This window comes from Clostridium sp. Marseille-P7770 (assembly GCF_902143525.1).
Taxonomy (GTDB): domain Bacteria; phylum Bacillota; class Clostridia; order Lachnospirales; family Lachnospiraceae; genus Pilosibacter.
Window position 1 is genome coordinate 345,617 of the sequence record NZ_CABFVC010000004.1, and the last position, 57,671, is coordinate 403,287.

Consider the following 57,671-nt stretch of genomic DNA (forward strand, 5'->3'; position numbering starts at 1 on the left):
GTCATCAGGCATTCCGTTTCCGTCCTGCGGTGCTCCATCCGGCTTCTGACCACTATTTTCTCCCTGCGGCGCTCCGTCCGGTTTCTGGCCGTCCGATCGTCCTCCGCCGCCCCGCGGACCTTTTTTCGTCTCCACTGTATACGGAAACGTGGTATCTTCCAGGAAATTATTCAGTGATGTCTCCACCACACCTTTCAGATACTCATAATATGTGCCAGACTGATAGATTCCCTCTTCAGACTCCGTCAATGTCAGCACATTTCCCGAAGAATCCTTGAGCCCAAGATCATTGATATACTGCGCAAATGCCTCTGCCATTCCGTTTGACAGCGTCTGTTCCTGCTCCGTAAGGTCCGTTCTTGTGCTCCCAAGATTCCACTCATACGCCTCATCCGCGTAATCGAGTTCCGTGATCGGGCACCAGCACATGGAGCCGGTTACCGCGTCGCTGATGCCGGAAACCGCGCCGATGGCTGTCAGATATGGCTCATAATCTTCGCTGTCGCCGGTTGCTCCCAAGAGTGCGCTCTGGGCTCCTCCGCCACTCATGCCGAAGGAAAATATCCGATCCACGTCTCCCGGGATCACACCGTCATTATAGCGGATATACCGGATCGCAGCTTTCAGATCCGTCACTCCCGCCGGTGCACCTGCATCACGTCCGCGGCAGCCCGCTGCCACATAGATAAATCCGGCGCTCGTGTAAGATACGGAATCTGCCACATAGTCTGTCGGAGCCTCCATTGCGGAATATCCGGGTGTGTTGACCGGAATTACAATAGGCGCGGAATCTGCCGTGTAGCCCTTAACTGCCACCTGGTTATTGATCTTACAGGTAAATGTTCCGTCCCCATTGTCCTTCGCGTTCATGTACGCTGCCGGAACAAAAATTCCAAGTGTCTCATAGTTTTCATCTGCCGGATTCTCACAGTAGGAGATTCCTGTCTGCCAGTATACCTTATCATCAGAATTATACTGCCATTTTGTCGAGTCGATCTGCGGCAGCGATGTCACCGCCGTCTCCCCGGCACGCTCTGTCTCCGCCTGACTTGTCTCTGCTTCCGTCTGCGCCGCGCTGCTCCCGATTCCTGACGCACTGTTGCTGCATCCGGAAAGTATAAGCGCCGCCGCCAGAAATAACCCGATCCGCCTTCCAACCTTCATCATAACCGTTTTTCTCCGTTTCCTTTCCATTTATAACACATCGTCACTATCTATTTTATAGATTAGGAAACGTTTGTGAAAAGCCTGTGAAAATATTGTGTTAATTTTTTGAAAAAAAGATCCCCAATAGCCTCATCAGCCGTCGGGGATCTCTTCGTGCAATCATACCTTAAATTTTAGTTGGAGAATATCTATTTTATATTATAAATCTGTCTTAGTTTACATGAAATGCGTCCATTCCCGGATATACCCCATTCTCTCCGAGCTCTTCCTCGATTCTGAGAAGCTGGTTATACTTCGCGACACGCTCGGATCTGGACGGGGCACCCGTCTTGATCTGGCAGGTGTTGAGGGCAACAGCGAGATCTGCGATGGTCGTATCTGCGGTCTCGCCGGAGCGGTGGGAGGAAATTGCTGTGTAGCCGGCACGGTGTGCCATCTTGATCGCCTCCAGGGTCTCTGATACGGAACCGATCTGATTTAATTTGATCAGGATAGAGTTTGCACAGCCAAGCTTGATTCCCTTGGAAAGTCTCTCAGTGTTTGTAACAAAGAGGTCGTCGCCGACTAACTGTACCTTCGTTCCAAGCTCTGCAGTCAGCTTCTTCCAGCCTTCCCAGTCTTCCTCATCAAGGGCATCCTCGATGGAAATGATCGGATATTTCTCAACAAGCTTCTTCCAATGCTCGATCAGCTGCTCGGATGTATAGACAGTTCCTGCCTTTGGGAGCTTGTACTCGCCGACCTTTCCTGTCTTCCACTCGGAGGATGCCGCGTCCATAGCGATCCTGAAGTCACGGCCCGGCTCATATCCGGCTTTCTTTACTGCCTCGAGGATCGTCTCGATCGCTTCCTCATCAGACTTCAACGCCGGAGCGAAACCGCCCTCATCGCCTACAGATGTTGCAAGTCCGCGCTCTTTTAAGATCGCAGCCAGCGCATGGAACACCTCTGCGCACCATCTTAAGCACTCCTTGAAGGACGGAGCGCCCACCGGCATGATCATAAATTCCTGAACATCAAGACCGGAGGAAAGTGCATGGCAGCCGCCGTTGATGATGTTCATCATCGGAACCGGAAGACGGTTTCCGCCTATTCCGCCGAGGAATCTGTATAACGGAATATCCAAGGAGATGGCTGCAGCGCGCGCGCAGGCGATGGATACCGCAAGGATCGCGTTTGCGCCAAGCTTTGACTTGTCCTTTGTTCCGTCTGCCTTGATCATGGCACGGTCAACTGCGTAGATATCAGATGCGTCCATGCCTGTCAGGGTCTCGTTGATAATTGTATTAATATTTTCAACAGCCTTTGTCACACCTTTTCCGCCGTAACGAGCCTTATCTCCGTCTCTTAACTCCAGCGCCTCGAACTCGCCGGTAGATGCACCACTCGGCGCGGTTCCTCTCCCGATGGTTCCGTCTGCCAGATATACTTCTGCCTCAACCGTGGGATTTCCACGGGAATCTAAGATCTCCCTTCCAATGACTTTCTCAATTTCCAGATAATTCATCATCATAAGCTCCTTTCGAGTATCAACGCCAGTTACTCTCCCACCCGGATCAGGCAGGAAAAAACGACGTGATCTATTGATCTGTCCACCTGCGAAATCAACCACCAGCACATGTTTAGGAAATGCCAGCCAGTATTTTAGTTAGTTTTTTCTAACCATCATGATTTTATCATAGCATCATTTTCAGTTCAAGAGGATCGTATGCCAAAACATTCAATTGAAAAAAGTTGTCGTTACCATAAATTTATCGGCAATTCCCGGAATAAAAAAGAGTGTGTCTTTTTATGTAACAGAGAATTTTTCGAAATTTCCTGCTGCATAAAAAATGGACCATCCTGATATCCTTAGGATCGCCCATTTTTTCTATATTTATTCACATTTTTATTTCATCTGATATCAGCCCGTCACATGCAGCAGATCAACCAGAAACAGCATCGCCAGTCCATAATAAACCACAATTGCGACAAGGTCGTTCACCGTCGTGATCAGCGGGCCGGACGCAACCGCCGGGTCTACGTTGATCTTCTTAAAGAACATCGGGATCAGTGTGCCGACCATACTGGAGATCACCATCGCTGTCACAAGCGCGATTCCGACACATCCGGAGACAAGCAGCGCATGATGGATCGGATATCCCTTGATCACGCAGATATAGATTCCGAGGAAAAGCCACGCCATAACCCCAAGAAACAGTCCGTTCACGAAGCCGATCTTCATCTCCTTCACAACAAGCATAAGCTTCTGCTTTGCGGTCAGTTCCTCATCCATAAGCACACGGATCGTAACAGCCAGGGACTGTGTTCCGACGTTTCCTGCCATGTCGAGGATCAGGGACTGGAAGCACATGACGATCGGGATCACCGCAACGACAGACTCAAAAGCGCCCACAACGGAAGATACTACCATGCCCAGGAATAACAGAATGACCAGCCACGGAAGTCTCTTTTTCACGCTCTCCGTCAGCTTCTCGTTCAGATCCTCCTCCGCAGTCAAACCGGCTAATTTCGCGTAATCTTCGCCCATCTCATCATCCACGGCCTCAACGATATCCTGAGATGTGATGATACCGGCGATGGTTCCGTCTTCCTGCAGTACCGGGATGGAATCCTCGGCGTAATCCTTGATCTGCTCGATACAGTCTGCAACCTTTTCATGGTCCTTGACATACGGGTAAGAGTGGCTGATCAGGTCCTCAAGGTTCGTATACTCTCTTGCGATGATCAGGTCCTTCAGATCGATCGCTCCGTAAAATTTATCCTCGTCATCGATCACATAAATCGTGGAAATATTGTCGTTCTCTCCCGCCTGCTCGATCAGTTCCCGCATTGCCTGGCGGATCGTCAGGTTATCGTGGATCATAATGAAGTTGGTGGTCATGCGGCTACCGATCTCATCCTCATCGTATGAGAACAGGAGTCTTACATCCTCGCTGGCTTCCTTATCCAGCATACCAACGATCTTATGCTTCGTCGTCGCGTCCATCTCTTCCAGGACATCCACCGCATCATCGGAGTCCATCTCGGAGACGATCTTTGCGGCGCTCTCGATCGGAAGCTCCTTCAGGTACGGCTCCGCATCATCTAAGTATGCGAAGATCTCCGCAACCCGCTCCACGCCGATCAGCGGATAGAGTTCCCGCCTCTCATCCGGTGTCAGCTTTGTGAGGGCATCCGCGATATCGTTATCATGATAATCGGATAACCGGTCGATCAGCTCCTCTTTCGGAAGTCCGCTGCGGATGATCTCAACCAGTTCTTCCACATAGTGTTGTTCTTTTAAAACTTCTGTTTCCATTTCTGCCTCCTTTTCCGTTGTAACTGTCTTTTATCCATCCAGTTACTTCTTATCATCAGGACTATGCGCATCTTCACGCCTCCTGATCGAATTGCCTGAATTTCGGCAACAAAAAGAACACCGCCCAGGATAATTCCTGGCGGGGTCCAACCATACATCGCTGTGATGGACAGGCCGTTCCCTTGCGGTGTTCTCGAGACATCTCAATATGGAATCCAGCTACCGGAGATTTTCTGTCACTGCACCGATAGCCGCATCCTGCGTCTCTCTGTATGCCACACCGCATTTCGTACTTCGCCCTGTACTATCGCAACTATCCATGCAATTCACCTCCGTTAGATCTCTGATTTTTATGATTTTCCGCAAAAAAAGAAACTGCTGCGTGCAGATATCTTTTTCCGCCCACAGCAGTATACCATTTTTTTATAGGAATTGTAAAGTAAAAATCTGGCAAACTAAAGGTAGGACATACGGTTAAAACATGTAAAATGTTCCGGCTGTCTGCCGTCCTGATCCTCACCGTCCACGATAACAGAAATACACGTCCATCCGGAAAAAGCCCGTAATTTTTCTCTACCTCATCAGCACCACCGTTGCCAGAATACACGCAAACCCGATCAGATCCGTCGGAGAAAAGCTGGAGTGCAGCCAGACAACGGACAAGGTTGCCGCGGTCAATGGTTCCAGACAGGACAGGAGTGCCGCTTTTACGGGACCTACCAGAGCGATCCCCTGTAGGAATAACGTAAACGCACCGACAGTCCCAAGCAGGACGATCACCGCCATATAGAGGATCGCCCGTCCGTCCAGACCTGCCGGGATCTTCCAGCTCTGGGCGATCAGGGACAGGGCGAGCCCGCCGATGAACATCCCCATTCCGGATACAGGGATACTTCCGCGGTGTTTTACCGGTGCTCTGGAAAGCAGGGAGTAGCTTGCCGCTCCGATTCCGGCCATGAGTCCCCAGAAGAGTCCCCTCGGTGTGAGCTCCATGTTTCCGGGCTTTCCGCCGGTGGCGAGGAGCCAGACACCAAACAGCGCCAGAATAATGCAGAATACGGTCCGTTTATCCGGTGCTGTCCTTGTGGTCATGCAGACATAGACTGCGATAAATACGATGGATAGATTCTGGATCACTGTCGCGGTTCCGGAATTCGTCCATTTGATGGCACTGAGGTACGCGTACTGGCAGAGCGCCAGACCCGCAATGGCAAACAGAACGATCTCTATAAGCCCTTTTTTGTCTTTTCCAAGTCCTTTCAGATTCAGACTGTGCTTCGCAAACGCAAAAATCAGCAATATGATCCCCGCTGATGTCATTCTCACCGCCGTCACCCACGTCGTATCTACCGGGTACTGGGAAAACAGCGCCTCACTGCAGGTTCCTGAAAGTCCCCAGCTCGTCGCCCCCGCCGTGCAGCAGAGAATTCCAAGTTTTTCTCTCTTCTTGTCCTTTGTGTCTGTCATAACACCCTCCAGATAATCGATCGATCTTCATAATACCGTCATTGCAGCCTGCCCGCCTGGACCTGCTGCCCTGACATTTGAATTATATCGGGATTCCGAAGATGTGTACAGCAGAATTTCCATAAAAAACCGAATTTGTCTTTCTTTACATCCGGGCCAGAACCGCCTCTTCCTCCGGAATACTCGGAATCCCGCCCGATTGTGTCGTAGAGATGCTTGCCGCCGTGCAGGCGAACTGACCGATAAATCCAAGTTCTTCCGTGCTGAGCTCTTCCGGCGCTTTTCCTGTCTTTAACAGTCTGGACACCGCGCTTCCGCCGAAGATATCCCCGGCTCCTGTCGTATCGATGGGCTTTACCTTAGGGCACTTCGCGTAGGCAGCGCCATTCTGATTTGCAAGATACGCTCCCTTAGGTCCCATAGTGACCATAGCGAGGCGGATTCCAAACTCGTCGAGCAGCTTCTCTGCCGACTCCTTCTCATCCTTGATTCCCCATAGGAATTCCACCTCCTCATCGCTGATCTTCACAACATCCGCATGGGCCAGCCCCCATAAGATCTGCTCCTTTGCCGCGTCCGTTGTCTCCCAGAGCGGAAGTCTTAAGTTTGGATCAAAGGTGATAAGCTTTCCATGCTCTTTCGCATATTCCACACATTTTTTCGTCGCCGTGCGGACCGGATCATCCGTGAGGCTTAAAGTTCCGAAATGGAAGACCGACGCCTCATCGATCATCGCGAGGTCGATCTCCTCAAAGCTTAGTCTCGTATCCGCTCCCGGCTTTCTCGCAAAGCTGAAGGAACGATCCCCCTCCGGCGAGAAGGTCACAAACGCCAGCGTCGTAAACACCGACGGATCAGTCACGATCCCCTTTGTCTCGATCCCGGCTTTCTCAAATGTCTTTAAGAGGAGCTTTCCGAATGCGTCATCCCCGACTTTTCCGAGAAATGCCGTCTTCATTCCATATTTATTTAACGCTGCAAGGAAATTTCCCGGTGCACCGCCCGGATTCGCCTTCATAGTCGGATATCCGTCCGCATCCGTCTCCTTTGCCGCAAAATCGATCAGAAGCTCACCAAGAGCGATCACATCGTACATTCCAATACCTCCCTGCACTCATCTTCCAGCTGTTTTATCTCGTCTTTTCCGTCCAGGATCTGGAATCGGATCCGGTTCTCATGTTTCTCAAATGGCTTTAAACTCTGCGTCTTTCCGGCCCGCCCGTCAAATCCGCAGTTCGTCGGCTCCAGCGCCATCGCAAAATCTCCGGCCGCCGTGCTCTTCCACTGGGTCAGGTACGGGATCGCCGATTTTTCAAACCGGATACAGAGTCCGATCTGCAGCTCGTCATTCACAAACGCCGCAAACGTATTTCCATTATGATCCGCTGCCAGCTCATGCTGGAATACCTGCTCCGGAGCTCCCGGTTCCGGCTCATCCATGACGTTCCAGCGGCTTTTTCCTGCCTCTGCAGCCGCGTCGCGCGGTCCGGTCATGATCGACGGCATCACGATCCGCAGCCCCGGCACCAGAAACGGATATCCGGCATTGCAGTGATAGAGAAAGCAGAGCGGCTGGTTCTCAAAGCCCTGATTTTCGATCTCGTCCGTGAATACGATCTCCCGGCTGCCGTAAGTCGTCTCAATCGTTCGTCTGAGTACCAGGTTTTCACCAAAGATCTGTGCCTCCCGCATCTCCCCGGACACCAAAATCTTATACTCCCCGTTCTCCCAGAACGCGTCCATGGAGATCTTTTCCGCGGGAGTTGTTCTCATCCGTCCGTGAACCGGATACTCCACACCGTCCACCACCCGGTTTCCATGGACATTTCCAAGACCGCAGGTGAACATTGCGCCGCCCATAATGGAGCGCACCGCCTCGTCTCCCGCAGTATCATAGGGATTTCTCCCTTGAAGTCCCGGTTTTGTGAGAAGACTTAAATTGATCCCTTTATACCGGATCCACGCCGGGTCCAGGCATTTATCTATCATTAACGGCATCTCCACCGGCCCGTTTTCCACAAGCGCACAGCGGAGTCCCGACGCCCGCCCGTCCTGAAATTCGATCCGGCGGACTCCGGCGATCTGCTCCATGTTCCCGCAGACCGCCATCAACGTTTTCTGATCTGTCATCTATTTTGCCTCCGGATACTCGTTGCAGAGCAAACGGTACGGCGCCTCATCCTCCTCGATCTTCGGGAATCTTCCCATTTTCTCGTAGAAGCGGTTGTCCACGTTGTCGTCGTTGCACTGGCTGACCTCGCCTAAGAGAACCGGGCCGCTGCCCTCTTCCACCTCGAAATCATGGTACATGTACGGGTAGATGGAGATGCTCTCGCCAGGAGTCAGGCGCACCTGGGTGCCGGCCGGAACGACCATCTCTCTGCCATCCACATGGACATGGACATCGTTCACCTTGTCAAGGTCCTCATCCTTTGTGGAATTGTATACACGGATCAGAACATTTCCGCCGCCGCGGTTGATGATGTCCTCCATCTTTGACCAGTGGAAGTGCATCGGGGAATACTGTCCCTCTTTGATGTACAGGAGTTTTTCCGCATATGTCTTTGTGTATTTGTCCTTCATCTTCAGGTTGCCGTTGCGGATCGTGATCAGGGAAAATCCGACCTTATCGAAGTCCCCGAGACCGTAGTCCGTGATATCCCATCCTAACATGTTGTCGCGGATCTCGTCGTAATCATGGCCTTTTTCCTTCCACTCTTCCGGTGTGAAATTGCAGAATGGCGGGATCGCGAAGCGATACTCCCTGATCATCTGTTCCATTTCTTTTAAAGCTGCGTTGATCTCACTGCGTTTCATGAAAAATTCCTCCTGTCCTTGATATGCAGGGAACGCCGATCCTTTCGGCCCGGCGTTCCCTGATCCTGCATGTCCAGCAGCCGTTTTCTTTCCAACTGCCATTATTTTAATTCATTTTTTCAGTTAGTTCCAGTTTATTTTCACTGATCGTAACGGTTCAGTACCTTCACAGTTACCACTGATCTTAATTCTTCTTCAGAACAGATACGCCTGTATCGCTGACAGCGCCGCCGAGTTCTTCGCCCTCTAACGCTCTGACAGCTGCCTTTACGCCCTCTTTCCCCATAATATCCGGGTTCTGAGCCATCGTGCAGAGGAGATATCCGTCATTGATGAGGTTCATGATCGCATCGGATTTATCGAAGCCAACGCCTACGATATCTGTCTTTCCGGATGCCTTGATCGCATTACCAGTACCAGTCGTGGAACCTTCGTTGCAGCCGAAGATGCCGACAACGCCCTGTGTGATGTAGTTCTCAGCGATCGTCTGGGACTTCGCTGCATCACCTTCGCCGTACTGAGTTTCCATAAGCTCATAGCCCTTTCCTTCAAATGCGGAACGGAAGCCGGCTTCTCTCTTAACTGTGGAATCTGTTGCTGCGTTTACGTTTACGATACCGATCTTACCGGATGTGATGCCTGCTGCCTCGAGAGCCTTGATCATCTCATCGCCTGCTGTCTTACCGGCTGCCTCGTTGTCTGTGGAGAAGGTTGCCTCTGCCTCTACGTTTGCCGGAGAGTCAACATACACGATCTTCACGCCTGTGGAAGCTGCTTCCTTTAATGCGGAAGAGATCGCATCCGGGCCGTTTGCTGCTACGATGATCGCCTCATAGCCGCCTGCGACTGCGTTGTTCACACACTCGATCTGCTGCGCATCGTCCTTTGTGTTCGGGGACATGAAGCTTACGGTTACACCAAGTGCCTTTGCCTCTGCCTGAGCACCCTCATTTAAGGTTACCCAGTGCTGGTCGATGGAGTCCATGGTGATCAGCGCGATCTTCCAGTCCTTTGTTGCTGTCACGTCTGTTGTGCCTGCTGCATCTTCCGCATTGTCTGCTTTGATGACAGAAACGCCTGTGTCTGTTGTTAAGCCGCCGAGTGTCTCACCCTGAAGAGCTCTGACTGCTGCATCAACACCGTCTTTACCCATGAGATCCGGGTTCTGAGCCATTGTGCAGAGGAGATATCCATCGTTGATGAGGTTCATGATCGCATCGGATTTATCGAAACCGACTCCGATGATATCAGTCTTGCCGGATGCTTTGATCGCATTACCGGTACCGGTCGTGGAACCTTCGTTACAGCCGAAGATGCCGACAACGCCCTGTGTGATGTAGTTCTCAGCGATCGTCTGGGACTTCGCTGCATCGCCTTCGCCGTACTGGGTCTCCATGAGCTCAAAGCCTTTTCCTTCGAATGCCTTACGGAATCCGGCTTCTCTCTTGACTGTGGAGTCTGTTGCTGCGTTTACATTTACGATACCGATCTTACCGGATGTGATGCCGGACTCTTCAAGAGCTTTGAGCATCTCTTTACCGGCTGTCTCACCAGCTGCCTCGTTATCGGTAGAGAAGGTTGCCTCTGCCTCCACGTTTGCCGGAGAGTCAACATAAACGATCTTAACACCTGCGTCCTTCGCTTCCTTCAGGGCGGAAGAGATCGCATCCGGACCGTTTGCCGCTACGATGATCGCCTGGTAACCGCCTGCAACTGCGTTGTTCACGCACTCGATCTGCTGTGCATCGTCCTTTGTGTTCGGGGACATGAAACTTACGGTTACTCCAAGTTCCTTTGCAGCTTCCTGAGCGCCCTCATTTAAGGTTACCCAGTGCTGGTCGATGGAGTCCATCGTGATCAGCGCGATCTTCCAGTCGCCGACTTCCTTGGACGGAGCTCCTGTAGTCTCTGTGGCTTCCGCGCTGGCTGCTGCGGATTCTGCCGGTTTCTGGCTGGAACAGCCGGTGATGCTGGCTGCCGCAAGGGCTGCACAGCTTAACAGTGCGAACAATCTCTTTTTCATAAAAATCCTCCTTAAGATTTCTTATATGTAACTCCCGTATACCATGGGAGTTAGATATCCATGTAACGATACTTCCGGACCAGCATCCTGCTTATTCTCATGCAGGACCGCGGACCGACTGTTGCTGCAAAATGCCGCAGACACAAAACAGTTTTTTTTCTGTCTTATTTGGATGCTTTCTTTCCGAAGTTTCCGGAACGAACGACAACATCAAGAAGTACAGAGAATACAACGATGATACCGATGACAAGTCTCTGGATGCCGACCTGTGCACCGATCATGTTCAGACCATTCTCCAGTGTCTGCCATACAGCCGCACCGGCAAAGGTTCCGAGCAGAAGTCCTGTTCCGCCGAGCGGGGAGATACCGCCGATAACGCCGGCTGCAACGCCGTACATCTCGTACATGTTTCCTGCTTCCATGTTGCCCATACCGGCCTGTGCACAGAGGATGTAACCAACGACACATGCGCAGACAGCGCTGACCAGGTACGCTTTAATTGTTGTATTTACAACATTGACACCGGATAATTTCGCAGCGTCCACGTTGGAACCGATCGCGTAGATATGTCTTCCTGTGCGGGTCTTGGAAAGCAGGAAGAAGAAGATCAGAAAGATCACAAGCGCGATCCAGAAGGTGTTGTAAACACCGAGTGTCTTTCCATAGTAGAAGAAGTTCTGGAACTTATCGCCAGCCTCTTTTCCGATACCGGTCGCGATCGCGTCCGTGTTTCGGTTGTTGTTGACCATGTAGGCAACGCCTCGTGTCACAAACATGGTTCCGAGTGTCGCGATGAACGGCGGAAGCTTGAACTTTCCGACTAACATTCCGTTGATCACTCCGGTAACCAGGCAGCACGCCATCGCAACCGCCATCGCAACGAACGGATTGACGCCCATCGCCATCAGGGTTGCCGAGATCATGGCGCTCATTCCGACCATGGAACCGATCGAGAGATCAATATTTCCGGTGATCAGAAGATAGCTCTGTCCGACGCCGATCAGAAGGTACTTTGACATGGAACGCAGAAGGTTCATGACGTTCTGTCCGGCAAATACTTTACGGTCGATGAGACCGAATGCTACATAGATGATGATCAGTCCCGCGAATGCCGTGATGACCGCGCCCATTCCGCGTGTCCCCAGGATCCGCTTTACTGTACTGTGCTTCTTTTCATTCATTCCCCTGTCCTCCCTCAGCTAACCTGTTGTTTCTTCTCAAATTCGGTAGCGAACTTCAGAACCTCATTCTGGCTTGTCTCCTTCGCCATGACTTCGCCGGTGATCTTTCCGTCGCACATGACGATGACGCGGTCCGCGATCCCCAGGACTTCCGGCATCTCTGAGGAGACGAACATAACGGCAATGCCCTGTTTCTTTAACTGGTTCATCAGGTTGTAGATCTCAACCTTCGCGCCTACATCGATGCCTCGTGTCGGCTCATCGAAGATCACGACTCTGGAATTTCTCGCCAGCCACTTTCCAACAACCACCTTCTGCTGGTTTCCTCCGGAAAGATTGCCCGCGTTGACCTCCACCGTCGGGGTCTTGATCAGGAGGTCCTTCACCGCCTTCTCGCAGAGGTCGTCCTCCTTTTTACTGCTGATCACGCCGAGCTTGCTGCAGATGAGGTCCAGGTTCGGGAGTGCCAGGTTATGACGGATGCTGAGTTTCGTGCAGAGACCGTCTTTTTTCCGGTCCTCCGGCGCCAGTACGATCCCGGCTTTGATCGCGTCCATCGGACAGGTGATTTTCACTTCTTTTCCGTCCAGCCAGATCTCCCCGCTGGTCTTCGGGTCAACTCCGAAGATCGCTCTCGTTGTCTCGGTACGTCCCGCTCCCATCAGTCCCGCGAATCCGACGATCTCGCCCTCATAGAGGGAGAAATTGATGTCTCGGACGAGATGTCCGGCATTTAAGTTTTTCACCTCGAAGATCTTCTTTCCTTTCGGGCAGGAGACTCTCGGGAACTGTTCCTTGATCTCACGGCCGACCATATTCGCGATGATCTGATCCATCGTCATATCCGCGAAATTTCCGTCTGTGATATACTGACCGTCACGCATGATCGTCACCCGGTCCACGATGGCCTTCAGCTCCTCCAGACGGTGGGAAATATAGACGATTCCGCAACCGTCTGCCTTTAACTGGCGGATGATCCGGAAGAGCTCCTCGATCTCTTTCGCTGTCAGGGAAGAAGTCGGCTCATCCATGATCAGGATCTTCGCGTGGATCGAAAGTGCCTTCGCGATCTCGACCATCTGCTGTTTGGATACCGGAAGATCGCCGACGGTCTGTCTCGGGTCGATGTCGATCTTCAGATCGCCGAGGATCTTTGCCGCCTCTGCCTCCATCTCCCGGTCATTTAAGACGATCCCGTTGACCTTCTCTCTTCCGAGGAACATGTTTTCCGCAACCGATAAGTGGCGGCACATGTTTAACTCCTGGTGGATGATCGCAACGCCGACGGCCTGTGCCTGCTTCGGTGTCAGATTGTCATATTCCGTTCCGAATATGGTCATCGTTCCGCTGTCTTTTGTATAAACACCGCTTAAGATCTTCATCAGTGTAGATTTTCCTGCTCCGTTCTCCCCGAGAAGCGCCATGACCTCTCCCGACCGGAGTTCGAAATTTACATGATCCAGGGCTTTGACGCCCGGAAATGTCTTGACGATGTCTTTCATTGAAACAATTACTTCGCCCATCTTCTCCCCCGCTTTCCAGTTCTATTTTGATCCGGTCTCCCGGTTCATTTTTTATGTGTGCGAAAATGTGTCCTGCACATCTTTTTACTGATGCATGGCAACACAGAGTGCCGCGATATCTCCGATCGATTCCCCGAGTCCCGCCGGAACGATCCGGCAGATCTCTGCGCCAGATTTCAGTGCCTCTTTCCGGATCTTTTCTTCCATGGAAGCTCTCAGATACTTCTCCGCCCGGACGAAAATACTTCCGATGACGATCACCTCCGGATTTAAAAGGTCGATCAGGATCGCCAGCATGCTTCCAAGATGTTCTCCTGTCTGTGCCCAGATCTGCAACGTCTCCGGATCTCCTTCTTCCGCCCGTTTTCCCAGCTCCGCCGCGGTTCCTTTTCCGTACTGGGCGATCCCGCCGCCGCTCACATATCCTTCGTACGAGCCGGACTTTCCGTAGCCAACGTGTCCATCCTCAAAAAGCCGTACATGACCGATCTCCCCGGCCATCCCGCATGTTCCTTCGTAAAGCTTTCCGTTTAAGATCAGCCCCGCGCCGATCCCGGTCCCGAAGGTAAGAAAGATCATGTTCTCCGCGCCTTTTCCGGCTCCGAACTGCCATTCCGCCACGGCACAGGCATCCGCATCATTTCTTAAATATGCCGGAAGTCCGAACCGCTCCGTCAGCATATCCGTGATCGGAACTTCGTCCCATCCCGGAAGATTCGGAGGTCCCAGGATCATGCCCGTCCTGCTGTTTAACGGCCCGCCGCAGCTGACGCCGATTGCTTTCGTCTGATCTGTTTTCAGATCCGCAACGCTCTGAAAGATCATTTCCAGAGTTTCTTCCTTCGTTGTCGTCGCGAATCGCTTCTTTTCAAGGATCGTTCCGTTCTCGTCTCCACGAACGATGGCTGTTTTCGTCCCGCCGATATCGATTCCTATGTACTCGTTCATATAGACCTCCCCTATTAGTTCCATTTTACATGAAAAATGTCCCCCATAACAGAGGACAATCCTACGGTTATGGGGGACAATATTTTGATGTATACAACAGGACGGGGCAGCTCCAATCCTACCTCACAATTCTCTTAAACTCACTCTTCTCATATACTGCCGCCACCTTCCCCTGCTCCACGACGAGCAGGCGGTCCGAGATATCAAGCGTATCGGAGATACTCGCGGTGATCATGAGTATCGCCGTCCCCTGTTTCTGGATCTGGCGCAGCACATTTAAGATCCTCATCCGGCAGAACATGTCGCCCTTTGCGAGCGGCTGGATGCAGACCATGATCCGTGGGCGCAGAAGATTCATCTTATGATAGAGCAGGGCAAACTGGTCTTCCTGCGGAATGTCGCGCACACAGGGCGCATCGATCACCGGTCCCACGAGCGGCAGATATTCTGAATGGATACTCCTGTAGATTTTCCGCGGGATCAGGCTTTTTCTGAGTTTCCGGTCCAGGAGAAATGTCAGGTTCTCCATGTAGCTCTCATCCAGAAACAGCAGCCGGTTCACCCCGTCCGCCGGGATCACGGCGATCCCCTCATCGAGATAATCCGCCGCTTTTTTCTGTGTGTAGGTCACATGGTCCACCGTGATCCATCCTGATCTACACCGCTTTTTTCCGGTCATCAGATCCATCATGTCCCCTGCGATCTTATTTTCCTTGTCGAGGATCGTCATACACTCACCGCGGTGCAGGATGAAGCGAAGACCATTTAAATTTCCGACTCCCACGGTGTGAAAGTGCAGGATCCCGTCATCCTCGGCATCCTGATCATTTTCCGTGGACATGATCTTCCATTCTGAGATGTACGGTGCCATCTTTTCGTCCGTCATCTCATCCCGCTCAAAGACCTTGTAGATGTGACCGTCCGAAAAAAGTGCGGTCCGGTCCGCGATCTTAAAGAGCTCCTGGTGGTGGTTTCCCACATAGAGCACGGAGATCCCCTCTTTCCGGATCTTTTTTAACATCTGCTGGAACTCGAAGAGCTCATACTGGCTCAGATAGTTCGCCGGGTTGTCCACGATAATGAGATGACAGCCCGAAAGCAGCGCCTTTCCGAGCTCCACAAAGCATCTCTCAAGCTCTGTCAGGTTCTCCACTCTCTTTTCCAGGTCCACTTTCAGCCCTTTTTCCTCAAAAAAGCGGACCGCCTGGCTGAAGATCACCTGCTCATTGATAAAATATTTCCGGAAACCTTCCCGCAGGATAAAAAGGTTGTCCACAACGCTTAAGCCCTGCACGAGATGGCTCTTCTGTTCGATGAGCGCCACCTTATTGGACGCCCCGCTGCTGTAGGCGTAGCTATTTACAACGTTTCCGTCATACCACACGGATCCCAGGCTGATCGGATCGTTCCGGCAGATCAGATCCACCATCTCTTTCTGGCCTTTCCGGTTCCGCGCCACCAGGCCAACGATCTCCCCGGCAAACATCTGGAATTCCAGATCATCCAGGAGCAGCTCTCCGTCCCGTTCAAGATCGACATGCGATATCCGAAGAAGTTCTTTTCTCATCGCCATCCTCCCTGACGATCCTCGTCGCGCACCAGCGGAAGCTCCACTATGACATCAGTTCCGATCCCCTCTTTGCTGTAGACATGGATTCCGTACTCCTCGCCGAAGAGGAGCTTGATCCGCCTGTTCACGTTCACCACCGCGATCCCGCCGCGGGCCGGCTTCTTCTCCTCCTCTTTTTCCGGGACATCTGTCTCCACATCAAGACGGCGCAGTTTTTCATTCAGTTCCTTCAGTTTTTCGTCCGTCATTCCGCGCCCATCATCGGAAATCCTGATGTAGAGCCGTTCCTCACTCGCACTGATCCGGATCACAAGATGACCTTTTCCGATCTTTCGCTCGATCCCGTGGTAGATGGAATTTTCCACGATCGGCTGCAGTGTCAGCTTCGGAAGTTTGCACTGCAGAAAATCCATCTCCGTGAAATCGTCGTCCGGATCCCGGTCATACTGGATCTTCAGGTCCAGTTTAGAACCGAATCGGAACTGTTGAATATAGTAATAATTCTCGATATTGGCAAGTTCGTCCTCCAGCGTCACGAGATTTTCCAGGTTTGAGATCGTGTAGCGGAAGAAGGTCGCCAGCGCCTCCGTCATCTCCGCGATACTGTCCAGCCCCGCGATCAGCGCCTCACTCCGGATCCCCTCCAGCGTGTTGTAGAGGAAATGGGGATTGATCTGGTTCTGAAGCGCCAGATACTCCGCCTGTTTCTTCGAGATCGCGATCAGGTTGTTCCGGTCGATGATCTCGTTCAGGCGCAGGACTGCCTGCTCACTCTCCGTTGAAAACGGATAGCGGACCTTAAAAAGGTCCTCCATGACATAGCCCATGACAAACTGCTCATAGATCTTCCGAGTCTCCCGGTATGGGATCAGCACCGTCCGGTAAACGATCACCGCCAGAGCAGCGGAAAGTGCCGTAAATACAGCCGGGATCATCAGGGACTGCATTTCCCGGATGCACACCACCCACATTCTCACTAGGAATGCCCCGATCAGCCCGGCTGCGAGAAGTGCGCACCATTTGATACGGACGGACAGGTAATTTTTCTCATCGGTATGTTTCTTCTCCATCATGAGTACAGCTTTCTGTATTCCTTGGGCTTTAAGCCCGCATATTTTGTAAAGGTCTTCGTGAAATACCGCACATCACTGTAGCCGACCTTCCCGCAGATATCAGCCACCGTGTCATTTGTCTCCTTTAAGAGCTTTTTTGCCATGTCCATGCGGACCTTCGAGAGGTATTCTAGAAACGTCATCCCCGTATCCTTTTTAAAGATCGTGCTGAGGTACGTCGGGGAGAGATCCACAACCTGACTGAGTTCTTCCAGGGTCAGCGGCTCTCCAAAATGCTCTTCCACATACTTTTTCACCACGCGGATCGGGCGGTTTTCATCCTGCCGCTTTAACCTTGCTGCCTTCTCGTAGGAAGTCGTGATCCGTCTCGTCAGATAATCGAAAAGCTCCGCCGCATCTGCACAGTTGTCGGCACTGACGCTGAAGTTCTCCATAAAGTTCTCTTCCACCGGAAGGCGGTACTTTTTCATAAAAAACAGGTACTGGTTGCAGATCTCCTTCGTCATCTGAAGGATCTCATGACCGCTGATCTCCTTCTCCGCCAGCATTTTCGTCTTCAGATAGATCAGTTCTTCCCGCACTGCAAAGGAATCCAGACTCTCCAGCGTATGTGCGATCCGGTCATTAAACTTTGCGAAGATCTCACTGTCCGCGAAGGACTCCCCGCTTTCGATCTTTCCTTCCATCAGCTTTCCCGTTCCTGCGAGCAGCCGCTCCTCGATGAGGAGTCTGGCATTTTTTAAGGAACTGCCGATCTCCGGGAGACTTCCCACGCCCTCGCCGAGCGCCAGCGTCACCGACAGGTTCTTTAAAATGTCCCCCTGGACCCGGATCTCCGAGAGCAGGGCTTTCATCTGTCTCCGGATCTGCATCCGGTCCTCTGCGTCATAGTTCAGCAGAAAGAAATGGAATCCGTTGAGCTCCGTATTTTCTGTCTCCATGACATAGTCTTTTAAAAATCTTTCCGCCGCAGACTGGACTTTCTCTGCCATAAACTGGACATTCTGCTCCTCGTCGCAGACACGCCCATCCAGTTTTAAGATGGCGATGCAGAATTCCCCCGGCTCAAAACGATAGTGAAATTCCCGGTTGATCTCCAAAAGCGGCTGCGACAGGGTCTCCTTATTTCTTCTCCCCACAAGATCCTGTAAAAAGGCCTGTCTCAGGTTCTTCTCATCGCTTCTGATCGCCAGTCTGGTCTTCTCCTCCTGGCTCAGCTGTTCCGTCTGCGCCCGGAAACGGGTGCTGAGGCGCTTTAATGTCTCCGTCAGCTCGTCCTTTTTTATCGGCTTTAAGAGATACGCATTCACCCCGTACCGGATCGCCATCTGCGCATACTCAAAATGGCGGTAGCCGCTGATGATCACAAACTCCGCATTCGGAGCTTCCTCTTTTCCGAGCCGGATCAGGTCCAGCCCATCATATCCCGGCATCCGGATGTCCGTGATCACGATATCCGGATGAACTTCCTTTATCTTTTCCAGCGCATCGATCCCGTTCTCCGCGACCGCTCCGACCTCCATATCAAGAGCATCCCAGTCCACCAGCTTTTCGATCAGCTGGCAGACCTTGCTCTCATCATCCGCGATCAGTACCTTTAACATCCTCGTTCCCCCCTGTTTCCCCCAAAGTCATATTAAGGTTATTGTACCCCGCCGGGCATGATTCCGTCAACCGGTATGGAGCGACGCTCTTCACGCTTTTTTGCTGACATCTGCCAAAAAGGACCGGCATTCTCTCCCCCATATCTGGTCCGACCATTCTTTTCCACTTGACACACACTACAACATCTGGTATATATATGTCATACCGATCATATGACTGACGGATAAGTGGTGAACCACGTGAAGTATGATCGAAGAAAGCCGACCGTCTGGGCAATCATAGCGCAGACTGTGGGTTATTTTTTTACGCTTTTTCAGTCTATTGGCGTCTCTCACGCCGCGCTGTGATTCTGTAACAGCTGAGATCTCCCTAAAGAGAAAATTTCCCATATGGTAGATTTTGATAATGGTTCTCATTTAAAGTATTGTTTTTTCCTGTCACGATCTGTTATAATGGCGAAGCATTTCTTCACAACCGAAGATTTCAGAATGATCCCTTTTTTAACAATATGTAATCGTAATGGAAACAAGGAGGAACCACCATGTCTGAACAGAATACCAGAAACGGAAACGCTGATGTTTTCAAAAAAGCCTGGAGAGGATTCCAGGGTGCAAAATGGACCGATGAGGTCAATGTCCGCGAATTTATCCAGAATAACTATACCCAGTATGACGGAAATGAGGATTTCCTCGCCGCTCCGACCGAGGCGACCGACAAACTCTGGGGGCGTCTTCAGGAACTCCAGAAAGAGGAGCGCAAAAAAGGCGGCGTTTTAGAGTGTGAGACTGAGATCGTGTCCAGCCTGACTTCCTACGGCCCGGGCTATATCGATGAGAGCTTAAAGGATCTTGAGACCATCGTCGGTCTCCAGACTGACAAGCCGTTAAAGCGCGCATTCATGCCTTACGGCGGGATCAAGATGGCGGAGGAAGCCGCTGAGACTTACGGATATAAAGTAAACGAGAAGTTCCACAAGATCTTCACCGAATACCATAAGACACACAACCAGGCTGTCTTTGATGCCTACACTCCAGAGATGAAAGCTGCCCGCCACTGCCATATCGTGACCGGTCTTCCGGACACCTACGGCCGCGGAAGAATTGTCGGTGACTACCGCCGTGTGGCTCTCTATGGAATCGATTTCCTGATCGAGGAGAAGAAAAAAGACCTGGATCTCTGCGGAAACGGTGCGATGTACGATGAGATCATCCGCCAGAGAGAAGAGATCGCAGAGCAGATCCGCGCGTTAAAGGGCATGAAGGAGATGGCAAAGATCTACGGCTACGATATCTCCGGCCCGGCGACAAACGCAAAAGAGGCGATCCAGTGGCTGTACTTCGGCTACCTCGCAGCAGTCAAGACCCAGAATGGCGCTGCGATGAGCGTTGGACGTATCTCCACCTTTATTGATATTTATGTAAACCGTGATCTGGAAGAGGGAACTCTCACTGAGTCCCAGGCACAGGAACTGATCGACCATATGACCATGAAATTCCGTATGGTGAAGTTCGCGAGAATTCCGTCCTACAACCAGCTCTTCTCCGGTGACCCGGTTTGGGCGACTCTCGAGGTTGCAGGTCTCGGACAGGACGGACGCCACATGGTCACAAAGACCGACTACCGTTTCCTCCATACTTTAGAGAACATGGGACCGTCCCCGGAGCCGAACCTGACCGTGCTCTACTCTTCCCGCCTTCCGGAAAACTTCAAGAAGTACGCAGCGAAGATCTCCGTTGACACTTCTTCCATCCAGTACGAGAACGATGACGTGATGCGTCCGGTATGGGGCGACGACTACAGCATCTGCTGCTGCGTATCCGCTACCCAGACAGGTAAGGAGATGCAGTTCTTCGGTGCCCGCGCAAACCTTGCAAAGTGCCTGCTCTACGCGATCAACGGCGGTAAGGACGAGAAGTACATGACAAAAGACAGCAAACCGATGCAGGTTGGTCCGGAGTATGCACCGATCACTTCCGAGTATCTCGACTACGACGAGGTCATGCACAAATATGATCTCATGATGGACTGGCTTGCAGGAATCTATGTGAATATCCTGAACCTGATCCAGTACATGCACGATAAATATTACTACGAGGCAGCCGAGATGGCTCTCATCGACACCGACGTGCGCCGCACCTTCGCGACCGGTATCGCAGGTTTCTCCCATGTGGTGGATTCCCTCTCCGCGATCAAGTACGCAAAAGTCAAGGTTGTCCGCGACGAGAACAGCATGGCGTCCAGCTTCATCACAGAGGGTGACTTCCCACGCTACGGAAACGACGATGACCGCGCCGACGATATCGCAGTTTGGCTGTTAAAGACTTTCTTAAAGAAAGTGAAAAAGTACCACACCTACCGGAACTCCGAGGCGACAACTTCCATCCTTACGATCACTTCTAACGTGGTTTACGGTAAGGCAACTGGCGCTCTTCCGGACGGACGTGCAGCGTTCACTCCGTTTGCCCCGGGCGCTACCCCGTCCTACGGTGCAGAGCAGAGCGGACTCCTCGCTTCCTTAAACTCTGTCGCAAAGCTTCCGTATGAGTACGCACTCGACGGAATCTCCAACACCGAGACGATCGCTCCTGGTGCACTCGGACACTCCGAGGACGAGAGAAAGAACAACCTCGTTCATGTTCTCGACGGATATTTTGACCAGGGCGCTCATCACCTCAACGTGAATGTCTTCGGTCTTGATAAGTTAAAAGACGCGATGGAACATCCGGAGAAACCGGAGTATGCAAACTTCACGATCCGCGTTTCCGGTTATGCTGTTAAATTTATTGATCTGACAAGAGAGCAGCAGCTGGATGTCATTGCGAGAACCTGCCACGAGGCAATGTAAATTTATCCATTTAAAAATCAGCCGGGAATGTTGTTTGTTCCCGGCTGAGTCTAAATTATGAAGGTTTTTTCTGGCTTGGCATTAGGGTTTTAATGTTTGCACTTTTGCACCGCACTGCTCATTTTATCTTTATTTTTATCCCCGGCAGATTCCGGGAGAAGGGAAACTTTTATATGGAAACAACAGGCTACATTCACTCCATCGACAGTTTTGGTTCCGTAGACGGACCTGGCGTCCGCTTTGTGACTTTTCTTCAGGGCTGCCATATGCGGTGCCGGTACTGTCATAATCCGGATACATGGAAACTGGCAGGGAATCCTGCTGCGGCCTGTCCGCAGACCTCAGAAGCTGCCCATGGGAACAATTCAGCTGCGTCAGAAACCCGCCCTGACTCCGTCTCTTCCGGCTGCAATTACAAAGAGATCACCCCGTCCGTCCTTTTAAAGCAGGCGCTCCGATACAAGCGCTACTGGGGCAAAGAGGGCGGCATCACGGTCAGCGGCGGTGAACCGCTCTTGCAGCTGGATTTCATGACGGAGCTTTTCCGCCTGGCAAAAGAAAACGGCGTCGGCACGGTGCTTGACACCGCGGGACAGCCGTTTACAAGAACAGAGCCATTTTTTTCAAAGCTTTCCGCACTCATGGAGCATACGGATCTCGTGATGCTCGACTTAAAGCATATCTACCCAGAAAAGCACCGTGCTCTCACCGGCCACACAAACGAGAATATCCTGGATTTTGCCAGATACTTAAACGAGATCGGCAAACCCATGTGGATCCGCCACGTCCTCGTCCCCGGCGTGACCGACGATGATGAGAATCTTTACGGCATCCGCGCATTTCTGGACACACTGTCCAATGTGAAAAAAGTGGAAGTTCTTCCGTACCACACACTCGGGATCTACAAATGGGAGTCACTCGGCATTCCGTATACCTTGAAAGATGTGGATCCACCGACGGCAGAATCGGTGAAGCGGGCGGAAGAGATTTTGGGGTGTCAGAAATAAGTTTTGCTAATAAAACACGTCCTGTCTAAAGTTGATTTTATCCGACTTAAACCAGTACGTGTTTCTTTTATCTTTTCTGATTATAAATTTCCTTCAGATTCTCGATCGCAAGAACTGGATCCATCGTATGAAACATCATGTAATTTCGTTTCATAACTTCGACCGGCGCTTGTTTATATATCTTTCTACTGTCCTCACCGCTGTAATAATGCCAATAACGGTAAATATAACCGATCCAATACAGAACATCTTTTGAATATACTTCTCCGCCAACTAAACTCTCTGTCTTGGAATTTCCGATGACCTCATCTAAAAGATACTCTTCTCCTGCCCATTGCATACGATTATACTCAGAATCCAATGCTTTTGCCGTCTCAGAATTCATAAACAATTTAATAAATTCCATACTACTGTAATTATGATCAGCTGACAGTTCAAAAAGTCTTCCCTGTATGTCACAGAGTTTTAAAGCTATCTCATTCATTGTTTTCCTCCGGCTTTGGCGTTATCCAGGATTTCATCAAAAAATAGTCCCTCACGGCGATAATTCTTACAGATATCGTTTGCAAGAGAAACTCCCCGTGCACGATTTTCCTCTGCAACCTCCTTAATAAATGCTCTCTCCAAATAGGAAAGCTCTATTTCCGCTTCAATATGGATTGCATCACATCCTCTTTGTGACACCGCAACGTACTGACTTCCCAATTGCAATGCAGAAAGACTGTGCACCAATGCTGCATCTGTGATATTTCCAATAAAGAAATTATCAATCACATAAAACATCCTGTCATTTGCAATGCTTCCAATAAGCAGATCTTTTCCGGCTGCCATATTTCGATACTTGTTATAAAATTCAGTATCCTTTATGCTCTCCATTCTTCCCCTGTTATATGCTACAAGCATTGCCCACTCAATATCTGCTGGTACATTCAGCAATTTAAGCTCATTCACATCGACAGAAACGATATAAAATTTTGATTTTTCATAGTCACAAATCAGTGTCAACGCCTGACCTGGATCTGTTCCCATATAAAAGCCTCTGCCAAAATCACACTGTTTCCGGCTCTTCGGCTCAATAACTCCTTCTATGCCGGATTTCGATCCATGATAAAGCAGCACCTTTCCGTGAACAGCTTCTATTTTTTTTGCCGCTTCCGCAATTTTCTCCAACGTCATATCATAAACCGGAACTGCCCGTGCCTTACACAGCTCATGCAATCTCATCTGCGCCAGTTTATTAGGAACAGCCCGGCCGTTTTCCCAGCGGTTCACGGTTGCAAAAGACACATTCATATGCTCTGCGAACTCGGTCTGACTCATGTTCAAATAAAACCTGATTTTTTTAATCAAATTTCTCATGTCGCTTCTCCAAAATATAACATTATTTATAATGTAAAATATATCAGATGTTATGTTTCGTGTCAATGTATCTACCAGAATCCACTTCATACCATGCTGTCAATATGTTGTCGTTTATTCTTTGCATCTTTTTTACTTCTCTAGAAACACCTCTTTTCAATAACACTTATCATAATGTTCACTTACATTTATATTATACACCAACCAGTCCAGCAACATGAAGAGCATTTACCTATAAAAATAGCGCATTATATTTAATGCGCTATTTTTACCATATGCTTTTATTTTCTGCTCTCTGCCAGCTCCCCAAGCTTCCCAAGAATCTCCTTCGCCTTCTCGATCATCGGCTCGCAGTTCTTGTTCTTCTTTCCTTTTTCCTGGTAGAACAGGACCGGTTTCTCGCCGCCCTGGGCGAAGCGGAGCGCGGTCTTGTACTCTGCGATCAGCGCCGGGATCTTTGTGACATCGAGTTTCGCTTTCGGGTAGAGCTCGATCCTGATCTCCTGGGTGTTGATGTCCACCTCGGTCACGTAGGCGCGGTGCGCCATCGCCTTTAACTCCGCAACCCGGAGCAGATTGTCCACGGATTTCGGGATATCGCCGAACCGGTCGATCAGCTCATCCTGCATATCCATGTACTCGTCATCCGTCTCGATGGCGGAAATTCTCTTATAAACATCCAGTTTCAGATACTCATTCTTGATATATCCATCCGGAATAAACGCGTCGATATCGCAGTCCACGACCGTCTCAAACGTCTCCTCTTCCTCCTGTCCGCCCTTCAGAGCGATGACTGCCTCATTGAGCATCTTGCAGTAAAGGTCATATCCGACCGCCTCCATGTGTCCGTGCTGCTCCGCACCGAGGATGTTTCCCGCACCGCGGATCTCAAGGTCCCGCATCGCGATCTTGATGCCGGAGCCGAGCTCCGTGAACTCGCGGATCGCCTGGAGACGTTTTTCCGCGTCCTCCTTCAGCATCTTGTCGCGCTTGTACATGAGGAACGCGTAGGATGTCCGGTTCGAACGCCCGATCCGACCGCGGATCTGGTAAAGCTGGGAGAGGCCCAGCCGGTCCGCATCCTGAATGATCATCGTGTTCGCATTCGGAATATCGAGTCCCGTCTCGATGATCGTCGTGGAGACGAGCACATCGATGTCACCGTTGATGAAATCCAGCATGATCTTCTCGAGCTGGTGCTCATTCATCTGACCATGTGCGAATGCCACATTTGCCTCCGGAACAAGCGACGCCACATGGTTTGCCACCTCGTCGATGTTGCTGACGCGATTGTATACATAGTACACCTGACCGCCGCGACCGAGCTCCCTGTGGATCGCCTCGCGGATCATCTCGTCGTTGTACTCCATGACGTACGTCTGGATCGGCACACGGTCCACCGGCGGCTCCTCGAGAACACTCATATCGCGGATCCCGATGAGACTCATGTGCAGCGTTCTCGGGATCGGCGTCGCCGTCAGAGTCAGAACATCCACGTTCTGCTTCATCTGCTTGATTTTCTCCTTGTGTGTCACGCCGAACCGCTGCTCCTCATCGACGATCAGAAGTCCCAGACTCTTGAACTGCACATCCTTGGAAAGCACCCGGTGCGTGCCGACCACGATGTCCACATATCCTTTTTTCAGACCTTCGATCGTCTTTTTCATCTCTCCGGGCGTCCGGAACCGCGACATCATGTCCACGCGGACCGGGAAATCCTTCATTCTCTGGACGAACGTATTGTAGATCTGCTGCGCCAGGATCGTTGTCGGGACCAGGTACACGACCTGTTTTCCTTCCTGCACCGCCTTGAACGCCGCGCGGAGTGCGATCTCCGTCTTTCCGTATCCCACATCTCCGCAGATCAGGCGGTCCATGATCTTCTTGCTCTCCATGTCCCGCTTCGTATCGTCGATGGCAGTGAGCTGATCGTCCGTCTCATCGTACGGGAACATCTCCTCGAATTCCTTCTGCCAGACCGTATCTGGTCCATACTGGAATCCCTCCGCATCCTGTCTCGCCGCATAGAGCTGCACGAGCTCCTTCGCGATCTCGCGGACTGCCGTGCGGACCTTCGTCTTCGTCTTCGTCCACTCGGTCCCGCCGAGCTTGTTTAACTTCGGGACCTTTGCGTCCGCGCCCGCATACTTCTGGATCCCCTCCAGGCGGGTTGCCGGGAGATAAAGATTTCCACCGTCCCCGTACTCGACCTTGATGTAGTCTTTGATGACATGGTCCCGCTCGATCTTCTCGATTCCCTTATAGATGCCGAGACCATGACTCTCATGCACCACGTAGTCGCCGACAGAGAGTTCGGAGAAGCTGCTGATCTTCTTTCCTTCGTAATTATATTTTTTTCGCTTTTTCTTCCGCTTTTCCACGCCGAACATGTCGCCCTCAGTGATGACGACGAACTTGATCAGCGGGTACTCAAACCCCTTATGGAGTTTTCCGTAGGTGACCAGAATCTCCCCGGGTGCCACCGGGCGCCCCGCATCCTCCGGGCAGAAGGCGCGGAGGTCATACTCCCTTAAATCTCCTGCGAGGCGGCTCGCTCTGGTCCTTGACGCGGAGAGGAGGACAACGCGGTATCCGTCCTTCTTCCATCTCGTCAGGTCCTTGATCAGGATCTCGAAGCTGTTCTGGTAGGAATTTAAGTTCTTTCCGGTCAGGCTGTACTTCGCCTTCGGAGTCATGCCGGGGAGTCTCTGGTCGAGTCCGGTCATGAAGATCGTGTGCGGCGTGTGCGCGTCCGCCAGGATCGTTTTCGAAGAAAACAGGAGGTCCGCCTGCCCCGGCAGGATATAGCCCTGTTCCAGGCGGTGGGACATGCTCTCCCGGAATTCCGTCTCGACGGTCTCCGCTTTTTCCTTCATCCGCTGGGGCTCATCTAAAATTAATGCCAGGCCAGATGCCTGTTTCTTTTCGGCTGTTTTTCCGGCCGCCCTTGCCGTTTTCTTTCCTGATGTCTTCGTCCCAGCTGTCCCAGTATCACTCTGATCTACGTTCCCGCCTGATTCTACTGTCTTCTTTCCTGCCTCTTCAGCTTCAGTTTCAATAACTCCCACTTCCGCCTGTTTTCCTGTTTCTGTCGCAGAAGACATCAAAGTGACCTTAGCGCCGACTTCTTTCATATAGTCAAGAAATGAAACCGTATCTTTACAGAAATACCTGATATACGCATCCAGCGTCTGGACATCAAAGCCCTCTTTTAAGGATTCCACAAGCTCCCCGACAGCCCGCCTGATCCGCGTCGCCTCCTCCGGCTTTTTCTGGTCGCGGAAGGTCTTTTCCTGCTTCTTTCCCTCCGCTTCCAGGCGCAGGATCCCGTCCTCGATATGTTCCTTCGTGAGGATCAGTTCTGCTGCCGGATAGATCGTGACCTCGTCCATCTGCTGGATCGACCGCTGGCTCTCGGCATCAAAGGAGCGGATGGAATCCACCTCATCTCCCCAGAGCTCGATCCGGACCGGGACCTCCTCCGTGAGCGGAAAGACATCGAGAATTCCGCCGCGGACAGAAAACTGTCCCATTCCATCGACCTGTCCCATCCGCTCATAGCCCATGTTCGTGAGCTGTGTCTTGATCTCCTCGATATCGAGCGTCTGTCCCGCCATGATGTTCAGACAACTCTCCCTGATCATGGAGAGCGGAAGAAGGTGATCCATCAGACCGTCCACGGTTGTCACGACAACGCCGCCTTCATCCTCCAAAAGGTGTTTAAACACCTGCATCCGCTGTCTTGTCAGGAGATTTCCGTGGATATCAGAGCTGTAAAACAGAAGGTCTCTCGCCGGGTACAGCCAGGTATTCGGCTCAAAATAGCTGAAATCATCGAAGATCTCCTTCGCACGGGTATCGTCATAGGTCACAACGAGCCGCCACGGATTGTCCTTTGAGAGTTCATACATGACATGAACTTTCTGGGAATCCGTCACGCCGCTGACCTGGATCGGACCTTTTCCTTTATCCATATCCTGTTTCATATCGGTATACTCCGCCAGCTCCGCGAGCGGATTTGCAAAAACTTCAGCCATGGTTCCTCCTGTTTTTATTCGTTTCCTGTCCGATCATATTTCTGATTCTATTCCAGTTAGTGTGCATAGGCATTCTCCGCACGCACACTGCGGCAAAATTTTGCCAATGCTTCTTTTATTTTTCTTCTTTCTTCCGGTTATGATCATTCATCGCCTGCGCGATCCCGACATTCACGATCTCGCAGACTGCGTCGGCCGCTTCCTTCACGGCGTCATCCATCGTCGCCTGCTCTTCCTTTGAGAAGTGTCCGAGCACATAATCTGCAAGATCCATTCTCGCCGGTTTCTCACCGACTCCGACCTTCACGCGCGGGAATTCCTGGGTTCCGAGATGTGCGATGATGCTCTTGATTCCGTTGTGACCGCCGGCACTTCCCTTTGCGCGGATCCTTAACTGACCCGGAGCCAGACTGATATCATCGTACACGATCAGGATATCTTCCGGATCCACCTTATAATAATCGGCCGCCGCGCGGATACTCTCCCCACTGGAGTTCATATACGTCTGCGGTTTCATGAGGATCACTTTCTCCCCGCCGATCACGCCTTTTCCGCAGAGCGCCTTGTGCTTCTTCTCAGAGATGTCCGCCCCGATCTTCTCCGCCAGAGCATCCATCACCATAAAACCTGCATTGTGTCTTGTATTTTCATATTCCTTTCCCGGGTTTCCGAGACCTGCAATTATTAACATTTTTATCTCCTTTTTTTCTCCGCTCTCCGCGGCAGTAAGTTTTTATCGCTGTTCGTAACTGTTCCATATCTTCGCAGTTACCATTCTTTCATTCGTTTCTTTCTGCAACGCACTTAAGGGGGATTTTTCAGTCCCCCGGTTTTTCCATTTTATCAGCTTTACCTTGTCTGCGCAAGGCTGAACTTGGCCACATTATAAAAAGATCCTGCTGCCACACATGAGCAGGATTTCGGCCCCTTTTATTTGCCGGGAAGTTTCACAAGAACTCGCCGGTAAGTAAAAACTGCCGCCACCAGACACGATCCCGGATGAGATCTCTCTGATCTCCCGGAACGTCTCTGCTGACGGCAGTTTTTATGTGATATACTCACCTTTTCATACTCCGGCAGGTACCCCCTAAGTACCGTCCGTACATTTCCCCGGATCATGCTTTCGCATTATCTCCAGCATCCATTCGGTTGTACGGAATTTCATACTCCATAGCTTACCATATTCCTTCATATAATGCAATCAATTCCATTAAATACAGGGCTTTATGTGTCATATGTATGCTTTTTCTGAATTTGTCTGTATATTTTTTAACAATCTTTAATTTCTCTCCCGCTCCAGGATCGTATATTTCTTCTCCATCCGTACCGGATGCATACTCTCTTTCGTCCGTCTCAGATTTTCCAGTCCCATATCATCTTCCCGGTTCACCAGTCCTGTCTCCGGATATGAATGGAGCAAAAACTCTTTTTCCAGATAATTGTACAGACCGCGAAGCTCAGTATCTGCCTTTTCCACATGTGTCACCGTCATATCGGTCTCCTTACACTCCGTTCCCATGGAAAATGCCTCCAGGATCCCGTTCACACGCACACCGGCAATCGTGATCTCCGCTTCCCTGCAGAATCGGATTGCTTCCCGTATCCCGGTCTCCTCACTGTCCAACCGGTTCAGAGCATCATCACTTTCCTTTTTCGATGACCAGCGATCCAGAAACTGTAAAATCTCCGGTTCATCTTCCGGTCCAAGAAGAACAAACTCTGCCCGGTCTCCATAGTCTCTCTGGAATCTGGAGATCCTGTTTTTCATTTTTGAATATTTCCTTCCGGGAAGAAGACGCATCTCCTCCCCGGAATAAATATAATCAAAGCTGTCCCTGTCCTCCACAACCTCATACTGAGCCGGATCCGGATCGATCGCCGCCAGCGCTTCCTCATCCACAAGGTACATATGCATCCTGACACCTGTCTCCGTAAAATGCTCCTGCAGTCTCAGAAAATTTTCCCGCATATGTTCAATTCTGCAGACCGGGACCATGGTTGCCAGCGCATCATAATCGATCTTCTGCAGCCATAAGATTCCTTTATCATCTGCAAAATACTTTGTTTCATAGTACGGACGCCAGAGCAGGTGATATGCCAGATGCGATTCCGCGCAGCCTGTCGGCCGCAGAGAAAAATATGGTTTCAGCCGGATCAGTGCCTCACCGGTGAGTGTCTCAAATTTCATCATGACCCGGACACCTCCCCGGAACCAACCTTCTCTCCAAAGAGCAGGAAGATCACCGCTGCTGCCAGGATCACACCTCCGGCGATCGTAAGCCCCATCGCTACTCCGTTTACATAGATCACGCCAAAGATGAAGGACCCGAACACCTGGGACATGTTTTCAAACAGGCTGTAAACTCCCATCGCCCTGTCGTATCCGTAGTTTTGTACTTCTTTCATATCGGTATAATATGTGGACTGGGCCGGAAGTCCATAACTGTCCGATGCGCCGAGAAGAACAAGAAGGACCATCAAGGTCGGAATTCCCGGCCAGACCGCATAGAGCAGGAATGCACCGGCATAGAGAACTGCGGCAAGTGCCAGGGATCCTTTCTGTCCGATTCTTCGGATCAGCTGCTTTGTGAGGAAGCCGCCAAGACAGATAATGCAGACACCGTTGATCAGGTAAGAATATCCGATATTGGTCTCTGTCATTCCAAGTTCCTCTCCGAGAAGCGGATACAGATAGGAAAGGAAATATCCGCCTGCAACCACCGGGATCACGATACCGATGAAATACAGAAGCACATGCGGCGACATGAGGAACTTTACCGTGGACATGCTGCCCTGGATCTGTTTCTCTGAAGCTGTCTCTTTTTCCATGACTTCGGAATTTCCGACGCTCTCACAGCCATCAAAAATATACAACACGCTGAAGAAAAGTGAGAGAAAACTCAGAACTCCGACGATCATCAATGCCGACCGGTAGGTCATCCAGTTGATCAGAAAAGCGCCGAATACAACGCCACAGTTTACACCACTTAAGGAAGCCGCCGTGTACCCGGTAAATCCCTCGCTCTTTTCCTGTGGATCTTTCTCCGCGATCATGACCTGGATGATCAGAAGCAGGAAGCCCCATCCGGCTCCCATCACGCCGTTTCCGATGATAAAGGAAGTGATTGTCGGAACTACTGCACGCATGCAGAGTCCCACAACAAATAATATACTTCCGATAATCGCAGTCTTTCTTCTTCCGATACCTCTGAGGACGGCGGAACCGCCGAAGGAGGTCAGCGCACCGAATAATACCTCTGCGGACAGTGCAATGGAAACAAGCATTGCCGGGGATAATCCGAACACTGACTCCGTCTCCGCCTGTTTCATGATATAGATCGGAAGGAACGCCTTCGGAATGTTCGTGATGAAGAAGATCAGAAACACCTGGATCCTCAGCATTGCGACCGGAATACAGGTTTTATCTCCGCCTGCAGCAACAGCCGCTCTTCTCTTTTCCTGTCCGCGTCCAAAGATCAGAAGTTCTGATACAATAAGGATCATCGTGATCGCTAATACCGCGGCACTCGTCATAATTTCCAGGACCATTCTCCAGTTATCCTGCTGGAAATTATAAAGATCTGTTCCGACCTCCATGATCCCCACTGCCTCACCGGCAGAGTTTAAGATCGGAGAGTTTGTAAAGATAAAGCTTCCTTCACTGCTGGAAAGTCCCATGTATGTCATCTGCTCATGGGTCTCCAGAATGTGCTGCTCATCTGATCCCTCAAACGACCAGTCATACGGATAGATGGCTCCGACATAATCTTCGATCGAATAGGTGGACGTGATCATTCCATCCTGGATCCGGTAGATCACACAGTATAGATCATTGATCTGCATTTCACCCGAGGCAAAGATTGCCCGGGCAACCGACCGGATCGCCTGATAATCCTCGCCTTCATAGTCCTGGATCGAATGGATGTTTTCAAGTTTATCTCCCGGGATCAGCTGGGCCGCAAGACCTGAAACGCTGGTCGTTCTTCCGGTAATTTCCTCCGTCATACGAGTCGTCCAGTCCTTTAAGACGATCATCGTGAACAGTGCCGTGAGGATTGCCGTTCCTGCCAGCATTCCCGCAACAATATGTACGAACTGGTCTTTGCTCCTGAAAACCTGACAGATTCCATAGAACAGAAGGACCACCGCTGCAAGAACACAGAGTATCGCTCCCGCCCATACAGCGGCAGACCGCATCATTAAGGAATTTGTGAGTGAAAATTCTGTCAGATATTCTGCCTCTTCCCCCGATTTTACAGAGATCACTCCATAAGTGTCTGTGGTTGCCAGCCGGTCTTCAATATCAAAATTATAGTAGATCGGGCTGTCTTTCAGTTCTTCCTCACTCAGTTCCTCCGGATCCACACTTCCGTTCATGTTCATCACGAGAGAGGCTGTCGTCTCGTTTTCTGCAAGATAGATCCCTCTTGTGCCAATATCCGCGAAATATAATTTTCCATCTGCCGAGTAATCGATATACCATGGGATCTGAAATGTGTCCACATCCGCCGCGTACATTTTCCGGAATGAACCGTCCGCCTGTTCCTCGTAGATCTCTCCACGTTTCGTCAGATACGCACAGAACCCGGTTGACGGATTGACAGCAAAGTCCACAAGATACTGTTCGGCCTCCTCATACGGAAAATGGCGCAGTTCCCCATTTTCACTCATGATGGAAAATCCGTCTCCGATAAACTGGAACCAGACAATTTCCCCGTTTAATTCATCGATCCGGTTGATCGTGTTTTTGTATACACGTTCATCCTCATCATACTGGATATCTGCTACGACCTGGACCATTTTCCCGTTCCGGTCATACTTTAGGATTCTCTCCTGCTCCATTTTCCGGCTTCCGGCGCGCCGCACATCCAGAAGATAGATGCTGCCATCTGTCCCCGCATACATCTGTTTCGCGTCAAAAAAGCCATTCTGGCTCCTTGTTCCTTCCAGAATAAACTCGACCTGACGGTCCTTGTTGACCCGGTACAGTCTTTTTCCGGATTGGTCCGCCACAAAGAGCGAATCGTCCCCACCATTGATCACACGGTATACGGTATCTGCCGTCACCGGCTGAAACGGGTTGATCTCCAGCAGATCTCGGTTCCACCACACTGTAACCATCAGAACCAGGAAAAGCAGGATCCCGACCTTCCATCTTTTTTTCATATTCATCCCATCCTTTCCACTGTCACCTGGTATCTTGGCTTCAGATCATATGGTGCCAGCCTTCTCTTGTAGTTTCTAAGTCCTTCAATCCCCATGTCCTCGGTGTAATTGATGATCCGCACATGTTCCGGAAGTTCTTTCAGCAATTCTGTCTGCAGATACTCGTCAAGTCCGCGGTACCCGCGGCAGTTTTTCTTAAAGAGGAACACAAAGGTATCCCCCTGGATAATCCCGGCCGCATACCCGATATCCGTTCCGTCCGAGTTCACGATGATCCCCCGCATGGTTTCAGGTTCCGATGCCTCAAGAAATTTTGAGATCGTATCCTTTAAACATCCGCTCGTACAGGTGAAACACGAATGCCAGCCGCAAAAGGCACGGGTTACGATATCCCGGCATATCAAACCGTCCGAAATCTCCGCCTGCCGGATAACCGGATGATAATTTCTGATAAAATATCGCTTATTGTATCGTTCCCCCGGTCTTTCAAATGCCTGTTCCAGTTCTTCCCGCCGGTAAATGTAATCACTGTAAGCTTCATTCGCTGAGATCCGGACATGATATCCGGAAAGCTTTCGGTACCAGGGCAGTTCTTCCTCTCTGACATCCATGAATATGAGTTTCCGTACGTCCGTCTTGTTTTCTTCGTAAAGCCTGTCGATAAGAGCCTGGAACGATTCCTCACGGTATGTCCCCAGAGGCATGTAGTGGTAAGTTATCTTCCGGATCCGGTCATAGATCCGGATGCAGAAGTAATCCATTTCAATCTGATACTCTGCCATGCAGACATCCCGCCATGCCAGGATACTTTCGACGGATATCGTGGACGGAAAGATCCCGTCCATACATCCGGCATGCTTTTCATATTCTTTTCTGGCAGAATCCGTGAATTCACAATACCCTGACATTATCTCTTACCCATCAGAAATCCTCGATATACACGTTGATCTCCGATGTATCCTCCTTTATGTAATACTGGTTGCACAGATACAGATATTCCCGCGCTGCGTAATCTCCCTGTGAAACCTTTAAAACCTCCACAAAACATCTTCTCGCCTCGTAAAACCGCTTTGCCATAAAATGTCTGACTCCGGCTTCAAAGTTCTGCTTCGTAAGTTCTTTAATCTCTCTCAGGGATTCCTCATCCCCGTCGTAAACGTCATAGATCTTTTCGAGGGAATTTGTCGCGCTGACATGGATCATTCCCAGGATCCTCGCATGATAACGCTCCTCAAAGTCCTGAATGCGGCTCACTGCTGTTCCCGTTACAAGGATTCTCGCCTTATATTTCCAGGCAATTTTTCTCAGATAATCGATCATGGAAATCTGTTCTGAAAGCGTAACCTCTGAAAGTCTCCGGTCATGTCCAACAATTCCCACCATCTGACTTCCGATCGAAACTGCGAAGGCAAGCTCTACTTCCGCAAATTCCGGAATACGCCCTGCCTTTTTCTCCTCGTTTAATTTCTGGCAGATACTGATGGCGCTGTCCACGGCATTTTTTCCGACCTTCGTATAGATTGCACTGAGTCCGCCGTTAAAGTAGGAATCCACCACTCCGCTGTTTCCAATGATGACCGGTACACTGAGCTGGTACACTCTGTTTAAGAATCCAAACAGCTTCTCTGCGTCCATCCGCCTCGTTTTTTCCTCGAAATTATTGATTTGCATCCGGAGAACTTCCAAAGGCACCGTTCGGTTATCCCCCAGACTAATCTCTTTGATGTTCTTTTTCCCCAAAATTTCGAAGATTGTGGACGGAACAAATTTGTAATATCCTTCATTCAGATCCGTGATTTCCTGAATATGGGAACTGATGTTGAACGACATCCGGTTGAACACCGCCGAGATTTCCCCGATCTCGTCCCGGCTTTTGATCGGAACCTGCACACCAAGTTCTCCATTCGCCATCTTTTCTACGCTGTTTTTCAGGATTCTGACCGGCGCTATGATGCTGTGATTAACGAGAAGAAGGAGAACGAGGAAACATCCCATGATCAGCCCAGCCATGATCAACAACAGGTTTTTGATGTTATATTTCAGAAATGTCTGAATCTCGTCCATTGTAAAGTCAACACCGACAACAGCAACCGGAGTTCCTGTATGGTCCTTGATCGGAACATACGCCGATGCCAGATATCCGAGCTGGGTCATCGTTGGTTCCAGTTCATTACTTGGTTCTCCCGTTTCCATTGCTTTCTTTGCAAGCTTAAAGTTATCATCCCAGTCTCCTCTGTCACCCAGCTTTGCAATATACTTTGTCTCGTTGACCGCAGAGGCATCAAACAGATAGACCGTTGAATCCTCGGACACCGGCTTCACCACATAGAGATAAAGCACCCCTGACTGCTCCTTGATATTGTCCAAGATCGCCGCCATCCGTTCATATTCCGCATCTTTTTCCCGCGTTATGCTGTATCGCACCATTTCATCCCCGTCCAGATAGGACGCGGCAAGCTTCGCGATCGTTACCGCCTCGCTGGCATACCGTTTCATCATGGAACTCCGGTATGCCTGATATGTCATTGTTCCGACGGAAAACATGATGATAGCGGCAAAAGCAAGAAACAGCACCGCAAATTTCGCCCGAAGGCCAAAGATCCTTTTTTTCATAATCTGCTCACTTCCTAAGGTATCTGTATATTCGTCGTCCCCGGATTTGTGATCTGGATCACTCCCCCGTAAGCACACATCAGTTTCGAACTCTGATTAAGTGCCGGTGTGTTTCCGATCAGGACTGTGGGCGAGCCCGGGGCCCACGGGGCAGGAATTACCGGCACGCACGGCATCGGGGTTAAAACACCGAATGCGGCCGCCGTTGCGGATGCCACTGCCGGATTCGCAAGTGACTGGCACATTCCAAACGGCATGATATTTTTCATCGGAACATTGTCCATGATCGTCGCTGCCGGCATCGATGAAACTGTCTTTTTTTCAGGAGTGACTATCAGAGTGGATGGTGCCATCCCAAAACTGCAGGTACACATGGCACCGCCTAATACGCAAAATCCCATCTCTTACCTCCCACTTTCTTCCTGCACTGCCTGAATCTCCGCAAGAACTTTTTCCATCGGATCCCCTGCGATCCTCCGGAGCAGAAGTGCCTCTGCCGTCTGCGTATATTTCATCAGATTTAAGAGCGTTTCCCCGACAATCCCTTCATCCGGAAGTTTTTCTGCATCCAGCGGAAGCACATATCTGAAATCCACCCGCTGCGGCTGTCCATCTGCCGCAGGGACATAAACGAAGTGTCCCATCAGTGTCAGCAGGTTCATCTGATTTGCAAAAGTTAAAAGCTCCTCCGCCGGAATTTCCGAAATATCCGGTTCAAGACTGAAATAGATCTGAAGATACTTTGTATACTCTGCATCTTCCTCCGGGAGATCGATATAGGTAAATACAACTGTCGCCTCATAGTCTTCCTCCATCGGAAGTACCGCTGCCAGAACAGGATTTGCCATATCTTCTCCGATCACTTCCGTCTCCCATTCCATCTCCTCCAAAAATTCAGCCAGAAATTTCAGATCTGCTGTTTTTCGTTTTCGTTCCATATGAACTCCTGCCTCCTTTATTCACCTGCTCCAAAGGCTTTGCTCATCTCGTCTAAAAGGTCCTCCTTGCTCGGTGCATCGATCAGGGAGACCATGTTGGCCGATGTCCCGAGGATCATGTTTTCGGCATAATCATAGCTCTCCGCGATCTTCCTTATCTGACCTGCATCTGCCTTATTGAGATCGACCTTTCCCTCTCCATCCAGATACTGGGAAACTTCTGCCATATTGTCGTAGATATGTTCCGCATATTTATTTCGGAATACCTCTTTATTTTCCTCGGAGCGACGGTCTCCGGACATACTCTTATACCTATTTCTTGCCCAGCTGAATGCTGTTTTTCCGGCGCTGAACACACTGTTTCCGGCCTTAATTCCACTGGAAACAACTGTGCCGATGCCGGTAAAAAATCCGGAAATATTCGCCGCGACATCAACTCCCTGCTGAATGATCGCGATGATCTTTTCCCGGCGGATATTCTTGTGTTTATGGATCGCTTCCTTAATCTCATCATACTGCTCGATACTCTCTGCCTCTTTTGCCTTATAGTAAAGATGGCGCTTGCTTCCCTGTTTTTCGGCTGCAGCGCTCTTCATGGCTTCTCTCGCATCACTTCCGGATCCCACCATTCCACGATCTTCCCTGTAGCCGAGCTTCTTGCGGTCAAGTTTTGCTTCTCCGTCCTTTCCCTCGCTTATAAATCCATAAAGACTTTTTAATTCCGGGTCGGATGCATATTTCTTTTTCCGCTTGAGCATTCGGGCTTTCAGAAGCTTTTTCTGTTCCCGAAGCTTTGCCATTCTCCTTCTGCTCATAAACAGCTGATATCCTTCACTGAAAAAACTGATTGCATTTTTAACAAGTCCAATGACCGGTCCCACAAAAGGAAACTCTGTCAGAAGAGAAACGACTTTTCCGACTGAATCTGTTGCCGTGGACAAGCCCTTTGTTATGATACTGACTGCAGTATCGATGGCATTCTGGCTGTTCATCTTATCAATGTTTTTTACGTATTCGACTGTATCTTTGATAAGAACCACGGTATTCTTGACCAGATCAACCATTCCATCAAATGGATCCTCTTTCTCGTCCTCCACTGGTTTCCCGGCTTTTTTGTCTTTGAACTTTTTCAGTTCACCCTTAAAATCACCAATGCTCTCTTTGGCCTCATCATATCCTTCTTTCATTTCTGAATAAGGTTTTATCTCATCATGCAATTCCTCGGCATCTTTTTCCGTCATTCCGAATCCGCCAAGTACTTTCGCCTTCAGCCTGTCGATCTTTCCCGGTTTGTCCCGGTATCCCGGATTGTCCTCAAACACACGGACTTTTCTCAGAAGCTGCATCATCGGAGTATTTTTTCCTATAAGTTTAAAACGTTCGATAATGCTGTTTCTTTTCGCAAGCTTCGGATCGTTCGCGATCGTCTTTTTACGCTCTTCGATCGAGTCTAAAAGTTCACTGTAAAGGCGTTTGCAGGTTTCGAGGCGTGCTCTTGCGATTTCATAATTTTCCTTATCTTCCTCCTTTACACTGCCGCCGGACGCCATCTGGCTATAACAGTCCTCGGTTCCGGCTTCAAGCATCGAGAGCTCAAAAAATTTCCGGTCCGCCGCATCGCGGATCTCATTTAATTTCTGGAGTGAATTTACAGATTCCACCGTCTCTTTTGTAAAGGCAAAGCGGTTCTGATATTCCCGGAACTGCTCACTTCTGGAGATCATTTCCTTGCTGTAGTCCTCCGAAGTTTTTCCGGCTCTTTCCGGAGCTGGTTTCTCCACTGCTGTCTCCGGCTCCGCCGCGTCCTGCTTTTTCCCTGCCATAGCTGCTTTTGCCGATGGATCTCTCTTTGCTTTTCCTGGATCTTTCTTCTTTTTTTTACTAAACAAGCCCATAAATCATCTCTCCTTTCAGCGCATCAATCCCGGATCAGATCATAATATTGACCAAAATCATCTCTCTGAAGGTTCTTTCCCGATTTTTTCATCTCTTCACGCAGGCATCCGAGAATCTGGCTCATCTCCACCTCGGTCCCAGCCGCTGCCGCCTTAAAGGCCGCCGCTATCGCAATGTTTTTGATACTGCTGCCGGAAAGTTCAAACTGGGATGCCAGATATTCAAAATCAACCTCACTGCTCACCGGTGTTTCTTTCGGGTAGACCCGCTGCCATATCTCCAGTCTTCTTTCGGCATCAGGCAGTGGAAATTCGATGATAAACCGGATTCTTCGCTTGAACGCTTCATCAAAATTCTGGAAATAGTTTGTCGCCAGGATCACGATGCCATCATATTCCTCCATCTTCTGGAGGAGATACGCCGTTTCCGCATTCGCGTATTTATCCTGCGCGTCCTTTACTTCGGAACGCTTTCCAAAAATCGCATCCGCCTCATCAAAAAACAGGATGCTCTGACTTTTTTTCACTTCATCGAACAGCGCACCGAGATTCTTTTCCGTCTCCCCGATATACTTTGACATGACACTGGACAGATCTGCTTTGTAAAGCTCAAGATGGAGCTCCCGTGCGATCACCTGGGCACCCATGGTCTTTCCGGTTCCGGGCGGACCGCAGAACATCATGGAGACTCCTCGTCCGTATGCCATCTTCGTGGAAAATCCCCATTTTCCGTATACCTGATGGCTGAACTCGATCTGGTTGCAGGCATCCTTCAGCATCGCTTTCCTGTCCGGCGGAAGGATCAGATCATCCCACCCATATGCCGGTTTGATTCTCATAGCCCGTTCCCCAAGGCGATGCGTCACCTGTTCCCTGCACGCCTGATACAGGGCTTCCTCTCTGTCTCCATTGGAGTCTTCGGAACAGTTCTCTGCCGCTTCCATGATCTGTCCAGGGAGAAACGAGAATTTCCCCGCAAGTCCCCATAATTTTCTTTCATTTTCCCGGAAGATCTCCGGTTCCGCTTTCGGATACCGCCTGAAAGCTTCACGCCACAGAGCAATTCTCTCCTCCGTTTCCGGTGCTTTTATCTCAAGTTCCACAGCTGGTGCAGGAAAACTTCCGATCCCCCCTGTCCACTTTCTGTCAGAAAGAACCACCACCATCGGAAGTCTGCACAGGATCTTCTGAAGCATTGCCGACGCGTCTGAGAGGTCTTCCTCCCTGAACATGTTCTGAAAATTTCGAATGCATAAGACAGCCCGTCTTAAAATAGCTTCCCGAATCACATCCGACAGACAGTCTTTTCCCCGCTCCCCGGTAAGTTCTCCTGCATCTGCCTCCAGACAGAACTGTCCGTTTTCCCGGCATGCGTGGCGGAGAAGAAATCTCTTTCCGGATCCGCCCGGACCATAGAGGTAAAGGATCCTGCTTTCACCTTCGCGCTTCAGGAAAGAGACGATCTTTTCCTCAATCTTCTTTCCGACCGACAAGGGCTTATCCGCAAGCTGTCTTCCGTGGTACAGCCGGCAGAATCCTGCAAGCTCTTTCGCATCTGTTTCCGGTGAATAAAGGAACTGAAGGATCCTGCTCCTGATCACAAGACCCTGTTCTGTTACCGCTCTTGTCTCATCGAGTTCAAAAAATAGCTCAAATTTTTCCTTTTCGCGAAAAAATTCTTCAAAACAATCTCTTCTCGTCTCTCCCTCTCCTGTAAACAGCTGCATCGCAAATCCAAATGTCGGAACACGCATTCCGCGGTTCGCTGCAATTTCCGAAAGACTTTCCGCTGTCACATCATCTGTCATCGCCGTGATAGCAAGTCCCACACAGAAGCTCAGGAATCTTCCCGCCCCGGCAGTCCGGAGCAGATATGCCTCAGGGATGATCACTCTATGTGCCGCAGACCGGTCCGCTTTCTTCCCGATCTCAAAAATCTTCCGCTTATCTGTCCGGAGCATTTTTTCATCCTGATAGTGAAAAAGAAGTGACCGGGTAAGAAACATCCGCTCTGTTTCATATTCTTCTGTGCTCTGGTACCATTCCTCTGTCTGACTCATGTTTCTCCCCCTTTCCACTCATTTTTCATCGAAATCGATCCGGTTTACAATACCAGGCTCGATCTTCCTGCAGAAGTTCTTCTCAGCTGTCCGGATCTGACAGATCACCTTCTTCCCCTGACTTCTGACTTTTAAAGGCAGGAAAAAAGTTCCATCCCGGCGTACTTCCGTATACCTGTATTCGTATACTTTCGTCCCGGCTTTTTTATAAGCATGCTGCAGCTCCGGTTCGATCCGCAGCCGTTTATCTGTTCTTTCATATCCCACTGTGCGGAAGATTTCTGAATGATCTCCGGACGAATCTTCAATATAAAAATATTTTCCTTCCGGATTTTTCCCGGCCGGATCAAAAAGCTCCAGATGTGCTGCGTCTGCATCCGGATCATAATCCGCAAACAGACGGAGTGCAGATGCCGTATCTTTTACTGCGGCTCCGATCCGGATGCCCGGATGCAAAGTTCCCTCAATGCAGGTTGTCCCGTCCGGGATCGGGTAATTTTTTCCCGGACGCAGTCTTTTTTTCATAATGACTGCTTCTTCGCCCTGTATCCCCGCATCAAATTCTTCGGTTTCATATTGTTCTGACCGGATCTCCACATGAAGCGGCAGCCGACAGTTTACAAACACATAAAACCCATCTGCTTTCCGAATCGGACGGATCGTCCCATTCGCGATGATCTCGGTCGACGGGTCTGACAGCGGACGATCCGAAAAATCATCCCAAAGCTCCAACACCAGGGAAACCCTGTGCCTTACATGTTCCCCGCTCATCTTTTTTCCTCCAGACCAAAGTCGATGTCCATAACTCTTGCTGCTTTCCGGCTCTTTGTGGATTCGATCTCCACCGGTGCCGCCCGGTAAAATAATGACAGCTTGTATCCGGCATTCGGCACACTGTAGATCCGCATTTTATCTTCCAGCGTCAGATTCTGCATGCTGATCTCCACATCCAGCTGCTTTCTCAGTGCTGTCGGCTCCAAAGTCTCTCTGTCCAGACAAGGATAATCCGACAGGATCTGGATGATCCTTCCGAGGATCTTGTGTTCCTCGGACGACCGGAATTTGATATCACCGGTGGATGTCACTGTGATCATATAATATAAGTTTACATAACTCGGAGGATACTGAAGCTCTTCCGCTCCTCTCGCGATCATCGTGTTGACCCGCAGTTCCTCACTTTCCCGGATGTCATATAAGTGGATCCCCACGATATAATCTCCCCGGTCGGTCGGACTGCAAAGACCGATCGCGTCCGGATTCTGCAGGGTATCCGGAACAAGTTCTCTCCTTAAAAGTTTCACGATCGCCATTCCGACGTCCGCGATCGATGTGGATCTTCCCATTGCGTCCGCTCCTTTCTCTATCAGGCAGATCTGTCCGATCAGTCCTCATATCCGGGACCGATCCCTGTCTTTTTCGTTCTTCCCGGCACCTGCTCTGTATCTTCCGGTGCGCTTTCCTGCTTCCCGGAAGGATTTTCGGAAGCGGCAGCTGCCCCGGAAGAGCTTTCACTTTCTGTAGCCCCGGCTTCTGTTCCGGACGCTTCCGTTTCCGCCTCTGTCGGATTCTTCGCCGCGTCCAGTTCTGCCTTCGGTGTTAAGAGCACTCCATTCCGGAACTCACCTTCTGCCAGTACCTTTCCCGTTGCCGGATCATAAAGGACTCCGGACCCGGAATAAGTTCCCAGCTGGAACCGTCCCTCATAAGTCTTCGCACCGGTTTTATCGTACTCTGTTCCGTCTCCGTCATGGAGGTCCTCACGAAAACTGCCTTCGTAGATCAGCGCTTTCGTCTCAGGATCGTATTCCTTTCCATCTCCCGCGCGTTTTCCCTTGAGAAATGTCCCATCATAGATCAGATTCTTTGTTTCCGGATCATAAAGGCGGCCCTCTCCTTCATAAAGTCCCTTTGTGAAGGTTCCTTCGTAGAGAGTTTCTCCATTTTTTGAATCATAGAGGATTCCGGATCCCTCATATTGATCTTTTACAAAATTTTCTTCATAGATGCTCATCCCCGTCACCGGATCATAGAGCGTTCCGGATCCTTCATACTGATCTTTCGCAAAAGCTCCTTCGTACACCGTTGCTCCGGTCTCTGGATCATAGAGAATTCCCTCTCCCTCTTTCAGCCCTTTTCCGAAGCTTCCTTCATAGACAGGTTTCTCATCCTGATAGAGTTTTCCTTCCCCGTCATACTCACCGGCCTTGAATTCACCTTCATAGATCACTTTTCCCTGCTCATAAAGGCTTCCTTTTCCTTCATATTGTCCTTCGTGGAATTCACCTTCATAGAGAAGCTCTCCATCCTGGTACAGTTCACCTTTTCCTTCATAAATTCCTGCCTGGAAACCTCCCTGATACAGGATTTCTGTTCCTGCATAGAGCGTCCCTGTTCCTTCATACTGGCTTTCATGAAATTCTCCATCGTAGAGAAGCTCTCCATCCTGGTACAGGCTTCCTTTTCCTTCATACTGACCGTCTGCCACCTCGCCTCGGTATTCGATCATTCCGTTCTCATCATAAAGGACCGTCTGTCCTGCAACGAACTCGCCGTCCTCATATGTTCCCCAGCTGTCCGTCAGCCCGGTACTCCCGTACTCTTTTCCTTCTCCCTGCGGGATTCCACCGGAGAAGGCACCCACATAGACCTTTTTTCCATTCCGGTATAATGTCCCCTGACCTTCATACAGTCCTTTTTCGAAATTTCCTTCATAGAGGAGCATCCCATTCTCTCCGTAAAGAGTTCCCGCTCCGCTGTATCGTCCGCCGTCAAAGCTGCCTTCATAGATCAATGTACCGTCTTTATCATAAAGGCTGCCGCTTCCGCTGTACTTTCCGTCTGCAAAACTGCCTTCGTATTCCAATGTCCCGTCCTCGTAGTAGAGAGAACCTTTTCCCTGATACTTATTCTGGGAAAACTCGCCTGTATATTCCACACTGCCGTTTGTATAGAACAGGGTGCCTCTTCCCTCATACATCTCGTTTTCGAACTGACCTTTGTAAAGAATGTTTCCTTCATAATCAAACAGGGTGCCTGTTCCCGTGATCCGCCCGTCCGCTAACGGCCCGCGATAGAGAATGATGCCTGTCTCAGGATCCGTAAGCTTTACTTTTCCCGTATAGCCGTACTGCGCTGCCGTATTCACCGGGATTGTTTTCCATAAGAACTTCGCGATGATCACCGGATGCAGGAACTTAAAGTACAGGATCGGGAGCAGGATCACTGCGATCAAGATCGCTAACAGGAGTTTTTTCGCCGCGTAGTACCTGCCTACCGGAACATATTCCTTTAAAGATTCCGGTTTTTTCGAGACTGCCTTTTTTACCTCAGCCTGCACATCGGTAACTACCGTATTCACCAGCGTATTCGGATTTGACAATCTGCGGAATTTCAGACGCAGCGCGGCAAACGGACGCACCAGTGCGCGAAGGATCCTTCGCCACCCGTACTGCATCGTCTTTTTCCAGTCAAAATCATTCATAAAACGCATATGTCCTACTCTCCCGTCTGTCCTGCGGCACCTTGTCCTTCCGTCTCTCCGATCGTCAGTGTGCCGATTGATTTATAATTCATCGCCTCCGCTGCCTTGTTGGACGGATGGCGGATCGTATAGACCAGATATCCGATCAAAGCCCCCATCACAAGGATCAGGAGCAGATATTTCAGATATGAGATCACTTTTTTTATCTTCTCCCACAGGCGGAAACCGAAGCTCTTTGGTCTTATCTCCCCTGCGGCCTGCAAAATGAGCGCTTCCCGTGCTGCTGCCTCATATTCCTTTAAGACAGCTGCCATTCCGGAAAACGAGTCCTTCTCCAGTCTTTCAAAAAATGTTTCCAGAGGCGGACAGGAATGTTTTTCCAGCTCTTCCCGAAAGATATTCTTTAAAACTCCGGTAAGGCGCTCCGTGATCTCCCGCTCTGTCACATTTTCAAAACGGTCCGGCTCATGAAAAACATATGAAAACCGGATATCGCCGTTCTCTCCCGCCAGGATATTTCCTTCTCCCAGCACCTCGTACTGAAAATACGCCGGGAGATGCAGGAATACGAGTCTCTTCAAAATATTTCCCGCGATCATGATCCGTTCCTCAAACCCAGTGTCCTGAGACAACCTCTCTCTGAGCGGCATAAGATCAGAAAAGCGAAATACGATATACAGCCTGCCGTCTCTCGGAAAATATCCCATAAAATCGTCAAATGGATCATTTTCCTGCTGTGCCGCGAGGAATGGCAGAAATCTGTGGATGTCCGTCTCCTGCTTCAGGATCACCAGCATGCACTTTCCCTCTTCCGGGTGCTTTTCATCCCGTGCGATCAGGACATCCATCCGTTCTCCGGATTCGGCCATCCGGAGAATTTCATAGTCCCTGTTTAATGTCTGGATCCGCATGGCCTCTCCTCACCTCCTGTTTCGTATCATCGTTCTCTCATTCTCCGTCGCGCACCACCACATAGATGGATGCTCTAAGATTTTCATATGTCGTGCTTGCCGCCGTCACCTCAAAGATCCCCGGTGTGTTCGGCGCGGTATATTTTCCGTTCGGCTCGATCGTTCCGCCGTTCTCTTCCCGGATGTTCCATGTCACCGGTGTCGGCGAGATTCCCCGGAATTCCGGTTCAAGGAAAAAGGATTCCCTTGTCTTCAGATAAAGGATATCCGGACGGATCAGGAGAGCCGTCTCCTCCACATCATGGACCTTCTCTTTCGCATCCCGGAGCGCAGTCCAGTTTACCCGGACATACCGGTTCATGGTCGGTTCCACCAAACGCAGACCGATCCGGAATGTTCCGGTCTTTGCGTCCGCTTTCGCAGCCAGCTCCGCCCTGAACGGGACCTCATCCGGAAAGATCTCCGGTGAACCGTAGATCACGCTGTCCTCGTCCCGCACTCCGGTACACGCTCCGAGAATGATCGTCACATTTCCGAGCCCCAGCTCATGGGAGATATCCTCAGAGAAAAATCTCTGACCTGTATTTCCTCCGAGTCCAAGATCGAAGATCACATGACCCGTCGTCATGGTCGGTCCCTGATTTCTTCTGTCCTCCGCCTTTTCTCCATGGACCTCGTCGGAAACCGTCTGTTTCCCGGTCCCCTGAACATTTTCATTTCTGACGAGTTTTCCCATGATGTCCGCAAGAACATTGTTATATACGAACTGTTGGAACGGCATCGGCTCCATCGAATCGATCAGGTAGGACTCTCCCGCACGGATCACATAGATCTTTGCCAGATAGATGCTCTGCTGGTAATTATTTCTGAGAATATCCTCCATCGCGCTCCGGTAATAGTTTCTTCTGACCTCATCAGACACCCGCCCTTCTATGAGCTTCACTGTCTGTTTTCCGGCTGCCGCAGCCTCCGTTTCTCTTCCTCCGAAGGAAAGACGGAAACTTCCCTTTACGATATCCATGACTCCTTCCGCATTCTTTGCAGATCCAGCTTTTACCTGGTAAACGATCTCATACCGGTCTTCCTTCTCATGTTTTTCCTCATCAAACATGACCGTCATACGCTTTGCTCCGGAAGATTCCAGACAGGTAAGTCCCAGATCATAGGAAAAACGGATCGGCTGTCCCTGCCCCATATTTTCCACCGTGATCCTGAGTTCAAAGGTACTGCCGCAGACCGCGTACGCCGGACATGTCTGGGTGATCTTTACCCCTTTTCCCATATAGATCATGGATGTATTCTCATAAAAAGCCGCATCGGAAAGTACCATCTGGGATGGTTCCCGCTCTGTAACTGTCAGTTCATATCCTTCCTGATAACGGTTGTACTCCACCCCGCTCTCCCCGGTCACATTGTGGACAGGTTCCCGTTCCGTCTCCTTGTAATCCATGCAGAGATAAAGATACTTTTTCTCATCCCTGCTCCTGTTAAAGGAGTCAAAGCCATCGATCATGGACAGTTTTTTTACTACCGGCGTATCAACAACGATCTCGCGGCCGGAAAAATCCAGTGCCAGCCCAGGTTCCACAGAGATCGTCATATCATCGATCGGAACCACGTTCAGTCCGCACACCACTCCGCTTCCATACAAAAAGCGGTTCAGCATGCGCCTTTTATCATTCATATACCTCTGTTCCGTTTCAAAATCATCCACGGTCAGAAGCTTGCCGTAAAAATATTTATTTCTCTCAAAGGGAAAATACTTCATGTTTTTCATTGGCTGTATTCCTTTCTTCTGTCACTGTCCAATCCGTGAAAAATGCATTGCGGACAGTCCGTCCAGCTGCATCGGGCGGTACTCTCCAAGCCGGCTGTTGACACCAAGATAAGTGTGCTGATCCAGGAAAACATATGGGGTCAACAGAACGACCCGGCACTCTATATGGGCCGGGACCGCATGTCTGGCGATCCGGGCAAATGTCCGGTATTCTTTCTGATCTCCACTGCGTCCTGTATGGATCAGGACCGTCACCATATAGGGGCTGTCTCCGTACAGTTTCTTCCATCTCCGGGATTTCTCCGGATCTCCACTCTCCTGCATCTGATGATGTTCCACTACATATACTTCACAGTGGCTGTACAGCATCAGCATTTCCTTCAGGTACTCCGCAGTCCCCCGGATCCGGTAGAGCCGCAGGGCATTTTTCAGAAGATATCTCAACTGTTCCGGATTCCATGCCGGGATATCCTCAATGGACAGCCATTCTGCCATCCAGGAAAGAAAATCCGCCGGCGCACAATCGGGATCAAACAGCTCCGGGGTCTTCTCGATCTTCTCCGTCATCTCTTCATAGAAACTCTGAAAGATGCCAAGATACCGCTCCAGAAAATTCCGGTTTTTTCCGGTTCCCTGATAAACTTCCGGAAGCCAGGAGATCCAGCTCTGCTTTGGAAAATCAATCCGGATCTCCCTGATCCCGTCAAAATCCCCTGCCGGTCCCCCGGTCTCAAGAAGAAACCAGAGATATCTGCCTCTTACATCGAATAGCAGTACATCCTCATCTCCCCGGATCTCCTTCGCCAGATATGATCTCATTCGGTTTTTTTTCTCTTTCAGGGACAGCTCCCGGGATTTCAGGACCTCCTCAACCGGAGCACTTCCATTTTCCCAGACGAGAAAGCGGCTGTCGCTGCAGTAGATTGTCATAGCCCATCCACCGCTTTTTCCCTCGCATACCGTCCTCAGTCGATGCCAGATCATTTTCTCTTCCCGGCTGTCCAGAACTCTGGAGAAAAACCACCCTGGTTCCACTCCTGTCTGCTTCAGGATCCCGCCTGCAGCATCAAGTCCCTGTCCGGTTCCTCTCCGATAATCCATCGGTTTATTAAAGATAAAATATTTCCTGTCCTCTGTCATCTGGTACTCCCATCTTTCCTTTTAACCCGTATAGGATACGCTGAGCTGGATCTGATCCAGGACCGCAAGTCCTGCGGGAGGAAGAAAAACATCCCCGCTCACGTTCCGGGTGATCCCACGGCCTGCCGCGTCGATCGTAAGTGACCGGATTCCGCGGATCCCCTGCATTCCATCCAGAAATCCGTATAGTCCGCTGTATAATACCGGGCATCCAAAGTCTGAACAGAATTCTTCGAAATATCTCCGGATCTTTTCTTTTAACATCTGTTCCGTGTCCCGGTACCAGGCGACGAGTTCTATATCCGCATAGAGACGGATCCTGATATATTCCGGTTCTGCAATCTGAAGATCTGTTCCGAGTATCCTCTTTTTTTCCATATATTTCATGATATTGTTCCGGTATCCGGAGCTCAGCCCCGGACATGTTTCTTCCGACCACGGCTTTACAGCCGCCACGATCCGGTTATGTTCCCAATCTGTCTCCACAACTCTGGTCTGTTCGATCAGAAGACCCGGTGTGCGTTTCAGGAGTTCTTCGTAATCCGCTTTTGTGACCGCAGAATATTTTTTGGCAAGCTCTGTTTCAAATCGTTCAAAACATTTTTTTGTAGACTCCCTGTCAGCGCCTCCTGTCACATCCTCAAAATTCCAGGCATCAAATTCAGTAACCGGTTCTTTCTCCGATGCGCCTGGACGGATCTGACCTTTTTTGACATTTCCTCCACTTCCTTCAGTTCTGCTTATCCTGATCAGCCGGATCCGCCCTTCCGGCGGCATCCCATGGTATCCGTCCCCAAAACAGATCTCTCCGTGCTCTCCATCGACAATAAAATGTCTGTCTTCCGGCAACGATCCGGAGAAATCGTGAACCTGCTTCCAGATTTCGAAATTTCCGGGATGTTCCGGATCTTCGGCTGCCAGTTCCACTGAAGATGGGATCACTCCGGTCCGTTCCAGTGAGAATCTCTGATCCGGAAATCCTGTTCCCTCACCTAAGATTCTCCCGTTTTCCTCTTCTTTCTGACAAAGCTCCACTGGATTCAGGAAAATCTGTGAAAGCATCGGCATTACATCATATTCTCCGTCTGAAAATACAAACCGGATTCTGTCTGCCCCGAAGCTGTCGGTTTCTTCCGGGATCCGTATTTTTACGATCCCGCTGTATAAGAACGCGCAGGTATCATCCCGCACCAGTTCACATGCCTTCCAGGTTTTTGAACCGCTGTCCCTGCACTCCGCACGGATTCCCACGATCGGTTCAAATCCCTCAGAGACAGGATTTCTTTTTATCATCCTGCTTTCCCATAAGCGAAAGAAAAATCCATACGTCTTTCCGCCTTCCATCTCTCTATCCGGCTCCAGTTCCAGAAAACTGCCGTATCCCGCCGGTTCCGGAAAAATTGCCGTCTTCCAGGCAATGTCTGATCCATCCCACTCCCGTTCCGAAGCGTAACCTTCTATCCCGACACATCCGGTACGGATCCACCGAAGGGATCCGGCATAAAGGTGTACCTCTTCCTCCGAACAGAACGTGATATCACCCGCATGAAACCGGAAACCTTCCGGAAGTTCCATCTCTCTCTTCACAGGATAGCAGGTGACCACCGTCCTTGCCGGGCAGATTTCTCTTCTTTCAATCCCAAGGAGCTTCAGATATACAGCTTCATGTTCCAGGCCGATCTGATCCAGATGAAATTCCTGAGCTTCCTTCAGCCATGAGAATAATTCCAGGAGTGCGATTCCAGAATCATTTTCATTAAAATTCGTCCATTCCGGATACAGAATCGGGATCCGTTTTCTTGCTTTTTCAAAAATTTCCTGAAAGCTTTCCTCATCCAGCCGAATCGTAGGAATCAATCTGACACACCTCCTGTCATGATATCGATCTGATGTTCTCCCTCCACCGCAACAGCATAGGGAAGTTTTTCTGCCTCTTCCGGATCGAGATCCACAAGTTTTCCGTTTCGCTCCGTCTGAAGGATCAGCCGCAGCGCTGTTACCGTCTCCACTCCTCTGACCCTGCGGATCTCATTCAGGATCTGGATCTGGTTCGGGATCAGTCCAATCTCCCATCCATTTCCCTGGAAATTTCCTTCCATCGGATCAAGGAATGTATGGAGTACCTTCAGAATCCTCTGTCTCGTGTCCAGAATCTGATTCATATCCCGCACGCGGATTTCCGCTTTCACTGCAAGATGGATAAACTGAGGTTCCATGATCCGAAATCTTCCGCTTTCCAAAAGCTCCGCAGGTACCTTGTCATTCATATACCGCAGGCATTCCCTTTTTACCTGATCAAAATTCTCCCGTTCCCTGTTGTGATCCCGAAGCAGAAGGACAAGATCCACAAAGCCACGCCCCGGAAAACATTTTGCCTGAAGGATGCTGCCGCTGCTCTCCATGGCGATCGCCTCATAATCTCCCGCCGTGACTGCCCGGCCTCTGTGACGGAATGCCCGACCCTGTCTCCTGATCGCCGCTTCCACATGTTCCATGTCTGCTCCGCCAAATGTATGGATCGGATTGCTGACCTGATTTACAAATCCTGTGGTTTCCCGGAATCGGTTTACCGCACCGACAGGCACATTTCCCTGTTTTCCACCGCCGCACCGGTATTCGATCCGGATCGCTCCGTCACCGGTATCATCCGGTATCTTTCCGCAGATCCCATCCGAAAACTGTAAGATCCCCTCATTTTTATCGATCACATAATGGCGATCGTCCGCGCCTGAGGAGGCAAAATTTTCTCTCTCCTCCCATAGGATCCAGCATTCTCCTTCCGGCCGTCTCTCACGGACCCAGACCTTTGCCTTTGTGATCTTTCCGGATGCCAGCCGGAATGTCGCGTTTTTCTCGTTGGAATCGATGGAAAAAGCTTCCTGTTCCATCGTCTCTTCCGCTGTGATCTCCGTAGCATTCATCCAGATTTCCCGGATGACTGTCCGCTGCTGCTTTTCTTCCTCCTGCTCCTCTCCGGTCTTCCGGATCCGGATCCAGAACCGCTCCTTTCCCCACAGTTCCATCGCGGCAAAGTCTGAATTTCCCAACAGCGTAATAATCCCGTTCCTGTTCAGTCCTTCCGTTCCGTCGATCATGTTTAATGGCCGCCATGTTTTTCCGTTAAAATATTCGTATTTCAGAAGCGCTCCGCTCTGAACTCCCGATTCCAGTTTAAAGAGGATCCTGACCGGCCACTGCCTGAACGGCTGGTCAAAACCGATATATACGGTATCATTCCGTTCTTCCAGCGAACAAAACGGTTTCAGATCTCTTCCCGCCTGGAAATAATCCTCCGCCCGGATCCGCTCTGTGCGCATATTATTCTTTCTTTCCAGGACTTCCGGTATCGGAAGAGGTTCATGATATCGGTACTCAAATCCCGTATCGCGCAGAACCGGGGTAATATACTGTCCGTTCCAGCGGTACAGATTGTTCATTTTTAAGATTCTCACCCGGATATACCGGCCTTCCACCGACTGGACAAGAACCGGGGCGAGATCTTCCGGACAGATGAATGTGATCTCTGTCTTTTTTTCCAGTTGATCGGATGATGCCTGAAATACAGCTGCGTACCGGTCGCTTTCCGGCAGTTTTCTCCAATCATTTCCGTTGTAATACTCCCAGATCACTTCACTGATCCCGATATCATATTCCGGATCCGGGATAAAATCTGCCCGTTTCATAATAAGCTTCCAGTCTCTCTTCCGGTCCTGGCCGTACGTTTCGGAAGGGATCCGCAAAAAATTCATCCGGAACGACAAGGTAATCTGCGCATTTTTCTGCGACAGCGCCTGTTCTGATGAAAAGTAAACCTCCTCATAGAGTCCCATCTGTTCTCCAAACGGAAGATACTCTCCCCGCTGTTCGATCCCGCCCGCAAACGTCACATCGGGAACTGTACGGTGCGCTTCCGATGTGAGGCGGATATCCGCAAATTCAAGTTCTGACAAGGTTTCGATTTTCCTGCACCGGATCCGGATCCAGAAATTTTCTGTTCCATCCACTGTACACATTTCCGTTTCCGGCTGATCCTCATCCTTGCAGAGGATTAGTTCTCCGTTTTCCGTATCTGCCTTTACCGAAGCAAACGGCTCAAAAAATTCTCCCGCCGAATACTCAATGACTGCACATTCCGGATCGGTAAGCGCCTCAAGGACTTTTGCATCCGGTTTCCGGTTTCTGCTTCTCTTCAGTATCAGATGAATGCAGCCCGATTGTTTCAGATAGAAAACATGCCGGTGGGCGATGTAGAGCATATGTTCCTGACGGTTTTCTCCTTGTCCCTCAAACAACTGGAAATTTCCGGGAACTCCCTGATCTTCTTCCGCATGGATTCTGTAGATCCCGTCTTTTTCCGGAAGGATCTGAACCATATCACAGATTCTGGACGGAGTCACATACACATCGTTTCTCGTTTCAAATACAATGTCCTCCTCATCATCTTCCTCCGGTCTTGCAAGAAGCCCTGTTCCCTTCCGGATCTCCGTTCCGTCAGCTTCCTGATTTACAAGGTTAAATACAGCATATCCCGCTGCGGGTTTTGCCGGAGCCAGTGATGTTCCCACACAGTTAAAGAAATCCAGCATGCTTTTTTTCGGAAGCTGGTCATATTTCTTTAATGTCTCTTCATGCATTTCCGAAAACAGCAGCGCCAGCGCCGTTCCTCCGTCCGGATCTTCCAGATTCATCCGCCACTCGGGAGTATAGACAGACGCGCGTTCTCTGACTTTATCTAAAAATGCCCTGGTATTTTTTTCGTTGATATCCGGTATTTTCATACGGCGTCCTCCTCATCCCTGATCGTTTATCCAAAACTGTTACTCAAAACCTTCCTGTAAAAAGAATGGAAATACATAGTTATACGGATTGTTTGTTGCCCTGACCCGGAATGCGATCCGGATCATCAGCGCATTTTTCTCTTCGCCTGGTGTTACTGACACTTCTATATCCTCGATCCTCGGTTCCCAGCGTTCCAGCGCAGATTTGATTTCCTGCTCCATCCGGACCATTGTCCCATAATCCATCGACTCGTAAATAAACTGTTTGAGACCACAGCCAAATTCCGGCCGCATCACCCGTTCGCCTTTTCCGGTCATCAGGATCAGTTTGATCGATTCCTTAATATTTTCCTCTTCACTGCTCATCCGGAACCGCCCTGTCGTCTCATCGATCTCCAGTGGAAAATGGAAGCCGGTTCCCAAAAATGCCCGTTTTTCTCTTTCCTCCATGTCTGCTGCCTCCATAGTCTTAGTTGATCTTCACCATTGCTCCCTTTAGCTGGGCGACTCCCGACGCTTCTGCCTTCATCGTTCCCTTCGCCTTTATTTCCACGGAAGTTCCTTCTATTTTTAATGACTGTCCCTGGACCTCTGCCGTCTGTTTCCCGTTAATGCTGATCTGGGACGCATTCAGTTCGATCTTGTTGGAACTGCCGTCTAAAACAAGTTTTGCGCTCTTGCTGGCCAGTTCGATCTTCTTTTCTCCCGCGATACTGACCATATTGGCTTTCCCGTCGATCACGATCGTTTCTTTTCCCTGCTTATCCCGGATCTCGATCTTCTGGTTTTCATCGTCGATCATCAGCATCTGTTCCCCGGGAGTCTTCACCGAAAGTTTTTCTTTTCCTTTTTCCTCCGAGATGACAAGCTCATAGCCGCCTTTCGTCCGGATCTCCTTGACCGTATTTTTTTCATTCGCGGTCTTTTCCGGAATCGGACTCTCACTGTTATGCAGGCAGCCAAGAACTACCGCGTTCTCCATATCACCCATGATAAACCCCACGAGGACCTCACTTCCGATCTCCGGCAATGCATAAGACCCAAAGCCTTTTCCTGCATATCCATGAAGGACGCGGATCCAGTCTGATGTCTTCGCACCGTTCGTTCCCAGAATATATTCTACTTTGACGCAGCCCGGATGTTCTTTGTCCCAGTTTTCTTTCACCACTGCAGTAGCCAGATCCGCCATCTGCATCCGGAATCTCGGGGATGAAGATGATGTTTTTGTATCCAGAATTTCTTTAAACAGATCCATACATGATCTCCTTTCCCCTGTCAGCCTCCAAGTTCAAACTGTGTGGTATATCCATTTTCATCAATCCGGTGTTCCACAGACAAAATCTCATAAGTCCCGTCAATCCAGGAATCCAGCTTCCGGACCGTCAAGTTTCTTCCCGGAACGATCTGAGGGATTCCGATACAGACACCCGAACAGCGGACTTCTTTCTGTTTTTCTTCATCGACCGCTTTTTTCATCTGGAGCGCCGCCCGTTCCGCATCGCCCTCCGAATCGATCGTCACATTTTTCATGCCCGGAGACGGGATCACCCGCTTCTGATGTTTTCCCTCAAAGGTTATCTCTTTTTCCAGTGATTTTGTCTTCCGATTCTCGTCTACCATCTGGACACGCAGTTTTTCATATACATAATTTCTCTCACAGGAAAACGAGAGGATATCGCGTCCCCATTCCAGAGATACCACTGACTTTTTCTTTCTCGCGGCATCGATAAAATATGCTTTCCCGGCCAATACGAAAAAGTCTCTGCATTCCAGCCTGCACAGTGTATCTTTCACAAACGTGTAATCGCTGCCTTTCTGTGCGATCTGAAGAGGTTCTCCTGCCGCCGGTGAATCCGTTTTTATATCTTTTGAGGGGCATATGGAGCTGTAGCGTTTCATGACCGCCTGAAACACTTCCGTGTAGGACTTTCCGGTATAAATTCGTCCATCTTCTTCGTTATCCTGCATGAGGCGGACCATATCTACCGCCGTCACAGCGATCGTCGGTGTCTCATTGTACTCATAATTCACGCTGTGAATATATCCGCAGAACAGCTTGATCAGATTGCCCGCATATCCAAATTTTGCGGTAACCACATTGCCGGGCTTAAGAGTTTCTTTTACCTGATCCGTAAATTTTCTTGCTTCCTGATCATACGCATTCAACACATCAAATGTCAGGGAACCGGCCGCATCCGCTGATAATTTCAGGCAGACAGAATCGATAAAAAGTGTTCCACTTTTTGAGGAACGGCGGATCTGCTTTCCTTCGATTTCTATGGAGAAATCCGGTACCATGAAACCGCCGTTATCTCTTCGAAGTTCTTCCGTATTGTAAGTTCCCGTCATCAGATCCTCCATGCTCCTGTCTCCTTTCCTGCGTATTTCTTTCTGTTTCCTGCTCTCTGACTGTTCCGCCTTTCACACCGGCAGGCAAAAACTCATGAAAAATGTCACAGTTCATTCATACAACTTTATAATGCCGGAAGTTTCAATACCTGTCCCGCCTTTATCCGCAGGGGATCTGTGATATGGTTTTCTCTTGCGATCTCTTTCCACTTTTCCGGATCCCCGTACTCCTCATAGGCGAGTCCCCACAGGCTCTGCCCTTCATGGATCGTCCGGCATTTTGTCCTATCAGGAGACTCTAACGGAACATGGGTATTTTCCTTTCCGAGCGAGCGAAATGTCACTTCCAGCTTTGCTCTGACCGGCATTCCGTTTGCAAGGAACATCGTAAAGGTCTGGTTCAGTTCCGTAATCACACCGGCAAAAATGAGTGATCCATATCGGAAGGTCACTTTAGGCGGGCGATGCTTTTTGGGATCTATCGCCATCAGCTGCGCGATCTTTTCCGTCTGGATCCTCACATCCGTTCCGCTCTCCTCCGCCTGGTTTTCTCCCGGCGGAATGTATGTGTCGAACATCAGTGTGATCTTCAGCGTTTCTGATTCTCCTGCAATATACTGGGTAAACGGATCATCCATTCCGAGGATCTTTTTTTCCGCGTAGGACGTACTCCTGGAAAGATTGTATTCTGCAGGATTAAATTGGACTTTGATTTCCTGATTTCCGCCCTCTGGGACCAATATCGCTCTTTCGTATCCCATCGCTCTGCTCCTTTCCCTGATATTCCGCCTTTCTTTCCTGTTTTAATAGCCTCGGCGGATCTTTTCCGTCCGAAACTGTTTCTGCAGCTCTTTCATGACCCGGTCCGCCATATTCCGGACCGATGATTCCTGCTGCCGGGTATCCGTCAGGCGTTTCACTTCTTCATTCACATGTTTCATCTGTTCATGAAGTTCCTGCCGCAGTCCGCTGATCTTCTTTTCCTGTTCCGCAAGTGTTGATCTTGCATAGCCGGAATCCCGCCGAAGGATTCTTGTCTCCTCCCGGGTTTGTATGAGTTTCTCAGATATTTCGGAAAATTCAGAATTTGTAACACTTCTTCCCGGTTTTTCTTTTCCATGAGGTTCCATGTACTGGATCTTCGTTGTCTGTGCCAGATCCGGGATGCGGATCTGCGGAACAATTTCCGCATAACTTGTCCGATTACGGAGGTTTTCCGGATGACTCATGATCGTCTGGAACTTTATGGTTTGAAGATTGATTCTATTTTCTGGGCGACCCAGAATCTTCTGAAGCTCTGTTATACTTCCCTGACGCTTTATGAGATTTCGGAAATTTACAGGAGCTGCTGTGTTTTCATGGTTTCCCATGAGAACCTGAAGTTTTGTTTTTGTCTCCGGGTGGTCGATCGTATTCAGCAGTTTTATGATGCTGTCCGTGTGCCTGAGTATCGTCCTCTGTTCCATTTTCCCGGATGCACTGTCGCTTTTCTCTGCCGGAATCCGATCCGTCAATTTTACGTTCTTCGGGAACTGCACTTCGCTCCGTCCGAATACGGCTTCTTTTTCAGTCACTGACCTTTTTTCTTTCACAGTTTCCTGTGCGTTTTTCCAGATTTTTTCTGTCAGCAGGCTTTTCAGGATAATATTGGTCCGGTCGCCCACAAGTTTCTGTCCGGTCAGTGCCGATCTTCCGGCGATTATCAGCGGCAGAAATTGATCTGCACGGACGATCCGGTGTGTTTTCGGACCTGCTGAGAGCGCTGCCGGCTCTGACTCCAAATAGACCAAGCGGCTCTCCGGCAGTTCTGGTTTCTCGTTCCCTGCGGATCCTACCTGGACTTCATGATCTCTCAGCGGAGGGAGCACTCCCTGTAATCTCACTTTTCGGCGATCCTGACGGTCCGACAGGATTTCTTCTCCCTGATTCCATTTTTCTTTCTGCTGCCGTGCCGTCCGGGTCTGTTTTTGCTTTTCTAAGCGGAACTCGATATCTTCTCTCTGCTGTTGCTCCGAGCGCCGTTTTTCTTCCGCCTGAAGCTGTTTCTGCCTTTCCAGCCGCAGCTCCGTCTCGACCTGTTTCTGCCTTTCTAAGCGCCTTTCTGCCTCGATCCGTCGCTCTTTTTCCTGTCGCAGTTCCGTTTCGGTCTGTTTCTGCCTTTCCGACCGCAGTTTCATCTCGATCTGTTTCTGCCTTTCCGACCGCACCTTCTCTTTTGCACGCTCAGACTGAAACTTTTTTTCTGCGTCTGTCAGATTTTCTTCCCGGGTTTTTATCTCTTCCCGGATCCGGCTGATCTCCCTGATATTCTCTGTTGTTTTCTGAAACTCAGAACTGCTCTCTTTTTTTCCCTCATGTTCCAGATACACCATGCGGCTCTCCGGCAGTTCCAGTTTTTCGTTTCCCGCAGGCTTCACCGGGATTTCATATTCCGGCTCCCTGTCAGGAACGCTTTCTTCTCCGGAAATTACATCTTCCCTGCCCGGAGTATGAATTTCATGTATTTCTTCCCTCTTCGTGAGTTGATTTCCGGATTCGTCTTCTTTTCTATAACTTTCTGTCTCCCGAAGCTGCAGCTCGATCTGTGCTTCCTGTTTTCCCGGAAGCTGGAGTTTTTCCGGAATTCGCTCTTCCCGATGA

At 50.1% G+C, this 57,671-nt stretch carries 41 protein-coding genes and 1 riboswitch (2 of these 42 running past the window's edge); of the genes, 2 read left to right on the top strand and 39 right to left on the bottom strand.

The window, feature by feature from the left end:
• The 14 genes from FN001_RS11700 to FN001_RS11765 all read right to left on the bottom strand — a co-directional run.
• Positions 1 to 1,167: the 5' portion of a subtype A tannase gene (locus FN001_RS11700; protein ID WP_142411929.1), read on the bottom strand. 726 nt of this gene lie to the left of the window's left edge; only the first 1,167 of its 1,893 coding nucleotides appear in the window; the start codon lies at positions 1,165 to 1,167; its stop codon lies beyond the left edge, outside the window.
• Between the two features lie 211 nt (positions 1,168 to 1,378).
• Positions 1,379 to 2,674, bottom strand: a complete 1,296-nt coding sequence (eno, locus tag FN001_RS11705) for a phosphopyruvate hydratase (protein WP_142411930.1) — start codon at positions 2,672 to 2,674, stop codon at positions 1,379 to 1,381.
• A gap of 396 nt (positions 2,675 to 3,070) precedes the next feature.
• A complete protein-coding gene (mgtE, locus tag FN001_RS11710) occupies positions 3,071 to 4,468 on the bottom strand; it encodes a magnesium transporter (protein ID WP_142411931.1) in 1,398 nt (465 codons plus the stop codon).
• A gap of 573 nt (positions 4,469 to 5,041) precedes the next feature.
• Positions 5,042 to 5,935, bottom strand: a complete 894-nt coding sequence (locus tag FN001_RS11715; RefSeq protein WP_142411932.1) for a DMT family transporter — start codon at positions 5,933 to 5,935, stop codon at positions 5,042 to 5,044.
• 145 nt (positions 5,936 to 6,080) lie between these two features.
• Entirely contained in the window at positions 6,081 to 7,031 is a 951-nt protein-coding gene (locus FN001_RS11720; RefSeq protein ID WP_142411933.1) for a carbohydrate kinase family protein, read from the bottom strand.
• Positions 7,019 to 8,065 carry an aldose 1-epimerase family protein gene (locus tag FN001_RS11725; protein ID WP_142411934.1) on the bottom strand — a complete coding sequence of 349 codons (1,047 nt, stop codon included), beginning with the start codon at positions 8,063 to 8,065 and terminating at the stop codon, positions 7,019 to 7,021. Before FN001_RS11725 ends, FN001_RS11720 begins: the two co-directional genes overlap by 13 nt.
• Positions 8,066 to 8,752, bottom strand: a complete 687-nt coding sequence (locus tag FN001_RS11730) for a D-lyxose/D-mannose family sugar isomerase (RefSeq protein WP_118530200.1) — start codon at positions 8,750 to 8,752, stop codon at positions 8,066 to 8,068. It lies immediately after the preceding gene.
• Positions 8,753 to 8,936: 184 nt separating this feature from the next.
• Complete coding sequence (locus tag FN001_RS18765) at positions 8,937 to 10,775, bottom strand: substrate-binding domain-containing protein (protein ID WP_142411935.1); 1,839 nt, start codon at positions 10,773 to 10,775, stop codon at positions 8,937 to 8,939.
• A gap of 164 nt (positions 10,776 to 10,939) precedes the next feature.
• Complete coding sequence (locus FN001_RS11740) at positions 10,940 to 11,956, bottom strand: ABC transporter permease (RefSeq protein WP_142411936.1); 1,017 nt, start codon at positions 11,954 to 11,956, stop codon at positions 10,940 to 10,942.
• A gap of 14 nt (positions 11,957 to 11,970) precedes the next feature.
• Entirely contained in the window at positions 11,971 to 13,479 is a 1,509-nt protein-coding gene (locus FN001_RS11745) for a sugar ABC transporter ATP-binding protein (protein WP_142411937.1), read from the bottom strand.
• Between the two features lie 84 nt (positions 13,480 to 13,563).
• A complete protein-coding gene (locus tag FN001_RS11750; protein ID WP_142411938.1) occupies positions 13,564 to 14,427 on the bottom strand; it encodes an ROK family protein in 864 nt (287 codons plus the stop codon).
• 118 nt (positions 14,428 to 14,545) lie between these two features.
• Positions 14,546 to 15,994, bottom strand: coding sequence for an ATP-binding cassette domain-containing protein (locus FN001_RS11755; protein ID WP_243122003.1), 1,449 nt, complete (start codon positions 15,992 to 15,994; stop codon positions 14,546 to 14,548).
• Positions 15,991 to 17,070 (bottom strand): sensor histidine kinase, encoded by a 1,080-nt coding sequence (locus FN001_RS11760; protein WP_486463514.1) that lies wholly within the window; start codon positions 17,068 to 17,070, stop codon positions 15,991 to 15,993. The genes FN001_RS11755 and FN001_RS11760 overlap by 4 nt, the downstream gene beginning before the upstream one ends.
• On the bottom strand, positions 17,067 to 18,674 hold the full coding sequence (locus FN001_RS11765; protein WP_142411940.1) for a response regulator: 1,608 nt from the start codon (positions 18,672 to 18,674) through the stop codon (positions 17,067 to 17,069). Before FN001_RS11765 ends, FN001_RS11760 begins: the two co-directional genes overlap by 4 nt.
• 203 nt (positions 18,675 to 18,877) lie before the next feature.
• Positions 18,878 to 18,956: riboswitch (ZMP/ZTP riboswitch) on the top strand.
• A 260-nt stretch (positions 18,957 to 19,216) separates the two neighbouring features.
• On the opposite strand from FN001_RS11765, the gene pflB reads away from it, so the two are divergent.
• Both pflB and FN001_RS11775 read left to right on the top strand, forming a co-directional pair.
• Complete coding sequence (gene pflB / locus FN001_RS11770) at positions 19,217 to 21,520, top strand: formate C-acetyltransferase (RefSeq protein ID WP_142411941.1); 2,304 nt, start codon at positions 19,217 to 19,219, stop codon at positions 21,518 to 21,520.
• A gap of 173 nt (positions 21,521 to 21,693) precedes the next feature.
• Positions 21,694 to 22,527: a radical SAM protein gene (locus FN001_RS11775; protein WP_142411942.1), complete on the top strand. Its 834-nt coding sequence runs from the start codon at positions 21,694 to 21,696 to the stop codon at positions 22,525 to 22,527.
• Positions 22,528 to 22,594: 67 nt separating this feature from the next.
• Here the strand turns inward: FN001_RS11775 and FN001_RS11780 are convergent, their stop codons facing one another.
• The 25 genes from FN001_RS11780 to FN001_RS11905 form a co-directional block, all read right to left on the bottom strand.
• Complete coding sequence (locus FN001_RS11780; RefSeq protein WP_118530214.1) at positions 22,595 to 23,011, bottom strand: hypothetical protein; 417 nt, start codon at positions 23,009 to 23,011, stop codon at positions 22,595 to 22,597.
• Positions 23,008 to 23,886 carry a DUF3990 domain-containing protein gene (locus FN001_RS11785; RefSeq protein ID WP_142411943.1) on the bottom strand — a complete coding sequence of 293 codons (879 nt, stop codon included), beginning with the start codon at positions 23,884 to 23,886 and terminating at the stop codon, positions 23,008 to 23,010. The genes FN001_RS11780 and FN001_RS11785 overlap by 4 nt, the downstream gene beginning before the upstream one ends.
• A gap of 281 nt (positions 23,887 to 24,167) precedes the next feature.
• Complete coding sequence (gene mfd / locus FN001_RS11790; protein ID WP_243122004.1) at positions 24,168 to 27,923, bottom strand: transcription-repair coupling factor; 3,756 nt, start codon at positions 27,921 to 27,923, stop codon at positions 24,168 to 24,170.
• A 115-nt stretch (positions 27,924 to 28,038) separates the two neighbouring features.
• Positions 28,039 to 28,614 carry an aminoacyl-tRNA hydrolase gene (gene pth / locus FN001_RS11800; RefSeq protein ID WP_117470477.1) on the bottom strand — a complete coding sequence of 192 codons (576 nt, stop codon included), beginning with the start codon at positions 28,612 to 28,614 and terminating at the stop codon, positions 28,039 to 28,041.
• Between the two features lie 588 nt (positions 28,615 to 29,202).
• Positions 29,203 to 30,114: a DUF2156 domain-containing protein gene (locus FN001_RS11805; RefSeq protein WP_142411944.1), complete on the bottom strand. Its 912-nt coding sequence runs from the start codon at positions 30,112 to 30,114 to the stop codon at positions 29,203 to 29,205.
• Positions 30,111 to 33,089, bottom strand: coding sequence for an MFS transporter (locus tag FN001_RS11810; RefSeq protein WP_185911912.1), 2,979 nt, complete (start codon positions 33,087 to 33,089; stop codon positions 30,111 to 30,113). The genes FN001_RS11805 and FN001_RS11810 overlap by 4 nt, the downstream gene beginning before the upstream one ends.
• 2 nt (positions 33,090 to 33,091) lie before the next feature.
• Entirely contained in the window at positions 33,092 to 33,997 is a 906-nt protein-coding gene (locus FN001_RS11815) for a phosphatidylglycerol lysyltransferase domain-containing protein (RefSeq protein ID WP_142411946.1), read from the bottom strand.
• 13 nt (positions 33,998 to 34,010) lie between these two features.
• The gene (locus tag FN001_RS11820; RefSeq protein WP_142411947.1) at positions 34,011 to 35,702 is read right to left on the bottom strand and encodes a HAMP domain-containing protein; all 1,692 of its coding nucleotides are present in this window, start codon (positions 35,700 to 35,702) and stop codon (positions 34,011 to 34,013) included.
• Between the two features lie 14 nt (positions 35,703 to 35,716).
• On the bottom strand, positions 35,717 to 36,103 hold the full coding sequence (locus FN001_RS11825; RefSeq protein ID WP_142411948.1) for a DUF4280 domain-containing protein: 387 nt from the start codon (positions 36,101 to 36,103) through the stop codon (positions 35,717 to 35,719).
• Positions 36,104 to 36,106: 3 nt separating this feature from the next.
• Entirely contained in the window at positions 36,107 to 36,640 is a 534-nt protein-coding gene (locus tag FN001_RS11830; protein ID WP_142411949.1) for a hypothetical protein, read from the bottom strand.
• Between the two features lie 17 nt (positions 36,641 to 36,657).
• A complete protein-coding gene (locus FN001_RS11835) occupies positions 36,658 to 38,535 on the bottom strand; it encodes a hypothetical protein (RefSeq protein WP_142411950.1) in 1,878 nt (625 codons plus the stop codon).
• A 23-nt stretch (positions 38,536 to 38,558) separates the two neighbouring features.
• Entirely contained in the window at positions 38,559 to 40,595 is a 2,037-nt protein-coding gene (locus tag FN001_RS18510) for an AAA family ATPase (RefSeq protein ID WP_142411951.1), read from the bottom strand.
• 18 nt (positions 40,596 to 40,613) lie between these two features.
• On the bottom strand, positions 40,614 to 41,366 hold the full coding sequence (locus FN001_RS11845) for a hypothetical protein (RefSeq protein ID WP_142411952.1): 753 nt from the start codon (positions 41,364 to 41,366) through the stop codon (positions 40,614 to 40,616).
• Positions 41,363 to 41,938 (bottom strand): Pvc16 family protein, encoded by a 576-nt coding sequence (locus tag FN001_RS11850; protein ID WP_142411953.1) that lies wholly within the window; start codon positions 41,936 to 41,938, stop codon positions 41,363 to 41,365. The genes FN001_RS11845 and FN001_RS11850 overlap by 4 nt, the downstream gene beginning before the upstream one ends.
• Positions 41,939 to 41,976: 38 nt before the next feature.
• Positions 41,977 to 44,085, bottom strand: coding sequence for a hypothetical protein (locus FN001_RS11855; protein WP_142411954.1), 2,109 nt, complete (start codon positions 44,083 to 44,085; stop codon positions 41,977 to 41,979).
• A 5-nt stretch (positions 44,086 to 44,090) separates the two neighbouring features.
• A complete protein-coding gene (locus FN001_RS11860) occupies positions 44,091 to 44,987 on the bottom strand; it encodes a hypothetical protein (RefSeq protein WP_142411955.1) in 897 nt (298 codons plus the stop codon).
• A gap of 37 nt (positions 44,988 to 45,024) precedes the next feature.
• Positions 45,025 to 46,764, bottom strand: coding sequence for a hypothetical protein (locus tag FN001_RS11865; protein WP_142411956.1), 1,740 nt, complete (start codon positions 46,762 to 46,764; stop codon positions 45,025 to 45,027).
• A gap of 21 nt (positions 46,765 to 46,785) precedes the next feature.
• Positions 46,786 to 47,904 carry a phage tail protein gene (locus tag FN001_RS11870; protein WP_142411957.1) on the bottom strand — a complete coding sequence of 373 codons (1,119 nt, stop codon included), beginning with the start codon at positions 47,902 to 47,904 and terminating at the stop codon, positions 46,786 to 46,788.
• Between the two features lie 21 nt (positions 47,905 to 47,925).
• Positions 47,926 to 49,761: a baseplate J/gp47 family protein gene (locus FN001_RS11875; RefSeq protein WP_142411958.1), complete on the bottom strand. Its 1,836-nt coding sequence runs from the start codon at positions 49,759 to 49,761 to the stop codon at positions 47,926 to 47,928.
• Positions 49,758 to 52,682 carry a baseplate J/gp47 family protein gene (locus FN001_RS11880; RefSeq protein ID WP_142411959.1) on the bottom strand — a complete coding sequence of 975 codons (2,925 nt, stop codon included), beginning with the start codon at positions 52,680 to 52,682 and terminating at the stop codon, positions 49,758 to 49,760. The genes FN001_RS11875 and FN001_RS11880 overlap by 4 nt, the downstream gene beginning before the upstream one ends.
• Before the next feature lie 39 nt (positions 52,683 to 52,721).
• Positions 52,722 to 53,132 carry a GPW/gp25 family protein gene (locus FN001_RS11885; RefSeq protein WP_142411960.1) on the bottom strand — a complete coding sequence of 137 codons (411 nt, stop codon included), beginning with the start codon at positions 53,130 to 53,132 and terminating at the stop codon, positions 52,722 to 52,724.
• 19 nt (positions 53,133 to 53,151) lie between these two features.
• Positions 53,152 to 53,937, bottom strand: coding sequence for a phage baseplate assembly protein V (locus FN001_RS11890; protein ID WP_142411961.1), 786 nt, complete (start codon positions 53,935 to 53,937; stop codon positions 53,152 to 53,154).
• 20 nt (positions 53,938 to 53,957) lie between these two features.
• On the bottom strand, positions 53,958 to 55,043 hold the full coding sequence (locus FN001_RS11895; protein WP_142411962.1) for a phage late control D family protein: 1,086 nt from the start codon (positions 55,041 to 55,043) through the stop codon (positions 53,958 to 53,960).
• A gap of 113 nt (positions 55,044 to 55,156) precedes the next feature.
• Positions 55,157 to 55,792 (bottom strand): CIS tube protein, encoded by a 636-nt coding sequence (locus FN001_RS11900; protein ID WP_142411963.1) that lies wholly within the window; start codon positions 55,790 to 55,792, stop codon positions 55,157 to 55,159.
• A gap of 42 nt (positions 55,793 to 55,834) precedes the next feature.
• Positions 55,835 to 57,671, bottom strand: the 3' portion of a protein-coding gene (locus FN001_RS11905) for a hypothetical protein (RefSeq protein WP_142411964.1). The gene runs 1,595 nt beyond the window's last position; 1,837 of the gene's 3,432 nt are visible here — the last part of the coding sequence; the start codon falls outside the window, past its right edge; the stop codon is at positions 55,835 to 55,837.

Excerpts from the sequence above, each read along its gene's own strand:
- eno (WP_142411930.1), bottom strand. The coding sequence starts at position 2,674 with ATGAATTATCTGGAAATTGAGAAAGTCATTGGAAGGGAGATCTTAGAT.
- mgtE (WP_142411931.1), bottom strand. The coding sequence starts at position 4,468 with ATGGAAACAGAAGTTTTAAAAGAACAACACTATGTGGAAGAACTGGTT.
- FN001_RS11715 (WP_142411932.1), bottom strand. The coding sequence starts at position 5,935 with ATGACAGACACAAAGGACAAGAAGAGAGAAAAACTTGGAATTCTCTGC.
- FN001_RS11720 (WP_142411933.1), bottom strand. The coding sequence starts at position 7,031 with ATGTACGATGTGATCGCTCTTGGTGAGCTTCTGATCGATTTTGCGGCA.
- FN001_RS11725 (WP_142411934.1), bottom strand. The coding sequence starts at position 8,065 with ATGACAGATCAGAAAACGTTGATGGCGGTCTGCGGGAACATGGAGCAG.
- FN001_RS11730 (WP_118530200.1), bottom strand. The coding sequence starts at position 8,752 with ATGAAACGCAGTGAGATCAACGCAGCTTTAAAAGAAATGGAACAGATG.
- FN001_RS18765 (WP_142411935.1), bottom strand. The coding sequence starts at position 10,775 with ATGAAAAAGAGATTGTTCGCACTGTTAAGCTGTGCAGCCCTTGCGGCA.
- FN001_RS11740 (WP_142411936.1), bottom strand. The coding sequence starts at position 11,956 with ATGAATGAAAAGAAGCACAGTACAGTAAAGCGGATCCTGGGGACACGC.
- FN001_RS11745 (WP_142411937.1), bottom strand. The coding sequence starts at position 13,479 with ATGGGCGAAGTAATTGTTTCAATGAAAGACATCGTCAAGACATTTCCG.
- FN001_RS11750 (WP_142411938.1), bottom strand. The coding sequence starts at position 14,427 with ATGAACGAGTACATAGGAATCGATATCGGCGGGACGAAAACAGCCATC.
- FN001_RS11755 (WP_243122003.1), bottom strand. The coding sequence starts at position 15,994 with ATGAGAAAAGAACTTCTTCGGATATCGCATGTCGATCTTGAACGGGAC.
- FN001_RS11760 (WP_486463514.1), bottom strand. The coding sequence starts at position 17,070 with ATGATGGAGAAGAAACATACCGATGAGAAAAATTACCTGTCCGTCCGT.
- FN001_RS11765 (WP_142411940.1), bottom strand. The coding sequence starts at position 18,674 with ATGTTAAAGGTACTGATCGCGGATGATGAGAGCAAGGTCTGCCAGCTG.
- pflB (WP_142411941.1), top strand. The coding sequence starts at position 19,217 with ATGTCTGAACAGAATACCAGAAACGGAAACGCTGATGTTTTCAAAAAA.
- FN001_RS11775 (WP_142411942.1), top strand. The coding sequence starts at position 21,694 with ATGGAAACAACAGGCTACATTCACTCCATCGACAGTTTTGGTTCCGTA.
- FN001_RS11780 (WP_118530214.1), bottom strand. The coding sequence starts at position 23,011 with ATGAATGAGATAGCTTTAAAACTCTGTGACATACAGGGAAGACTTTTT.
- FN001_RS11785 (WP_142411943.1), bottom strand. The coding sequence starts at position 23,886 with ATGAGAAATTTGATTAAAAAAATCAGGTTTTATTTGAACATGAGTCAG.
- mfd (WP_243122004.1), bottom strand. The coding sequence starts at position 27,923 with ATGGCTGAAGTTTTTGCAAATCCGCTCGCGGAGCTGGCGGAGTATACC.
- pth (WP_117470477.1), bottom strand. The coding sequence starts at position 28,614 with ATGTTAATAATTGCAGGTCTCGGAAACCCGGGAAAGGAATATGAAAAT.
- FN001_RS11805 (WP_142411944.1), bottom strand. The coding sequence starts at position 30,114 with ATGATGAAATTTGAGACACTCACCGGTGAGGCACTGATCCGGCTGAAA.
- FN001_RS11810 (WP_185911912.1), bottom strand. The coding sequence starts at position 33,089 with ATGAAAAAAAGATGGAAGGTCGGGATCCTGCTTTTCCTGGTTCTGATG.
- FN001_RS11815 (WP_142411946.1), bottom strand. The coding sequence starts at position 33,997 with ATGTCAGGGTATTGTGAATTCACGGATTCTGCCAGAAAAGAATATGAA.
- FN001_RS11820 (WP_142411947.1), bottom strand. The coding sequence starts at position 35,702 with ATGAAAAAAAGGATCTTTGGCCTTCGGGCGAAATTTGCGGTGCTGTTT.
- FN001_RS11825 (WP_142411948.1), bottom strand. The coding sequence starts at position 36,103 with ATGGGATTTTGCGTATTAGGCGGTGCCATGTGTACCTGCAGTTTTGGG.
- FN001_RS11830 (WP_142411949.1), bottom strand. The coding sequence starts at position 36,640 with ATGGAACGAAAACGAAAAACAGCAGATCTGAAATTTCTGGCTGAATTT.
- FN001_RS11835 (WP_142411950.1), bottom strand. The coding sequence starts at position 38,535 with ATGGGCTTGTTTAGTAAAAAAAAGAAGAAAGATCCAGGAAAAGCAAAG.
- FN001_RS18510 (WP_142411951.1), bottom strand. The coding sequence starts at position 40,595 with ATGAGTCAGACAGAGGAATGGTACCAGAGCACAGAAGAATATGAAACA.
- FN001_RS11845 (WP_142411952.1), bottom strand. The coding sequence starts at position 41,366 with ATGAGCGGGGAACATGTAAGGCACAGGGTTTCCCTGGTGTTGGAGCTT.
- FN001_RS11850 (WP_142411953.1), bottom strand. The coding sequence starts at position 41,938 with ATGGGAAGATCCACATCGATCGCGGACGTCGGAATGGCGATCGTGAAA.
- FN001_RS11855 (WP_142411954.1), bottom strand. The coding sequence starts at position 44,085 with ATGCGTTTTATGAATGATTTTGACTGGAAAAAGACGATGCAGTACGGG.
- FN001_RS11860 (WP_142411955.1), bottom strand. The coding sequence starts at position 44,987 with ATGCGGATCCAGACATTAAACAGGGACTATGAAATTCTCCGGATGGCC.
- FN001_RS11865 (WP_142411956.1), bottom strand. The coding sequence starts at position 46,764 with ATGAAAAACATGAAGTATTTTCCCTTTGAGAGAAATAAATATTTTTAC.
- FN001_RS11870 (WP_142411957.1), bottom strand. The coding sequence starts at position 47,904 with ATGACAGAGGACAGGAAATATTTTATCTTTAATAAACCGATGGATTAT.
- FN001_RS11880 (WP_142411959.1), bottom strand. The coding sequence starts at position 52,682 with ATGAAAATACCGGATATCAACGAAAAAAATACCAGGGCATTTTTAGAT.
- FN001_RS11885 (WP_142411960.1), bottom strand. The coding sequence starts at position 53,132 with ATGGAGGAAAGAGAAAAACGGGCATTTTTGGGAACCGGCTTCCATTTT.
- FN001_RS11890 (WP_142411961.1), bottom strand. The coding sequence starts at position 53,937 with ATGGATCTGTTTAAAGAAATTCTGGATACAAAAACATCATCTTCATCC.
- FN001_RS11895 (WP_142411962.1), bottom strand. The coding sequence starts at position 55,043 with ATGGAGGATCTGATGACGGGAACTTACAATACGGAAGAACTTCGAAGA.
- FN001_RS11900 (WP_142411963.1), bottom strand. The coding sequence starts at position 55,792 with ATGGGATACGAAAGAGCGATATTGGTCCCAGAGGGCGGAAATCAGGAA.